Source organism: Geobacillus zalihae NBRC 101842 (genome assembly GCF_001544135.1).
Taxonomy (GTDB): Bacteria; Bacillota; Bacilli; order Bacillales; family Anoxybacillaceae; genus Geobacillus; species Geobacillus zalihae.
In genome coordinates this window covers 1-49,107 of record NZ_BCPV01000028.1, presented here as the reverse complement: position 1 = coordinate 49,107, position 49,107 = coordinate 1, and the positions used below count along the sequence as shown (strand labels likewise).

57 protein-coding genes are annotated in these 49,107 nt (G+C 55.0%); 52 read left to right on the top strand and 5 right to left on the bottom strand.

Features of this window, described 5'->3' with window-relative positions:
- Window positions 1-163: 163 nt before the first annotated feature.
- Window positions 164-412: a ferredoxin gene (locus GZ1_RS09655; RefSeq protein ID WP_008879661.1), complete on the bottom strand. Its 249-nt coding sequence runs from the start codon at window positions 410-412 to the stop codon at window positions 164-166.
- 233 nt (window positions 413-645) lie between these two features.
- Between GZ1_RS09655 and GZ1_RS09650 the strand changes: the two genes are divergently transcribed.
- The 5 genes from GZ1_RS09650 to GZ1_RS09630 all read left to right on the top strand — a co-directional run bounded on the left by GZ1_RS09650 (window position 646) and on the right by GZ1_RS09630 (window position 4,841).
- Window positions 646-1,692, top strand: coding sequence for a YpbB family protein (locus GZ1_RS09650; RefSeq protein ID WP_060788380.1), 1,047 nt, complete (start codon window positions 646-648; stop codon window positions 1,690-1,692).
- Complete coding sequence (locus GZ1_RS09645; RefSeq protein ID WP_060788379.1) at window positions 1,680-3,203, top strand: RecQ family ATP-dependent DNA helicase; 1,524 nt, start codon at window positions 1,680-1,682, stop codon at window positions 3,201-3,203. Before GZ1_RS09650 ends, GZ1_RS09645 begins: the two co-directional genes overlap by 13 nt.
- Window positions 3,187-3,774 carry a CPBP family intramembrane glutamic endopeptidase gene (locus GZ1_RS09640; RefSeq protein WP_060788378.1) on the top strand — a complete coding sequence of 196 codons (588 nt, stop codon included), beginning with the start codon at window positions 3,187-3,189 and terminating at the stop codon, window positions 3,772-3,774. Before GZ1_RS09645 ends, GZ1_RS09640 begins: the two co-directional genes overlap by 17 nt.
- A 4-nt stretch (window positions 3,775-3,778) precedes the next feature.
- On the top strand, window positions 3,779-4,285 hold the full coding sequence (locus GZ1_RS09635) for a LysM peptidoglycan-binding domain-containing protein (protein ID WP_033004833.1): 507 nt from the start codon (window positions 3,779-3,781) through the stop codon (window positions 4,283-4,285).
- A 109-nt stretch (window positions 4,286-4,394) separates the two neighbouring features.
- Window positions 4,395-4,841, top strand: a complete 447-nt coding sequence (locus tag GZ1_RS09630; protein WP_020754064.1) for a YpbF family protein — start codon at window positions 4,395-4,397, stop codon at window positions 4,839-4,841.
- 28 nt (window positions 4,842-4,869) lie between these two features.
- Here the strand turns inward: GZ1_RS09630 and GZ1_RS09625 are convergent, their stop codons facing one another.
- The 3 genes from GZ1_RS09625 to GZ1_RS09615 are packed head-to-tail and all read right to left on the bottom strand — an operon-like array spanning window position 4,870 to window position 5,960.
- Complete coding sequence (locus GZ1_RS09625; protein ID WP_020754065.1) at window positions 4,870-5,439, bottom strand: manganese catalase family protein; 570 nt, start codon at window positions 5,437-5,439, stop codon at window positions 4,870-4,872.
- 33 nt (window positions 5,440-5,472) lie between these two features.
- Window positions 5,473-5,733, bottom strand: coding sequence for a spore coat protein CotJB (locus GZ1_RS09620; RefSeq protein WP_012820739.1), 261 nt, complete (start codon window positions 5,731-5,733; stop codon window positions 5,473-5,475).
- Window positions 5,730-5,960, bottom strand: coding sequence for a spore coat associated protein CotJA (locus GZ1_RS09615; RefSeq protein ID WP_012820740.1), 231 nt, complete (start codon window positions 5,958-5,960; stop codon window positions 5,730-5,732). Before GZ1_RS09615 ends, GZ1_RS09620 begins: the two co-directional genes overlap by 4 nt.
- A 107-nt stretch (window positions 5,961-6,067) precedes the next feature.
- Between GZ1_RS09615 and GZ1_RS09610 the strand changes: the two genes are divergently transcribed.
- The 14 genes from GZ1_RS09610 (at window position 6,068) to rpsA (ending at window position 18,593) form a co-directional block, all read left to right on the top strand.
- The gene (locus GZ1_RS09610; RefSeq protein ID WP_033004836.1) at window positions 6,068-6,460 is read left to right on the top strand and encodes a hypothetical protein; all 393 of its coding nucleotides are present in this window, start codon (window positions 6,068-6,070) and stop codon (window positions 6,458-6,460) included.
- Window positions 6,461-6,471: 11 nt separating this feature from the next.
- Window positions 6,472-7,275 carry a metallophosphoesterase gene (locus GZ1_RS09605; RefSeq protein ID WP_060788377.1) on the top strand — a complete coding sequence of 268 codons (804 nt, stop codon included), beginning with the start codon at window positions 6,472-6,474 and terminating at the stop codon, window positions 7,273-7,275.
- Between the two features lie 87 nt (window positions 7,276-7,362).
- A complete protein-coding gene (locus tag GZ1_RS09600; protein ID WP_033004838.1) occupies window positions 7,363-7,953 on the top strand; it encodes a genetic competence negative regulator in 591 nt (196 codons plus the stop codon).
- Between the two features lie 172 nt (window positions 7,954-8,125).
- Window positions 8,126-9,397 carry a Glu/Leu/Phe/Val family dehydrogenase gene (locus tag GZ1_RS09595; RefSeq protein ID WP_015375281.1) on the top strand — a complete coding sequence of 424 codons (1,272 nt, stop codon included), beginning with the start codon at window positions 8,126-8,128 and terminating at the stop codon, window positions 9,395-9,397.
- An 89-nt stretch (window positions 9,398-9,486) separates the two neighbouring features.
- Window positions 9,487-10,479: a YpdA family putative bacillithiol disulfide reductase gene (locus GZ1_RS09590; protein WP_015375280.1), complete on the top strand. Its 993-nt coding sequence runs from the start codon at window positions 9,487-9,489 to the stop codon at window positions 10,477-10,479.
- Between the two features lie 370 nt (window positions 10,480-10,849).
- On the top strand, window positions 10,850-11,821 hold the full coding sequence (locus GZ1_RS09585; protein ID WP_012820743.1) for an asparaginase: 972 nt from the start codon (window positions 10,850-10,852) through the stop codon (window positions 11,819-11,821).
- An 88-nt stretch (window positions 11,822-11,909) separates the two neighbouring features.
- Window positions 11,910-12,587, top strand: a complete 678-nt coding sequence (gene prsW, locus GZ1_RS09580) for a glutamic-type intramembrane protease PrsW (RefSeq protein ID WP_015375279.1) — start codon at window positions 11,910-11,912, stop codon at window positions 12,585-12,587.
- 91 nt (window positions 12,588-12,678) lie between these two features.
- On the top strand, window positions 12,679-13,473 hold the full coding sequence (gene sleB, locus GZ1_RS09575) for a spore cortex-lytic enzyme (RefSeq protein WP_060788376.1): 795 nt from the start codon (window positions 12,679-12,681) through the stop codon (window positions 13,471-13,473).
- 15 nt (window positions 13,474-13,488) lie between these two features.
- Window positions 13,489-14,832 (top strand): germination protein YpeB, encoded by a 1,344-nt coding sequence (gene ypeB / locus GZ1_RS09570; RefSeq protein ID WP_060788375.1) that lies wholly within the window; start codon window positions 13,489-13,491, stop codon window positions 14,830-14,832.
- A 154-nt stretch (window positions 14,833-14,986) separates the two neighbouring features.
- Complete coding sequence (locus tag GZ1_RS09565; protein WP_013144878.1) at window positions 14,987-15,655, top strand: flagellar brake protein; 669 nt, start codon at window positions 14,987-14,989, stop codon at window positions 15,653-15,655.
- Between the two features lie 52 nt (window positions 15,656-15,707).
- Window positions 15,708-15,887: a YpfB family protein gene (locus GZ1_RS09560; protein ID WP_020754079.1), complete on the top strand. Its 180-nt coding sequence runs from the start codon at window positions 15,708-15,710 to the stop codon at window positions 15,885-15,887.
- Window positions 15,888-15,985: 98 nt separating this feature from the next.
- On the top strand, window positions 15,986-16,660 hold the full coding sequence (cmk, locus tag GZ1_RS09555) for a (d)CMP kinase (protein ID WP_033004840.1): 675 nt from the start codon (window positions 15,986-15,988) through the stop codon (window positions 16,658-16,660).
- Window positions 16,657-17,250: a lysophospholipid acyltransferase family protein gene (locus GZ1_RS09550; protein ID WP_053414682.1), complete on the top strand. Its 594-nt coding sequence runs from the start codon at window positions 16,657-16,659 to the stop codon at window positions 17,248-17,250. Before cmk ends, GZ1_RS09550 begins: the two co-directional genes overlap by 4 nt.
- 179 nt (window positions 17,251-17,429) lie before the next feature.
- Window positions 17,430-18,593, top strand: coding sequence for a 30S ribosomal protein S1 (gene rpsA / locus GZ1_RS09545; RefSeq protein ID WP_060788374.1), 1,164 nt, complete (start codon window positions 17,430-17,432; stop codon window positions 18,591-18,593).
- Window positions 18,594-18,770: 177 nt separating this feature from the next.
- Here rpsA and GZ1_RS18245 read toward each other — a convergent pair whose 3' ends face one another.
- The gene (locus tag GZ1_RS18245; RefSeq protein WP_013144883.1) at window positions 18,771-18,905 is read right to left on the bottom strand and encodes a YpzI family protein; all 135 of its coding nucleotides are present in this window, start codon (window positions 18,903-18,905) and stop codon (window positions 18,771-18,773) included.
- A 125-nt stretch (window positions 18,906-19,030) separates the two neighbouring features.
- Between GZ1_RS18245 and GZ1_RS09540 the strand changes: the two genes are divergently transcribed.
- The 33 genes from GZ1_RS09540 to qcrB all read left to right on the top strand — a co-directional run bounded on the left by GZ1_RS09540 (window position 19,031) and on the right by qcrB (window position 49,073).
- A complete protein-coding gene (locus GZ1_RS09540) occupies window positions 19,031-19,627 on the top strand; it encodes a YphA family membrane protein (RefSeq protein WP_033004841.1) in 597 nt (198 codons plus the stop codon).
- Window positions 19,624-20,526: a YIEGIA family protein gene (locus GZ1_RS09535; RefSeq protein WP_020754085.1), complete on the top strand. Its 903-nt coding sequence runs from the start codon at window positions 19,624-19,626 to the stop codon at window positions 20,524-20,526. The genes GZ1_RS09540 and GZ1_RS09535 overlap by 4 nt, the downstream gene beginning before the upstream one ends.
- Window positions 20,516-20,701 (top strand): capping complex subunit for YIEGIA, encoded by a 186-nt coding sequence (locus GZ1_RS09530; RefSeq protein WP_020754086.1) that lies wholly within the window; start codon window positions 20,516-20,518, stop codon window positions 20,699-20,701. The genes GZ1_RS09535 and GZ1_RS09530 overlap by 11 nt, the downstream gene beginning before the upstream one ends.
- A gap of 208 nt (window positions 20,702-20,909) precedes the next feature.
- Window positions 20,910-22,220: a ribosome biogenesis GTPase Der gene (der, locus tag GZ1_RS09525; RefSeq protein ID WP_013144887.1), complete on the top strand. Its 1,311-nt coding sequence runs from the start codon at window positions 20,910-20,912 to the stop codon at window positions 22,218-22,220.
- A 209-nt stretch (window positions 22,221-22,429) separates the two neighbouring features.
- Window positions 22,430-23,464, top strand: coding sequence for an NAD(P)H-dependent glycerol-3-phosphate dehydrogenase (locus GZ1_RS09520; protein WP_020756800.1), 1,035 nt, complete (start codon window positions 22,430-22,432; stop codon window positions 23,462-23,464).
- 180 nt (window positions 23,465-23,644) lie between these two features.
- The gene (locus GZ1_RS09515; protein WP_011231703.1) at window positions 23,645-23,848 is read left to right on the top strand and encodes a DUF2768 domain-containing protein; all 204 of its coding nucleotides are present in this window, start codon (window positions 23,645-23,647) and stop codon (window positions 23,846-23,848) included.
- Window positions 23,849-23,865: 17 nt separating this feature from the next.
- Window positions 23,866-24,588: a YphF family lipoprotein gene (locus GZ1_RS09510; protein WP_011231702.1), complete on the top strand. Its 723-nt coding sequence runs from the start codon at window positions 23,866-23,868 to the stop codon at window positions 24,586-24,588.
- Window positions 24,589-24,744: 156 nt separating this feature from the next.
- Entirely contained in the window at window positions 24,745-26,223 is a 1,479-nt protein-coding gene (spoIVA, locus tag GZ1_RS09505; protein WP_011231701.1) for a stage IV sporulation protein A, read from the top strand.
- Window positions 26,224-26,997: 774 nt separating this feature from the next.
- The gene (gene hbs / locus GZ1_RS09495) at window positions 26,998-27,270 is read left to right on the top strand and encodes a non-specific DNA-binding protein Hbs (protein WP_008879623.1); all 273 of its coding nucleotides are present in this window, start codon (window positions 26,998-27,000) and stop codon (window positions 27,268-27,270) included.
- A gap of 128 nt (window positions 27,271-27,398) precedes the next feature.
- Window positions 27,399-27,965: a GTP cyclohydrolase I FolE gene (gene folE, locus GZ1_RS09490; protein ID WP_013144889.1), complete on the top strand. Its 567-nt coding sequence runs from the start codon at window positions 27,399-27,401 to the stop codon at window positions 27,963-27,965.
- A gap of 12 nt (window positions 27,966-27,977) precedes the next feature.
- Window positions 27,978-28,202 (top strand): trp RNA-binding attenuation protein MtrB, encoded by a 225-nt coding sequence (gene mtrB / locus GZ1_RS09485; protein WP_011231698.1) that lies wholly within the window; start codon window positions 27,978-27,980, stop codon window positions 28,200-28,202.
- 115 nt (window positions 28,203-28,317) lie between these two features.
- Window positions 28,318-29,097, top strand: a complete 780-nt coding sequence (locus tag GZ1_RS09480) for a heptaprenyl diphosphate synthase component 1 (RefSeq protein WP_060788373.1) — start codon at window positions 28,318-28,320, stop codon at window positions 29,095-29,097.
- Window positions 29,098-29,101: 4 nt separating this feature from the next.
- Window positions 29,102-29,806 (top strand): demethylmenaquinone methyltransferase, encoded by a 705-nt coding sequence (menG, locus tag GZ1_RS09475; protein ID WP_011231696.1) that lies wholly within the window; start codon window positions 29,102-29,104, stop codon window positions 29,804-29,806.
- 15 nt (window positions 29,807-29,821) lie between these two features.
- A complete protein-coding gene (hepT, locus tag GZ1_RS09470; RefSeq protein WP_015375272.1) occupies window positions 29,822-30,784 on the top strand; it encodes a heptaprenyl diphosphate synthase component II in 963 nt (320 codons plus the stop codon).
- A 98-nt stretch (window positions 30,785-30,882) separates the two neighbouring features.
- Window positions 30,883-31,332, top strand: coding sequence for a nucleoside-diphosphate kinase (gene ndk, locus GZ1_RS09465; RefSeq protein WP_013524132.1), 450 nt, complete (start codon window positions 30,883-30,885; stop codon window positions 31,330-31,332).
- Between the two features lie 72 nt (window positions 31,333-31,404).
- Window positions 31,405-32,175 carry a CheR family methyltransferase gene (locus GZ1_RS09460; RefSeq protein WP_015375271.1) on the top strand — a complete coding sequence of 257 codons (771 nt, stop codon included), beginning with the start codon at window positions 31,405-31,407 and terminating at the stop codon, window positions 32,173-32,175.
- A 100-nt stretch (window positions 32,176-32,275) separates the two neighbouring features.
- Window positions 32,276-33,442 carry a chorismate synthase gene (aroC, locus tag GZ1_RS09455; RefSeq protein ID WP_060788372.1) on the top strand — a complete coding sequence of 389 codons (1,167 nt, stop codon included), beginning with the start codon at window positions 32,276-32,278 and terminating at the stop codon, window positions 33,440-33,442.
- Between the two features lie 2 nt (window positions 33,443-33,444).
- Window positions 33,445-34,545: a 3-dehydroquinate synthase gene (gene aroB, locus GZ1_RS09450; protein WP_060788371.1), complete on the top strand. Its 1,101-nt coding sequence runs from the start codon at window positions 33,445-33,447 to the stop codon at window positions 34,543-34,545.
- Window positions 34,542-34,922, top strand: coding sequence for a chorismate mutase (aroH, locus tag GZ1_RS09445; protein WP_013144896.1), 381 nt, complete (start codon window positions 34,542-34,544; stop codon window positions 34,920-34,922). Before aroB ends, aroH begins: the two co-directional genes overlap by 4 nt.
- Window positions 34,923-35,155: 233 nt before the next feature.
- Window positions 35,156-36,682 carry an anthranilate synthase component I gene (trpE, locus tag GZ1_RS09440; RefSeq protein WP_011231689.1) on the top strand — a complete coding sequence of 509 codons (1,527 nt, stop codon included), beginning with the start codon at window positions 35,156-35,158 and terminating at the stop codon, window positions 36,680-36,682.
- A complete protein-coding gene (gene trpD / locus GZ1_RS09435) occupies window positions 36,676-37,695 on the top strand; it encodes an anthranilate phosphoribosyltransferase (RefSeq protein WP_020755331.1) in 1,020 nt (339 codons plus the stop codon). The genes trpE and trpD overlap by 7 nt, the downstream gene beginning before the upstream one ends.
- Window positions 37,688-38,464, top strand: coding sequence for an indole-3-glycerol phosphate synthase TrpC (trpC, locus tag GZ1_RS09430; protein ID WP_033005824.1), 777 nt, complete (start codon window positions 37,688-37,690; stop codon window positions 38,462-38,464). The genes trpD and trpC overlap by 8 nt, the downstream gene beginning before the upstream one ends.
- Window positions 38,451-39,095, top strand: coding sequence for a phosphoribosylanthranilate isomerase (locus tag GZ1_RS09425; protein ID WP_011231686.1), 645 nt, complete (start codon window positions 38,451-38,453; stop codon window positions 39,093-39,095). Before trpC ends, GZ1_RS09425 begins: the two co-directional genes overlap by 14 nt.
- Window positions 39,096-39,444: 349 nt before the next feature.
- Complete coding sequence (trpB, locus tag GZ1_RS09420; protein ID WP_015375266.1) at window positions 39,445-40,659, top strand: tryptophan synthase subunit beta; 1,215 nt, start codon at window positions 39,445-39,447, stop codon at window positions 40,657-40,659.
- On the top strand, window positions 40,643-41,449 hold the full coding sequence (trpA, locus tag GZ1_RS09415; RefSeq protein WP_015375265.1) for a tryptophan synthase subunit alpha: 807 nt from the start codon (window positions 40,643-40,645) through the stop codon (window positions 41,447-41,449). Before trpB ends, trpA begins: the two co-directional genes overlap by 17 nt.
- 31 nt (window positions 41,450-41,480) lie before the next feature.
- Window positions 41,481-42,578: a histidinol-phosphate transaminase gene (gene hisC, locus GZ1_RS09410; protein WP_060788370.1), complete on the top strand. Its 1,098-nt coding sequence runs from the start codon at window positions 41,481-41,483 to the stop codon at window positions 42,576-42,578.
- Window positions 42,579-42,665: 87 nt separating this feature from the next.
- Window positions 42,666-43,769, top strand: a complete 1,104-nt coding sequence (locus tag GZ1_RS09405) for a prephenate dehydrogenase (RefSeq protein WP_013144904.1) — start codon at window positions 42,666-42,668, stop codon at window positions 43,767-43,769.
- 27 nt (window positions 43,770-43,796) lie between these two features.
- Window positions 43,797-45,080 (top strand): 3-phosphoshikimate 1-carboxyvinyltransferase, encoded by a 1,284-nt coding sequence (gene aroA / locus GZ1_RS09400; protein ID WP_013144905.1) that lies wholly within the window; start codon window positions 43,797-43,799, stop codon window positions 45,078-45,080.
- Between the two features lie 270 nt (window positions 45,081-45,350).
- Window positions 45,351-46,607: a tetratricopeptide repeat protein gene (locus GZ1_RS09395; protein ID WP_033012346.1), complete on the top strand. Its 1,257-nt coding sequence runs from the start codon at window positions 45,351-45,353 to the stop codon at window positions 46,605-46,607.
- Window positions 46,608-46,663: 56 nt separating this feature from the next.
- Entirely contained in the window at window positions 46,664-47,197 is a 534-nt protein-coding gene (locus GZ1_RS09390; RefSeq protein ID WP_013144907.1) for a ReoY family proteolytic degradation factor, read from the top strand.
- Window positions 47,198-47,285: 88 nt separating this feature from the next.
- A complete protein-coding gene (locus tag GZ1_RS09385; RefSeq protein WP_020278315.1) occupies window positions 47,286-47,741 on the top strand; it encodes a YpiF family protein in 456 nt (151 codons plus the stop codon).
- Between the two features lie 144 nt (window positions 47,742-47,885).
- Window positions 47,886-48,395, top strand: coding sequence for a Rieske (2Fe-2S) protein (locus GZ1_RS09380; protein WP_011231677.1), 510 nt, complete (start codon window positions 47,886-47,888; stop codon window positions 48,393-48,395).
- Between the two features lie 3 nt (window positions 48,396-48,398).
- The gene (gene qcrB / locus GZ1_RS09375) at window positions 48,399-49,073 is read left to right on the top strand and encodes a menaquinol-cytochrome c reductase cytochrome b subunit (RefSeq protein WP_011231676.1); all 675 of its coding nucleotides are present in this window, start codon (window positions 48,399-48,401) and stop codon (window positions 49,071-49,073) included.
- The last annotated feature ends 34 nt before the right edge of the window (window positions 49,074-49,107 follow it).

Sequence of the window (49,107 nt, the reverse complement as noted above, 5' to 3'; positions counted from 1 at the left end):
TTTTTTGGTTGTTATGTACGCATGAAAACTCGCCCGCCGGCGCGCAGGGCGGGCAAGACAATCTTATTGTAGCATGTTCCCTTGCGGCGCGCCACTTGTCAAATGGCATTTTTTCACGCTTTCGTCAAAAAACCCTCTTGCCGATTCGGCAAGAGGGGAGATTTCAGTCGAATTTATTTGGATCGCCGTCAAACGGCTCGTCAGCGACTTTGATCGACTCGGTCGGGCAGCCTTCAAACGCATCCATCATATCGTCGATTAAAATGTCCGGCACTTCGACAATCCCTTGGTTGTCGTCAAGCGTGACGTAGGCAATGCCGTCCTCGTCATAATCGTAAATGTCCGGAGCTGCCGCGCCGCATGCTCCGCAGGCAATACATGTTTCTTTATCGACAATCGTATACTTTGGCATAAAAATCGAACCTCCCCAATTTTTGGAAACGGACGGGTCATCTCCGTGTTGCCTGCTCGGAAATGAACTTTTCACTTTTATAATAAGACCGTTCGCCCCGCTTTTCAACTAAAAAATTGCTCTCCTGTATTTTTACACATATGCCCCTTGTTTATTTTTGTTCCAAAATCGCTTTTTCATTGCAAACGGCTTGTGCAATTTTTGTTACAATAGAGGCGGGGGAGGAATCAAAGATGCGGCACGGTTACGCCTCGTTTTTGCTTGCCCACTGCTTGCGCCGCCTAAACGGTGAACGGACGCTGGCAGCGGTGTACCATTTGTTGTCTGGAAAAAAATCAGCCCAGACGCTGCAAGACTGCAAATGGTTTCAACTTGCGCCGTTTTTCGGCACATGGAAAGACGTGACGATGGACCGATTGGAGGAGGCGGCTCTCGTGCTCGTTCGGAAGCAGCGGGCCGCGCCCGTCCATGACCGGACATATATATTGACGGAAAAAGGGCGGCATTGGCTCGATGAACAGGCGGCATGGTTCCCCCGCTATGTGAACGGCTGGCGCTACCATGAGATCGAGCCGCTTTTTTGGCAGCGGCTGTCGCTCATTGGGCAGACGCTGTCCAACCTCTCCCATGGACAGCGTTTTATCCCCATTTGCCGCGACGAGCGGACGCTGTTATGGGTGAAGCAGTATTTGCTGGACAAGAGATCGCGCCAAACGTTGGCGCGGGCGCTTTATGACGAGCTCACCCGGCTGCTTGCGGCTGTTTCTGAAGAAGCGGCGACGGTGTTTGTGCTCCGGTTGACAAGCGCCCGCCGCATCGGCTGGACGGCGGAGCAAATTGCCGCTTGGCTGCAAAAAGATGTGCTGTATGTGCAGTTTCAGTTTCGCAACGTGCTTCATTATATGATGGCTGAAGCCGAAGCCGGGCGCGCCCCGGTGATGGCCGAGCTGATGGCCGGGCTGGCGCCGGTGCAGCTGACGCAATCGGCGCAAAAAACGTACGAATGGCTGCAAAAAGGAAAGACGATCGACGAAATCGCCGCCCTTCGGCGCTTGAAAAAAAGTACAATCGAGGATCATGTCGTCGAGTTGGCCGCCAATGTGCCCGATTTTTCGATCGCCCCGTTTGTCGCCGCTGAAAGGGCGGCGGCGATCCAGGCCGCGGCGCGGGCGCTCGGGACGCGCAAGCTGAAGCGTATTCGCGAGGCGCTTGGCGGAATAGCGAGTTATTTTGAAATTCGGCTCGTGTTGGCAAAGGAAGTGGGACGTTGGATGAATTAACGAAAACATTGCATGAGCGGTTCGGGCACGCGTCGTTTCGGCCCGGACAGCGCGATGTGATCGAAGACGTGCTCAGCGGGCGCGATGTGCTGGCGATGCTGCCGACTGGAAGCGGCAAATCGCTTTGCTATCAGCTGCCGGCGTATTTCCTCCCGGGGAGCGTGCTCATTGTCTCGCCGCTCGTCTCCTTAATGGAAGATCAAGTCGAGCAGCTGCGCCGGCGCGGTGAAAAGCGCGTTGTCGCGTTCCATAGTTTGCTTGATGCGGAAGAAAAATGGCACGCCCTCACCTCGCTTCCAGATTTTCGCTTTATTTATGCCTCACCGGAAATGCTGCAATCTGAAACGTTTTTGGCGGCGCTCCGGCGCGTGCGTGTTTCGTTGTTTGTCGTCGATGAGGCGCATTGCATTTCACAGTGGGGTTATGATTTTCGCCCGGACTTTTTGAAGCTCGGAGCGGTCCGCCATGCGCTCGGTTCGCCGCCGTGTCTGGCGCTGACGGCGACGGCTACGCCGGAAGTGCAGGAGGACATCATCCGCACGCTCGGGATGGAGCGGGCGCGTCGCCATATTTATTCCGTCGACCGCCCGAACATCGCCTTGGCGGTGGAACGTTGCTTATCGGTTGAGGACAAAGCTGCGCGCTTGGCCGAATGCGCGAAACGGCTCCGAGGACCGGGGATCGTGTACTTTTCAAGCCGGCAGTGGGCTGAAGAAATGGCGCGCCGGCTGGCGCAAAACGGGGCGGGGCGGGTCGCCTATTACCACGCCGGCATGGATGGGGAACAACGGCTGCTTGTGCAGCAACAGTTTTTATATGACGAGCTCGACATTGTTTGTTGCACAAGCGCGTTCGGCATGGGGGTGGACAAAGGAAACGTCCGTTTTGTGCTTCACTTTCATATGCCGGCCCAGCTTGAGGCGTATGTGCAGGAAATCGGGCGCGCCGGGCGTGACGGGGCGCCAAGCCTTGCTGTATTGTTTTACGCGGACGGCGACCGGGCGATCGCCCAGGCGGTCGCCGAAGCGGAGCTTCCCGACTCGGCTGCGCTCCGCGAGTGGTGCCGGCGGCTGCCGGAAGACGCCGTCCGTGGCGGATGGCGCGCTGCGGTTGATGCCGGCGGATTTACGGACATACAAAAACGGCTGTTGGCGTACTTTTTAGAATGGGGACAAACAGCGGCGCCCGAACAGCTGACGGCCGCGGCGAAGGAGCGGCTGTATGAACGGATGGCCGCTGCCATCGAGGCGCGGCGGCGTTGGAAGCGGAAAAAATTGCGCGAAATGGAGGAATGGGTGCACGCCTTTTCATGCCGGCGCGCGGCGATTGTCCGCGCGTTCGGGGAGGAGCTATCGGACAAACCGGATGCTTGCTGCGACAACTGCGGCCTGGAGACGGACCGTTTCATGACGGACGGCCGCCGTCCCGAGGCGGCGCCCGTCCGGCCTTGGCGCGAGGAGCTATGGCATATGTTTTTCGGCGGGAGGCGGCACGATGAGGCGGCAAAGTGAACAAATCAAACAGATGACAGACCGCGAAGTGCTCATCCATCTTTATATTACGCAAGGGTTGCTGCTGCTTTTGGCCGGCGGCAGCTCGCTGTTTTTATTTGCTCGGGAGGAGTGGCGTCGGCTTTGGCAGTTTGAGTTGCGCGATGTGCTCGTGTACGGAGCCGGCGGGGCGGCGTTCGTGCTCGCTGCCGAGTTTTTGGCGATGCGCTATTTGCCGGACGACTGGCATGATGACGGCGGCGTCAATGAAAAAATATTCCGCGGCCGCTCGATTCCGCATCTCTTTTTTTTATGCGCATTCATCGCGGTGACAGAAGAATGGCTGTTTCGCGGCATTGTGCAGACGCATTGGGGGCTCTGGGCGGCAAGCGCCATTTTTGCCGTGCTGCACGTCCGTTATTTGGAAAAATGGTTTTTGTTTATGGTCGTCGTGCTGCTCAGTCTCTTTCTCGGCGTCCTTTACGAACAGACTGACAGCTTATGGGCCGCCATCACCGCTCACTTTTTGATCGATTTTGTGCTTGCTTTACATGTGCGGCTCAAACGGGGGGCAGAGGAAGAAAGGGAGTGAAGCGATGGAAGAAGCATCGGGGCGCCTGGCGCGGAAAAAACGTCCACCGTCAAGCACGGGGGCGCCGCCATCGCGCCTAAAACGGCGGCGGCAAAAAGAGGAGCAAAAACGAAAATACATTCCCGCCCGTTTGCTCGCGTTTTTGTTTTTCACGCTGCCGGCTGCGGTGACGGCTGTTTACTATGCCCAGTCAAAGCCTGGAACGGTCACAGTCGTCCGCCATGAGGAAAGCGGCAGCCGGGAGACGGTGCGCATTATTCAAGAAGATGGCGCGAAGGCGGAACGAACATCAGAGCCGAAGCGCGCCGCGGGTGACGAGGCAAAAAGCGAATCCGACGCGCAGACCATCACCCATGTGGTGGCGGCGAACGAAACGCTTTATAGCATTGCGATGAAATATTACGGCACGCCTACCGCCATGGAGATCATCAAAAAAGAAAACGGCTTGTCAACGAGCCGGCTCGAGCCGGGGCAAACGCTGCGCATTCCACTCCCCGCTCAGACGGAATAAGCGGTTGCGCCCGCCGGCCGAAAAAATGGCCGCGCGCGTTCCCCTTTGTTCTAATCTGTCTGTTGCCCGCATATGATGGACAATAGAATACGGACAAGGGGAGAGCGCCATGACCCGGTTTCCGGATGAATTTTCCCTCGATGAAGTGACAAAAGAAATGTTGCTTGCCGTCATTGAAAAAAAGAAAAAATGGGAGCGGCTTGAAAAGCGGTCGACGCTTTTGCAGGCGGCCGCGTTGGCCGGCTTGGCCGCGTTCCTTCTTTATATCATTGCCAACGCTGCAGCGATCACGGCGTGGAGCGAACGATTCGCCTGGTTTTTTGCCGCCCCGGCCCACATTTTCATCTTGCTCCTGTTATGCACGGTGTATTGGCTGGCTGTTTATTATAAAGGAAAAAGTGAAAAGGCGGAAGACGACTTTCATGCCCTCCGCTGCGAAATTATCCAGAAAAGCATCGATTTATGGAAAAATGAAGAACAATGGAATGGGCGCCACCGGCTGTTTGAATGGCTGAAGCGGGAGTACGACATCAACCTATATTATGAAAACAGCTGAATGGAGGGTCCATCCAGCTGTGTTTTGTTTAGAATATTTTTTTCTGGCTGCGCTCTTCTTTCAAAATTTCCACTGCTTCGCGGAATCGTTGCGCATGGATGATTTCCCGCTCGCGCAAAAAGCGGAGCCCATCGTTTAAATCCGGATCGTCGCTCATGTTGATGATCCATTGGTAGGTGGCGCGCGCTTTCTCTTCAGCGGCGATGTCTTCGTACAAGTCGGTGATAGGGTCGCCTTTTGCTTGAATATACGTCGCCGTAAACGGGTTGCCGGCGGCGTTATGGTAAAAGAGGGCGCGCTCATGATCGACGTAATGAGGCTCAAGGCCGGCTTCTTTCAGCTGCTCCGGTGTCGCGTCTTTCGTCAGTTTGTACACCATTGTCGCGATCATTTCCAAATGAGCGAGTTCTTCGGTGCCGATGTCGTTAAGCAGCCCGATCACTTTCGGGGGCAGCGTATAACGTTGGTTTAAGTAACGGAGCGCAGCAGCGAGCTCCCCGTCCGCTCCGCCGTACTGTTCGATCAAATATTTTGCCAGCCTCGGGTTGCACGTGCTGACGCGGACCGGGTACTGCAATTTTTTTTCATAAATCCACATGATCCGTTCCTCCTTGCGCTCGTGATGGATCAGCTACACTTGCCAAGGCCACGGCGTGTCGTCCCAATTCCACGGGTAGTTCGAATAGCTATGGCCGAACTGCTCAAGCGGGCCGTAGGCGGCTTCAAACTGTTTTTTCAGCTGCTTCCGCTTTTGCGCGAGTTGGTTAAATTGTTGAATCGCCTGGTAATCGGTTGGATGGGTGTCTAAATAAAGCGTGAGCTCAACGAGGGCAAAGTCGACAGCCTGCAGCTCCTCGAGCTGCTCATAATACTCCTTTGGCATTTGTTTCATGAGCCATCACCTTTTGTCTTCGTTTCGTAAGGGCTGTAATACGGGTCGTAAAACACTTGCCAAAGCGTTCCTTTCATTAATGCTTCGCGAAGCGGAAATTGCGGCAAGTTTGGCGGCTGGAATCCGACGTACAAGTTCGGCGCGGTGACGTACGTTTTGACACGGATCGGCGGGCACGGGTCAAACGGGCTGATGTACGGCTCATATTGTTTGCGGGTCGTAAACATAAAACCCCCCCTTTTTTGGCAAAGTTCAGTCTATATGTATGATGGAGCCATGTCGTTCATGCCTGTTTGCCATGACGAATAATGAGGATCGGGTTAAGGAGGAAACCATGGGCCGTCTATCGATGACCGCCATGGCCGCTATTTTGTGCACGTATTTGTTTTTTCGCTGGCTGCCGCCGCTTGAGCCGTTCTCGCTGGAGCGATTTTTGACCGATTTGCTGTTTGCCCCACTGCGGACATGGCTTGCGCTCGTTTGCTTTTGGTTCGGGGCGGCTGCCAACGGGGCGCTCATCCGCGCGGTAGTCGGCGGGACGGTGCGCCTGTTGTCCGGCCGGCGGCTCCGCTTAGGCCAATGGTTGTTCAGCTTGGCGGCGCTCGGCCATTTTTATTGGGCGTTTCGGTTTCATTGGCGGTTGGCGGCGCTTTTTTTCGTTTTTTCCTTTTTTTATGGTATGATGACGATGAGAGACCGCCGGTTGACGAAAGATGACCGGCTTTAGCAGGAGGAAGTATGGTCATCGGGGGAATGATCACGAGTTTTCTTGTTTTGCTTGGTTATATGTGGAAAGAAGCGCACAGCAACCGGGTCCGTCATGTGACGCTGTCATTTCCTCATTTTCCCGACCATTGCCCGCCGCTTACAATTTTTTTTATTTCTGATATTCATCGGCGGGTCGTTTCGTTTCGCATGCTTGAGGAAGTGAGGAGAAAGGCTCACCTCGTCGTGATTGGCGGGGACTTAGTTGAAAAAGGGGTGCCGGAAGCGCGCGTCCGCGAAAATGTGCGCCGGTTGCAAGCGGTCGCTCCCGTTTATTTTGTCTGGGGAAACAATGATGACGAGGTCGACTACGATCTTCAATCATTGCTCGAGGAAGAGCGCGTCCATATGCTCAAAAACAAAGCGAAAGTATGGGAGCACGGCGGTGTGCCGGTCGCGCTCATCGGCGTCGGCGACGTAAGCCGGAAGGAGGCGGATATCGATCGGGCGCTTGAACACGTTCCGCCTCAATCATTTCGTATATTAGCCTGCCATAACCCAGCGATCGTCGCTCGCCTAAGAGAGGAGCAGCACATTTCACTCGTGCTGAGCGGCCATACGCATGGAGGACAAATTCGCTTCTTTTCCATTGGGTTTTATGAAAAAGGAGGGCTCAAATGGCAGGGCAGCACGGCGGTGTTGACGAGTAACGGCTACGGGACGACCGGGGTGCCGCTTCGCCTCGGAGCGCCGGCAGAGACTCATCTCATCACGATTGTGCCCGGAAAACCGACACTCGAGAAAAAATGCTTGTCTAAAACCGGGAAAACGATGTAAACTCATTAATAACAACAAACGAACCAATTGCCGATTGCGTCATACAATAACGGTAAGAGATGGCTCTGTAGGTAAGGAGGGGTGCCGATGCGTCTTGAGCGCTTGACCCACAACAAAATTAAAATTTTCTTGACGTTTGACGATTTGCTGGACCGCGGGTTGACGAAAGACGATTTGTGGAAGGACACGTTTAAAGTCCATCAGCTGTTCCGCGATATGATCGAGGAAGCGAGCGAAGAGCTCGGCTTTGAAGTGAACGGATCGATCGCGGTCGAAGTCTACTCTTTACCGGCACAGGGCATGGTCGTTATCGTCACGAATGAAGGCGACTACGACGACATCGAAGAAGAATTCGCCGACGACTATATCGAAATGCAAGTAACGCTCGATGAGAGCGATGACATATTTTACGAATTCCAAACGTTCGAAGATGTCATCCAGCTCGCTCATCGCCTGCATGCGGTCGGCTGCCTCGACGGCACGCTTTATTCGTACCAAGGCCGCTTTTACTTGCACGTCGCCGAGGAACCGCCGATTCCGCTCGACAACTTTGTCGCCTTGCTGGCCGAGTTTGGCAACCCGGCCACGATAACGATACACCGTGTGCAAGAATATGGGAAACAGTTGATCGAACGGCGCGCCATTGCGCAGCTCGTTCACTATTTCCGGGCCAACTAGGGCGCAGCCAAGACTCCTTTATATGGACAAGGAGTCTATTTTTTCGCGCGAAAGGCTTCCATAAAGCGGTTCGCGCGTTTCATCATTTTTCCTTTGCAGATGCCGACAGAAGGTGTATACTATGACATGGAAGGCGACAAACTATTACAGCGAGCTTATAGGAGGTTTACGTATGGCAGCCGATAAGCATACGGAAGAGAAGGGGCAACAATACGACGTGCTGGCGTCGACACAAATTGTTATACATAGAGCGTTGGAAAAGCTCGGCTATCCGGAAGAGGTGTATGAGCTCTTGAAAGAGCCGATCCGCGTGCTGACCGTTCGCATTCCGGTGCGCATGGACGACGGATCGGTGAAAATTTTTACCGGCTACCGGGCGCAGCATAACGATGCGGTCGGTCCGACGAAAGGCGGCGTGCGTTTCCATCCTGATGTGACGGAACGAGAAGTGAAAGCGCTGTCGATTTGGATGAGCTTAAAGTGCGGCATCGTTGACTTGCCATACGGCGGCGGCAAAGGCGGCATCGTCTGCGACCCGCGCACGATGTCGTTCCGCGAGCTTGAGCGGCTAAGCCGCGGTTATGTGCGAGCCATCAGCCAAATCGTCGGACCGACAAAAGACATTCCGGCGCCGGATGTGTTTACGAACTCGCAAATTATGGCGTGGATGATGGATGAGTACAGCCGAATTCGCGAGTTTGATTCGCCAGGGTTTATCACCGGGAAGCCGCTTGTCCTCGGCGGTTCGCACGGCCGGGAAACGGCGACGGCCAAAGGAGTGACCATTTGCATCCGCGAGGCGGCGAAAAAACGCGGCTTGTCGCTCAAGGGGGCGCGCGTCGTCGTTCAAGGGTTCGGCAACGCCGGCAGCTATTTGGCCAAATTTATGCACGACGCCGGGGCGAAAGTCGTCGGCATTTCCGATGTGTACGGCGCGCTGTACGACCCGAACGGGCTCGACATCGACTATTTGCTTGAACGGCGCGACAGCTTTGGCACGGTGACGAAGCTGTTTAAAAATACGATTTCGAATCAAGAGCTGCTTGAGCTTGATTGCGATATTTTGGTGCCGGCGGCCATCGAAAACCAAATTACGGCCGAAAACGCTCCGCGCATTAAGGCGAGCATCGTCGTCGAGGCGGCGAACGGGCCGACGACGCTTGAGGCGACGGAAATTTTGACGCAGCGCGGCATTTTGCTCGTTCCGGACGTGCTTGCAAGCGCTGGGGGCGTGACGGTGTCGTACTTCGAATGGGTGCAAAACAACCAAGGTTACTATTGGACGGAAGAAGAAGTGGAACAGCGGCTTGAAAAAGTGATGGTCAAAGCGTTCAACAACGTGTATGAAATGGCGCAGACGCGCCGCGTCGACATGCGCCTTGCCGCCTACATGGTCGGCGTCCGCAAAATGGCGGAAGCGTGCCGGTTCCGCGGCTGGGTGTGAGGCGAGCAAGCAGTGATATTTGCAAGCTTTGGTGAAATCCCCTATCATAAGATAGGGGATTTTTTGCTTCATGCGAGGTGGCAAAAACGATGAAAGAGGAGAAAATCATTATTGTCGGCGGCGGTCCGTGCGGGCTGGCGGCGGCGATTGCTTTGCAAGACGCCGGATTTTCGCCGCTGGTGATCGAGAAAGGAAACATCGTCCATTCGATTTATCGGTTTCCGACGCATCAGACGTTTTTCAGCACGAGCGACCGGCTCGAGATCGGCGGGGTGCCGTTTATTACGGAAAACCGGAAGCCGACGAGAAACCAGGCGCTTGCGTATTATCGTGAAGTCGTTGTCCGCAAACAGCTTCGCATCAATACGTTCGAAGAAGTGAAAGCTATTAAGCGCCAGGAAGACGGGACGTTTCTCGTTGAAACCTCAAAAGCGCTATATCGGGCCCGATACGTGGTCGTGGCCACCGGCTATTACGACCATCCGAACTATATGAACGTGCCGGGGGAAGAGCTGCCGAAAGTGATGCATTACTTTAAAGAAGCGCATCCGTACTTCAACACCGACTGCGTTGTCATCGGCGGCAAAAACTCGAGCGTCGACGCGGCGATGGAGCTCGTCAAAGCTGGGGCGCGCGTGACGGTCCTCTACCGGGGCGGGGAATATTCCAAAAGCATTAAGCCGTGGATTTTGCCGGAATTTGATGCCCTTGTGAAAAAAGGCGTCATTCGCATGGAGTTTCATGCCCATGTGAAAGAGATCACGGAAGATGCGGTCATTTACGAAGTGAACGGGGAGACGAAAACGATCAAAAATGATTTCGTGTTCGCCATGACCGGCTACCATCCGGACCATCGCTTCTTGATGAACATCGGGGTGCAGATCGACCCGGAAAGCGGCCGGCCGCATTATGATCCGGAGACGATGGAAACAAACGTGCCGGGGGTGTTTATCGCCGGGGTGATCGCCGCTGGCAACGATGCGAATGAAATTTTTATCGAAAACGGCCGCTTCCATGGAGACGCTATTGCCGCCTGCATCGCCAAGCGCGAACGGGAGGGGTCAGCCAAGCAGCTGCAGTAGCGCTTCTTGGCCAATACATCGACTGGGCATATGACGGCATGCCCTCCTCGAACAATGAACGCTTTGCGGGCAAATGACATTTGCCCGCCGGCGTTCTTGTTCGAGGGAAGAGACAGAAAAGCTTGTGTTCAGCCATATCATTCTTTGGCTCTTCACCAAAAGTTGTACTTGATTTTTTCTGAACATACCCTATTTACGCTTGTGAGGGAAAATCAACAAATCCGTGATTTTGGCACATCTTTGTGCAGGAAACCGCATTGCTTGTCAAGTACATGTTGTGGTGAAGAGCCCATTCTTTGTTTTTTAGTAAAATAATGGATCATCAACACTCGTGTCATGATGCGAAAGCGAGAAAGCGAGGGTGGCTTGCGTGACGAAACGGAAAGTGGTGCTCCTGACAACCGGCGGCACGATTGCGAGCAAGCGAAACGAACGTTCCGGCCGCCTGCGGGCTGGGGCGCTAAGCGGTGAAGAACTCGCGGCGATGTGCCATTTGCCGAAAGAAATTGAAATCATCGTGGAAAGCGTATTTCAATTGCCAAGCATGCATTTGACGTTTTCGCATTGGCTTGAGCTGAAAAAACGGATTGAGGCGCATTTCACCGATCCATCCGTTGATGGCATCGTCGTCACTCACGGAACCGATGCGCTCGAAGAAACGGCCTATTTCCTTGATTTGACGATCGATGACCCGCGGACGATCGTCGTCACCGGTTCGCAGCGGGCGCCGTCTGATTTGGGCAGCGATGTGTACATCAACATCCGCCATGCCATTTACGCCGCGTGCGCCGAGCCGTTGCGTGGGGCGGGGACGGTCGTTGTGTTCAATGAACGCATTTTTGCCGCGAAATACGTGAAAAAAGAACACGCCTCGAACATTCAAGGATTCAACGCTTTCGGCTTCGGCTATTTAGGCATCATTGACAACGATGAGGTGTACGTGTACCAAAAGCCGATCCGACGCGAATATTACAAGCTTGTGCGCCCGCTTCCGCCGGTGGACATTGTGAAATGCTACTTGGAGGCGGACGGCAAGTTCATTAAAGCGGCTCGAGAAAGCGGCGTCGCTGGCATTGTGCTCGAAGGGGTCGGCCGCGGGCAAGTGGCGCCAAAAATGGTCGATGAAATCGTCAAAGCCATCGAAGCGGGGATCAAAGTCGTGGTGACGACGAGCGCCGAGGAAGGGGCGGTGTATACAACGTACGATTACCCCGGCAGCGCCTACGATTTGCATAAGAAAGGGGTTATTCTTGGCAGCGACTATGACGCGAAAAAAGCGCGCATCAAGCTCGCTGTCGCTCTTGCTGCCGACGCCGCCGTTGATGGCTTGTTCGCTTATTAGGCAACAAGCGGCCCAGCAATTCCTCTTTTTTTCTCCCCTGTTTCGTGGTACGATGAAGGTAAAAATGCCAAAGAAACGGGGATCGAGGATGTTTTCGTTGATTTCCGCCGGCGTCGCCCCCGGGGTGGCGCTGCTTAGTTATTTTTATTTAAAGGACGAGTATGAAGCTGAGCCGCTTTCGTTTGTGTTGCGCATGTTTTTGTTCGGCGTCTTGCTTGTGTTTCCGATCATGTTCATCCAATACGTGCTGTCGGCAGAAGGGATCGTCGCGTCGCCGGCAGCCGAGGCGTTTCTTTCCGCTGCGCTCCTTGAGGAGTTTGTCAAATGGTTTGTCGTTTATTTTTTTGTGTATGACCACGACGAATTTGACGAGCCGTATGACGGCATTGTGTACAGCGCCAGCGTCTCGCTTGGATTCGCGACGCTGGAAAACATTTTGTACTTGTTGGCCAACGGAGTGGAGACGGCCATTGCCCGGGCGCTTTTGCCGGTGTCCAGTCATGCGCTCTTTTCCGTCATCATGGGGTTTTATTTCGGCAAGGCGAAGTTTGCCGTAAAAAAGCGCCGCTATTATTTATGGGCGTCGTTTTTGTTGCCGTTTTTCCTTCATGGCGTCTATGACTGGCTGCTGCTCGCCAAAGAGCGTTGGGGCTATTACATGGGTTTGTTTATGCTCGCCTTATGGTGGGCGGCGTTGCGCAAAGTAAAACAAGCGAAAGGATACGCCCGCCCTCAAGCGGTGCCGCCTGTGAAAAGCCAAGCGTAAAAGCTTTGGCTTTTTTCTTTTTTTCGCATAAAAAAGGGAAACGGAAGGAAAATAGGGGTAAAAACGGTGATTGTTGACGGGAGGTTCACATATGGCAAGAAAATGGGTTCTATTCATCGCATTGGCTGTTTGGACATACATTTACCCATCAGGCCATGCTTTCGCGTTTTCCCCGCAAGTGATTCAGCGTGGAGCAGTTGGCGATGATGTCATTGAACTGCAGGCGCGGCTGCAATACCTTGGGTTTTACAACGGCAAAATTGACGGCGTGTTTGGCTGGCGAACGTATTGGGCGTTGCGCAATTTCCAATACGAATACGGCTTGCCGGTCGATGGACTAGCCGGATCGGAGACGAAACGGAAGCTTGTGAACGCTTCAAAATATTACGAGCAGTTTGTGAAAGAGCAAATCCGCCAAGGAAACGATTTCACCCATTACGGCGGCATTCCGCTCAGCCAGCAGGTGAAAAAACGCGGCGGAGGCGGCGGGCGAACGGTGAAAACGACAGCATCCAATGTGCCGAAAGGGTTTTCGCAAAACGACATTCGGCTCATGGCGAACGCTGTCTACGGCGAGGCGCGCGGCGAGCCGTACATCGGGCAAGTGGCGGTTGCCGCCGTTATTTTAAATCGGCTGGAGCATCCGTCGTTTCCGGATACGGTCGCTGGGGTGATTTTTCAGCCCGGCGCGTTTACCGCGGTCGCCGATGGGCAAATTTGGCTGACGCCGAATGAAACGGCGAAAAAAGCGGTGTTGGATGCGATCAACGGCTGGGACCCGACCGGCGGAGCGATTTACTACTTTAACCCAGCCACGGCGACGAGCGCTTGGATTTGGAGCCGCCCGCAAATCAAGCGGATTGGAAACCATATTTTTTGCAAATAAAAGGAGGGAGACGAGATGGTGCGAAACTTACTGATTGCAGCGCTTGTCGTCGCTGTCGTCGGCACTGGCTACTGGGGCTACCGCGAGCATCAGGAAAAAAACGCGATCTTAATTCATGCGGAAAACAATTACCAGCGCGCGTTTCACGATTTAGCCTATCAGATCGATTTGCTGCATGACAAGCTTGGAGCGACGCTGGCAATGAATTCGCACGCTTCATTGTCGCCGGCGCTCGCCGAAGTGTGGAAAATCGCGTCTGAAGCCCATTCTGATGTCGGCCAACTGCCGCTGTCTCTTTTGCCGTTTAACAAGACGCAAGAGTTTTTATCGAAAATCGGCGAGTTCAGCTACCGGACGGCCGTGCGCGATTTGGAAAAAGAACCATTGACGAAAGAAGAGTATAAGACGCTCGAGGCGCTGTACAAAAGCGCTGGCGCGATCCGCCAAGAGTTGCGCAACGTGCAGCATTTAGTGCTGGAAAACAATTTGCGCTGGATGGACGTCGAACTGGCGCTGGCGACGAACGACGAGAAAGGCGACAACATCATTATTGACGGCTTGAAAGCAGTGGAGAAAAATGTTGATACATTCTCAAGTTCGTCCGAGTTCGGCCCGTCGTTCATCGGCCTCGCCAATGAGGAAAAAGGCTTTGTCCGCGCGAAAGGGCGCCCGATTTCCAAAGACGAGGCGAAACGGATCGCCCGCGAGTTTCTCGGCTTAAAAGGAACAGAGAAAATCAAGGTGACGGACAGCGGCAATGGGGCGGATGAGCGTTTTTACAGTTTAACGATTCACGATCCGAAAACAAAGGGCGACATTTATATGGATGTGACGAAAAACGGCGGATATCCGATTTGGGCGTTAAACAGCCGGCCAATCGGCAAGCCGAAGATCAGCTTGCATGAGGCGGCCAACCGTGGGATGGCGTTTTTGCGACGGCATCAATTCACCGGCTTTGAATTGTACGACAGCACGCAATACGATAATGTCGCCGTGCTGACATTTGTCAAAAGCGAAAACGGCGTCCGCATTTACCCGGAAGCGATCCAAATGAAAGTGGCGCTTGACAACGGCCATGTCGTCGGCTTTACGGCGCGCGACTATTTGTCATCGTCCATTCCGCGTCCGTTGCCCAAACCGACGCTCACCGTCGAGGCGGTGAAGAAAAAGGTAAACCCACATTTGAAAGTGATGGAAGAGCGCCAGGCGGTCATTATGAACGATTTGCAAAAACCGGTGCTTTGCTATGAGTTTTTAGGAACGCTTGGCGATGAAACGTATCAACTGTTCATTAACGCCGCAACCGGCCTTGAAGAAAAAGTCGAGAAGCTTGAAAGCGTGGAGCCGAATTACAGATGAAAACAAAGGGAGGAAAAGCTGGGGCTGTCGGCTTTTCCTCTTTTTTTGGTCAAAGGCAGCCGGACGGTATGGTATAATCGTCATGGGACATCATGCGGGTCAGCGAAACGATCGCCGGTTCGGCAGCTGACTGAAAAGGGGAAAAGGAACCATGATGATCAAAATCGGAGATTCGATCCGGCTTGAGCCGTCGGACGGCTCAGCGCGGCAATACCGAAGCAAAGCGCTCGCCGTTGCTGACGGGGCGGTTCATATCAGCTATCCGATCGATGAACAGAGTGGAAAAACCGTTTATTTGTTGAACGGGATGCAGTTTAAAGCGACTTTTGTCGGTCAAGACGGCGGTTTATACATGTTTGATACCGAAGTGAAGGGAAAAATCCGCGATCCGTTGCCGATGGTCGTCTTGGCTTACCCGGGCGAGGAATACGTCGTGCGCATCCAGCGCCGCCGTTATGTGCGGGTGAAAGCGAATGTCGATGCGGCCGTCCATCCGTCTGACAGCGAGTTCGCTCCGTTTGTGACGATGACGGTGGATATCAGCGCCGGCGGCGCCGCCCTCCTTGTGCCGCCGGCGCACGCTCCGCTTCTTCGCCCCGGCATGGCGGTCGAGCTTTGGCTCGTGTTGGCGATGCGCTCCGGCGAATACCATTACGTGCAAACGAAGGCGTCGATTGTGCGCATGGCTGATGACGAGCGCGGCATGGCGAAAATGTCGGTGGAGTTCACAGACCTCGCCCCCCAAGACCGCGTCCGGCTCATTCGCTACAGCTTTGAACGGCAGCTTGAGGAGAGAAAATGGGAGAACGAACAGAATAAATGAGCTGGGCGCGTGGAATACTGCTAGAAAAAATGGGAAGCAGGAGGCTTGCGCCATGAAACGGATCGAACAGCTGTTGTGGAAGCTTGTCGTCATCCAGGCGATTTGTTTGCTAGTCGCCCAATGGCTTGTGTTGTACACGAAAGCGCCCTTGTATATCGGCAAGGTGTACGAATACGAAGGGGTAGCCAAGCCGGAAAAAACGAAAACAGTTGAAACGGCCGTCGACCGTTGACGGCGGATATGGTACAATGAACATGGAAACATGCAGGGTTTTCCTGCATTTTTCTTTGTGCACTCATCAAGCGATTTTCGGTAAAGCAGGAGGAAATGATGAAACGACGAATCAGCATCGCGATCGACGGACCCGCCGCGGCGGGAAAAAGCACGGTCGCCAAACGGATCGCTAGGCGGCTTTCCTACGTATACATCGATACCGGCGCCATGTATCGCGCGCTGACGTACCGGGCGCTTGCATGCGGCGTCGACATCCATGATGAGCAGGCGCTCCTGTCGCTGCTTCGCGATACATCGATTGAGTTGAAACCGTCGCCGCATGGACAGATCGTCCTAGTCAATGGCGACGATGTGACCGACATCATCCGCGGTGAGGCGGTGACGAATGCGGTGTCGCTTGTCGCGAAGCATCCGCTTGTGCGCGAGGAGATGGTCGCCCGCCAACGCGCCTTGGCGGAAGGGGGCGGCGTCGTCATGGACGGGCGCGATATCGGAACGCATGTGCTGCCGAACGCCGAAGTGAAAATTTTCCTGAAAGCGTCGGTCGAGGAGCGGGCGCGGCGCCGGCATGAGGAAAATCTTGCGCGCGGCTTTCCATCCGATCTTGAAAAGCTGAAAGAAGAGATCGCCCGCCGCGACCGGCTCGATTCGGAACGGGAGACAGCGCCGCTTCGCAAGGCGCCGGATGCGGTGGAAATCGATACGACATCGCTGTCGGTTGAGGAAGTGGTGGAGCGGATTATGGAGATTGTCAACGAAAGGATTGGATGACGGTGGACTTTTATTCATTCGCCAAGGGGATCGTCAAGGGAGTGCTCACCCCTTTTTACCGCATTCAAACGATCGGGATTGAACAATTTCCAAAGGAAGGCGGCGTGCTTCTTTGCGCCAACCATATCAGCAACCTAGATCCGCCGGTCATCGGCATTACGGCGCCGCGGCCGATTCGGTTTATGGCGAAAGAAGAGCTGTTTCGTGCTCCGGTCGTGAAAACGCTCGTCAAAAGCTTGCATGCCTTTCCTGTCAAGCGCGGCATGAACGACCGCCAGGCGCTGCGCACGGGGCTTGAGGTGCTGAAGCAAGGCGAAGTGCTCGGCATTTTTCCGGAAGGGACGCGCAGCAAAGACGGCCGGCTGAAAAAGGCGCTGCCCGGCGTTGGCTTTTTCGCTTTGCGCACCGATGCCGCCGTTGTCCCGTGCGCCATTGTCGGCCCGTACCGTCCGTTTGTGCCGCTTAAGGTTGTGTACGGAGCGCCGGTCGATATGGCGCCGCTGCGCGCGCGGAAAGCGAGCCCAGAAGAAGCGGCCGATTACATTATGGATCATATCCGCCGGCTGCTGGAAGAGCATCAGCGGGCATGAAAGGAACAGGCTGTTTGAGGCATCCCTTCCGCCGCCTCAATGAGCATTATAGTACATGTTGATTGAGAAAATATGGTATACTAACTAGAAAAGCGTCCTTATTTTGCCGACAGCCGGCCGCGGCCTCGGCGCGAGGAGCGCTTTTGACAGTTGTCAGTCGATGAAGGAGGGTTTTTGCGATGACAGAAGAGATGAATGTGCAAGTCAATGTGTATGAAGTGGGCGATATCGTCCGCGGCAAAGTGGTGAAGCTTGAGGACAAGCAAGTGCTGGTCGAGGTGGAAAACAGCAAGCAAAGCGGCATCATTCCGATCAGCGAGCTGTCGAACTTGCATATTGAAAAACCGAGCGATGCCGTCGCTGTCGGCGATGAAGTGACGGCCAAAGTCAAAAAAGTGGAAGAAGGAAAAGACGGGGAAGAAGGGTTGCTCATTTTATCGAAAAGAGCGGTGGACGCCGAGCGGGCGTGGGAAGATCTTGAGCGCAAATTTGTAAGCGGCGAAACATTTGAAACAGTCATTAAAGACATCGTCAAAGGCGGTCTTGTCGCCGATGTCGGAGTGCGCGGCTTCATCCCGGCGTCGCTTGTCGAGCCGCATTACGTCGAAGATTTTTCCGATTATAAAGGAAAAACGCTCGCCGTGAAAGTCGTCGAGCTTGACCGCGAGAAAAACCGCGTCATTTTGTCGCATCGGGCGGTCGTTGAGGAAGAACAAGCGCGGCAGCAAAAAGAACTGCTCTCCCGCCTTGAGCCGGGGCAAGTGTTGGATGGCGTCGTCCGCCGCATTGCCGATTTCGGCGTCTTTGTCGATGTCGGCGGGTTTGATGGGCTCGTACATATTTCCCAGCTTTCCCATACGCGCGTCGCTCATCCGTCGGAAGTGGTGAAAGAAGGCGATGCGGTGAAAGTGAAAGTGTTGGCTGTCGACCCGGAACAAGGCCGCCTGTCGCTGTCGATCAAAGAAGCGTTGCCGGGCCCATGGGAAGGCCTCGGCGAAAAAGTGAAACCGGGTGATGTCGTCACCGGGACGGTGAAACGGCTCGCTTCATTCGGCGCGTTTGTGGAAGTCTTCCCAGGCGTCGAAGGATTGGTGCATGTTTCGCAAATCGCCAACCGCCGCATCGGCTCGCCGCATGAAGTGCTGAAAGAAGGCGACGTGGTGAAGGCGAAAGTGCTCGACGTCAACGAAGCGGATCACCGCCTTTCCCTCAGCATCCGCGCGCTGCTTGAGGAAGAGGCGGCCGCGCCGGCCGAGGATTACAGCCAATACACAAGAACGTCGGAAACGCGCGGCTTTCAGCTCGGCGAAGTGATTGGCGAGCAGCTGAAAAAATTAAAGTAATGCAGAGCCGCAAGATCAACTAGCTGGCAAAACAAAGCGAAAGCTCCCTTCTGTCCGATGGCTTGAGCCATCTGGACGGAGGGAGCTTTTTTGCTTGATTCATTGCAACGGAATTGTGCGGCTGTTGCTCGCATCGGGACAAGGGCGGCCGCAAGGGAAGAGAAGGACCGCTTTTTCTTAATGGCGGTTCCGTTCCCGCGCTTCCTCCGGCGTGTCGAGCCGAGCCGCTCCTTTATAGGAGAGGGACTGATCCCGATCTGACTCGACGCGCCGCGATTGCTTCAGCTTTTTTTCCTGTCGATCTTTTCCCATTTCGCCATGGCTCCTTTCTGCTTCGGTACAGCGATCATTTTTACTATGAACGAATGCTGTTTTTTCTATACAGGAATGAACGTTCATAAAAGATGACATAATGAACATAATAAGGAGTGGAAAAGATGGAAGGAGCTTATTTTTATTTCTTTTTTTGGGCGTTATGGATTGCAGCGACATTTTTGATGAAAAAGACCGTCGAGCGGACGAAGCTGGCTGCATTTTCGCTTTTCATGATCAGTTCGGCCTCGATGACGGTGAAGATCAGTCCCATTCATATGGCGGCGTCCTTTTTTGTGCTTTTTTTCTTCTCTTGTTACGCGGCGGTCACACAGCGGCCATGCGGATGGCTGCGGATGGCGCTGTCAGCGTCCGGCTTGGCGTTTGCCTATGCCGCTTTTCGTCTGCTTGCCTTGTTTGATCCGGTCTGGATTTGGCTTGATGGCCAATGGATGCTTGGCTGGTGGATGGCCTTGATCAGCAGTCTGTTCCACCGCCGCATATCCGCCCGCCTTCTTTGTCTGGCGCTCGGCGGCTGTCAAGGGGAAGTGGTGTACGCCATGTCCATCTTGCGCATGGCGCCGGGTTATGTGCTTGGGTCGTTTTCCTTTTTGGATGCGCTCGCCATTAGCGCATCATCTTTGCTCGTTTGGGAATCGATCCGCTTCTTCTCGCTGCAGCTTGAGGAAAAACGGCCTGTAAGGAGGACGAGGCAGCCGTGAACGAATACACGTTTCCGATTTTATACGGTGTTGCCGCTGGGGTGTTGACGCGGCTTTATTTGTTGCGCACCGATTACCGGCAATACCCGACGTATTTGCACGGTCGGACAATCCATATCGCCTTAGGGGCCATTGCCGCCGGCCTGGGAACGGTCGCCGTGCCGGCGATTATGGAAAAAGAGTTCGCAGCGATCACGTTTTTGGCCTTGGCCGCCTCACAATTTCGCGACGTACGCAATATGGAGCGCAATACGTTGAACGAGTTGGATCAGTATGAGCTGGTGCCGAGAGGAAAAACATACATCGAAGGCATCGCGATTGTGTTTGAAGGGCGGAACTATTTAGTCATTTTCGTCTCCTTTTTATCGACGCTCTTTTATTTAGTATGGGACATTTGGGCCGCGCTTGCCGCCAGTATCATCGGCCTTATGACGGCGCGGCGGTTTATGAGCGGAAGCCGGCTGAAAGACATTGCCGAGGTCCAATATGTCAAGCCGCATTTTGAAGGGGCAGGGCTGTATGTTGACAACATCTATATCATGAACATCGGCTTGCCGGCGCGGCGCGAAGAAATTTTGCGCTATGGAATGGGGTTTATTTTAACGCCGAAAAATTTCAACGCCCGCACGACGATCGCCAATCTTGGGCAGCGGCAGGCGATTTTGCATGATGTATCGACCGCCCTCGGCATTTACCGCGACTCGGGAACGCCGGCGCTCGTGCCGCTCGCCAAGCGCGATTTGAATGACGGACGCGTCGGCATTTTTATTTTGCCGCAAGTCGAGGATGTCGAGAAGGCGAAGGCTGTCATCGAAAACGTGCCGGTGCTTGAGAGCGCCATCCGCATGCCGAAGAAACGGCGTTGGAAGCGGAAGGGGTGGAGCGGCGATGACGCATGAAAAAATAATTTTGGCCGTCATTACGATGAACGGCGGGCGCGTCGCCGGCGGTGCGCCGATCTTTATTTGCCAAACGAAAGAGGAAATGGAACAGATCGCCGCGAATTTAGAGGCGATTTTGGATGGCATCGCCCATGAATTGAGCGAGGGGCTCCTTATTATCGTCAAACATTAGTTGTTGAGCGTTTCGCTTTTTGATAAAATAAAGCAGTTGTAGCCTACCCTGGTTCATCGCTAAAAGATGCACTTGATTGGCAAAAAGTCATTTCCTTCCTAGCCTCGCAGTCAAGTGCCCTTGGCGTTGATGGACCGATGCCCTTCCGAAAAGGGCGTTTTTTTTCAGCGACAAAGGTAAGGAGAAAACGAAGATAAAGGGTGGTAGCATGGCAAATCCAGTCGTGGCCATTGTCGGCCGTCCAAATGTAGGAAAATCGACGATTTTCAACCGCATTGTCGGGGAACGCATTTCCATCGTCGAAGACGTGCCTGGAGTGACGCGCGACCGCATTTACAGCCGAGCCGAATGGCTGAACCATTCGTTTTATTTGATCGATACCGGCGGCATTGACATTGGCGACGAGCCGCTGCTTGTGCAAATTCGCCAGCAGGCGGAAATCGCCATCGATGAGGCGGATGTCATCATCTTTATGACGAACGGCCGGGACGGTGTGACTGCGGCTGATGAAGAGGTGGCCAAGCTGCTCCGCCGGTCGAATAAGCCGGTTGTGCTCGCGGTGAACAAAATCGACAATCCGGAAATGCGTGATTTGATTTACGACTTTTACGCTCTGGGCTTTGGGGAGCCGTATCCGATTTCCGGAGCTCATGGGACAGGGCTTGGCGATTTGCTTGATGCTGTTGTCCGTCATTTTCCAAAGGGCGGTGGACAAGAGTATGAAGAAGACGTCATTAAGTTTTGCCTCATTGGCCGGCCGAATGTCGGCAAATCGTCGCTTGTCAACGCCATTTTAGGTGAGGAGCGGGTCATCGTCAGCGACATCGCCGGTACGACGAGGGACGCCGTCGACACCTCATTTGTGCGCGAAGGGCAGGAATATGTTATCATTGATACGGCAGGGATGCGCAAACGAGGAAAAATTTACGAAAGCACGGAAAAATATAGCGTCTTGCGCGCGTTAAGGGCCATTGAGCGCTCGGACGTCGTGCTTGTTGTGTTAAACGCTGAGGAAGGCATCATCGAGCAGGACAAAAAAATCGCCGGATACGCGCATGAAGCGGGTCGCGGTGTCATTTTGGTCGTCAATAAATGGGATGCGATTGAAAAGGACGACAAAACGATGGTCGAATTTGAGCGGAAGATTCGCGACCATTTTCCGTTTTTGGACTATGCGCCGATTTTGTTCGTATCGGCGAAAACGAAGCAGCGGCTGCATAAGCTCTTGCCGCTCGTCCGGCTTGTGAGCGACAATCATGCGATGCGCGTCCAGACAAATGTGCTCAATGAAGTCATCATGGATGCGGTGGCGATGAATCCGACGCCGACGCATAACGGGCGGCGTCTGAAAGTTTATTACATGACGCAAGTCGCCGTCAAACCGCCCACGTTTGTCGCGTTTGTCAACGACCCGGAACTGATGCATTTTTCATATGAACGGTTTTTGGAAAACCGCATCCGCGATGCATTCGGTTTTGAAGGCACGCCGATTAAAATCATCGCCCGCCCGCGGAAATAAGAAAAGCGGAGGCCGCGCGCCCATCAGCGACACGCGCTGCGGGGCCGGCGAAGAGGCTCGAACCAAGGAAAGCTTGGTTCTGCGTGGGTGGTGTCACAGGAGCGTAAGCCATGTGTCGCCGCCGCGAAAGTCGGACGAACAGGAGCGAAGAGGCGGCGCGATTGCTATTTTTCAAGGTTGCGACAATCGGATAAAGGAAGTGGAAAACGATGGAGAACATCGCCGTATTGGGGGCTGGAAGCTGGGGGACGGCGTTGGCGCTCGTGCTGGCTGACAATGGGCACCACGTCCGGCTCTGGGGTCATCGGACCGAGCAGATCAACGAAATCAACGAAAAGCGGACAAATGAAAAATATTTGCCAGGCGTTCGCCTGCCGGACGCCATTATCGGCTATGACGACCTTTGCGCTGCGCTTGACGACGTTGCGATCGTTGTGCTCGCCGTGCCGACGAAAGCGATCCGTACGGTGCTTGCGGACGTGCGCGCCTGCTTGGCCAAGCCGATCACCATTGTTGCCGTCAGCAAAGGAATCGAACCAGGGACGCATAAGCGGGTGTCGGAAATGGTCGCCGAGGAAATGGGGGAATGGCTTGCAGATGTTGTCGTTCTCTCCGGGCCGAGCCATGCCGAGGAAGTTGTGCTCCGCCACCCGACGACCGTGGCGGTATCGTCGCCCAATATGGAAGCGGCGCGCCGCATTCAAGACATCTTTATGAACCATCACTATTTTCGCGTGTATACGAACCCGGATTTAATCGGCGTCGAAGTCGGCGGGGCGCTGAAAAATATCATCGCCTTGGCCGCCGGCATCAGCGACGGGCTTGGCTACGGGGATAACGCCAAAGCGGCCCTCATTACGCGCGGGCTCGCCGAGATTGCCCGCCTCGGCTGCGCCCTCGGCGCCAATCCGTTGACATTCGCTGGTTTGACGGGAGTCGGCGATTTGATTGTCACGTGCACGAGCGCTCATTCCCGCAACTGGCGAGCCGGCTACATGCTTGGCCAAGGAAAAAAGCTGGACGAGGTGCTTGAGAGCATGGGGATGGTCGTCGAAGGGGTGCGAACGACAAAAGCCGCCTATGAGCTGGCGAAAGAGCTTGGTGTGAAGATGCCGATCACCGAAGCTCTCTATGACGTATTGTTTGCGGGAAAAGACCCGAAAGAGGCGGTCGATTCGCTCATGGCGCGCGGAAAAAAAGAAGAAATGGATGACTTAAACAACATTTTTGCCGAACAAGAATGATGAAAATAGGCCAATGGCGGTACAAGTCGTCTTCGTTCTGCATACAATATGGCGAACCATCATCGGCTTGAGCTTCCGGAAGGGTATGAGGGGATGCTGAAGTAAAGAAAGCCCCGCTTTACTTCAGCTTTTTTTTGCCAATGCTATAATGATAGTTGTCGAAAAAAAGGAGGAGCGTCCATGTCACCGGCGTTAGCGAAAATGTGGATCGCCATCGCCTCGATGGTGTTTATGTTTATTTCCGTCGGCTTCATTTACTTAAGCCGCTACAAAGTCAAGATGAAATGGCTTCGCTTTCTGTTGGCGCTCGTCGCCTACATTCTTTTGATTTTCGCCGGCATCATCATCATTTTCGTCGTATTCAGCGGACCGACACCGCAATAGGCAAAAAGGTGGGAAAGATGAAACGAATCGCTCGCTTGTTGTTGTCATGTATATGTTTGGCGCTGCTTTCCGGCTGCTTGTATCCACAAGAGCGGCTGAAACAAAACCAAATTCCTTACAAAGACCAAGTGGCGGCCGTCCAATCGGCGGTGGATGAGTACCGGAAGGCGACCGGCGGGCTTCTGCCGATTAAAACACGCGACATGAACACGCCGATGTATTTGAAGTATCCAGTCGATTTTCAAAAGCTCGTTCCCCGCTATATGCAGGAGCCGCCGGGAAACGCCTATGAAAGCGGGGGCGTCTTCCAGTATATGATCATCGATGCGGAAACGAACCCGACGGTCAAGCTGCTTGATCTGCGCTTAGCCGAACGCATCCGCGATCTGAAGCTGCGGCTTAGCATGTACACGGACAAGCATAAATATCCGCCGTTTCAAGACGTCGTTGCGCCGGGCGTATTTACGCTCGATTACAAAAAGCTCGGCTATAAAGAGCCGCCTTATGTCGTCAGCCCGTTTTCCGGCAACAACTTGCCGTTTGTCATCGACGGGAATGGAGAAATTTACATTGACTACCGTTCTGATTTGTATGCGGCGTTGAAAAAATATCCGCACCACTACAAGCCGGGTGACGATATTCGCCCGATTTTGACCGACCATTCGCTGTTTGTGCCGGCGTATTCGTTGCCCTATACGATCGACGCCAAGACGAATGAACCGATTTTTTTCACAAAATGAGTCATCTTCCCTTCTCTAGGAAAATACATTCTAGAGAAGGGATTTTTTCTATTTTAGTCATAACCGAATCGGACAACATCATATGCATATAGTGTCCGACTATGCTAGCTCATTCCACTGTTTCTTATAACGACCGAAGGACTGGAGGGGAGTCATTTGGAAAAGGTCGATATTTTTAAAGATATCGCCGAGCGGACCGGCGGCGACATTTATTTAGGGGTTGTCGGCGCCGTCCGCACCGGAAAATCGACGTTTATTAAACGGTTTATGGAGTTGGTCGTGATTCCGAACATTAAAAACGAAGCCGATAAAGCGCGCGCCCAAGATGAACTGCCGCAAAGCGCCGCCGGCAAGACGATCATGACGACAGAACCGAAGTTCGTGCCAAACCAGGCGGTGACGGTGAAAGTTGATGAGGGTCTTGAAGTCAACATCCGTCTTGTCGACTGCGTCGGCTACGCCGTGCCCGGCGCAAAAGGATATGAAGACGAAAACGGGCCGCGGATGATCCACACGCCTTGGTATGAAGAGCCGATCCCGTTCCAAGAGGCGGCGGAAATCGGGACAAGAAAAGTCATCCAAGAACATTCGACGATTGGAGTTGTCATTACGACGGACGGCACGATCGGGGAAATTCCGCGCCAAGACTATGTCGAAGCGGAAGAACGGGTCATTAGCGAGCTCAAAGAAGTCGGCAAGCCGTTCATTATGATCGTCAACACCGTTCGGCCACACCATCCGGAAACCGAGGCGCTTCGCCGCGAGCTCGCCGAAAAGTACGACATTCCGGTGCTCGCCATGAGCGTGGAAAGCATGCGCGAAGCCGACGTGTATAACGTGCTTCGCGAAGCATTATATGAATTCCCGGTGCTTGAAGTGAACGTCAACTTGCCGAGCTGGGTGATGGTGCTGCGCGAAGATCATTGGCTGCGCGAAAGCTACCAAGAAGCGGTGCGCGACACCGTCAAAGACATCAAACGGCTGCGCGACGTCGACCGGGTTGTGCAGCAGTTTGCCGAGTACGATTTCATCGAAAAAGCGGCGCTTGCCGGCATCGAAATGGGGCAAGGGATCGCCGAAATTGACTTGTATGCACCGGATGAGCTGTACGATCAAATTTTAAAAGAAATCGTCGGCGTCGAGATTCGCGGCAAAGACCATCTGCTTCAGCTCATGCAAGACTTCGCCCATGCGAAAGCGGAATATGACCAAATCGCCGACGCGCTGAAAATGGTCAAACAAACCGGCTACGGCATCGCTGCGCCCGCTTTGTCTGACATGAGTCTTGACGAACCGGAAATCATCCGCCAAGGGTCGCGCTTTGGCGTCCGTTTGAAAGCCGTTGCGCCGTCGATTCATATGATCAAAGTTGACGTCGAATCGGAGTTTGCCCCGATCATTGGCACGGAAAAGCAAAGCGAAGAGCTCGTCCGCTATTTAATGCAAGACTTCGAAGACGATCCGCTGTCGATTTGGAACTCTGACATTTTCGGCCGCTCGCTCAGCTCCATCGTCCGTGAAGGCATTCAGGCGAAACTCGCGCTCATGCCGGAAAACGCCCGCTACAAGCTGAAAGAAACGCTTGAGCGCATCATCAACGAAGGCTCTGGCGGCCTCATCGCGATTATTTTATAGAAAAGCGGAGGCCGCGCGCCAAGCTCCCGAGGCAAAATGTTCTCCGCCCGCAGAAGTGCTTGCACTTCGAGGGCGGAGGTTATTTTGCGGAAGGGAGCTAGCGGCCGCAGCTAGACAATAAGAAAAGCGGAGGCGCCGAGATTAGCTCTCGAAGCCAAATGTTCTTCACCCGCAGGGGGTGCTTGCACCCCGAGGGGGAAGGTTATTTGGCAGAAGAGAGCTAGGCGCCGCAGCTAGACAGAAAGAAAAGCGGAGGCCGCGCGCCAAGCTCCCGACAAGGGAGCTTTTTTGATGCCATTTTTTCAGTTGCTAAGTGGCAAAGGGAAAAAATCGCCAAAACCCTTGAGAAATCAGGATTGGCACTTGATTATGGGCATGGCGTTATGGTAATCTTTTATCTGAAATCGTTGTTTTGGTGAAATATGCCTAAAATTGGCCGTTTTTGCGAAAAAAGATGTTGAATTTCCGCGGTCAATTGGTTAAGATTAGGCATGTCACCGCCTGTTGGCGGGAAGAAGGCGGTTTTCCTCGCCCTTGGCTTCGTTTGCGCCCGGCGAAAACAGGAGGAGCCCAAACTGTTGGGAAGGGGCTTCAGCCGGCGGCATAGACGCATCTTAGGCGGACTGTCGCGGGGCAAACATAGAATGATTGGCTGCGCCGGCGCGGCGCGCGGGCCTTCTTGCCGCTGGAATTGGATGTCTATGTATAGAAAAGCAGAAAAGTGTGCACAAATGGTAGTAAACAAGACCAGCCCCTTGGGAGGAGGTGAATGGCATGAACAAAACGGAATTGATCAACGCAGTCGCTGAAACAAGCGGTCTTTCCAAAAAAGATGCGACAAAAGCCGTTGATGCGGTGTTTGATTCGATTACAGAAGCGCTGCGAAAAGGCGATAAAGTGCAATTAATCGGTTTTGGAAACTTTGAAGTGCGCGAGCGCGCCGCCCGGAAAGGACGCAACCCGCAAACGGGCGAAGAAATGGAAATTCCGGCAAGCAAAGTTCCTGCATTCAAACCGGGCAAAGCATTGAAAGATGCCGTCAAGTAAGCCTACATAGCAGGAGCGCAGGAGGGAAGGGCAGGTGATCCACCGGCCCTTCTTTTTTGTTTTTTTTGGCTCCCTATGCTAGAATCGGATTACATGCAGCTTTTATGATGCAGGAGGATGTTGTTTGTATGCCAGAGATCAATTTTGCGCAAATTGAATATGCGGTCCGCCTCATTCTTGAGGCGATCGGGGAAGATCCAAACCGCGAAGGGCTCGTCGATACGCCGAAGAGGGTGGCGAAAATGTATGCCGAGGTGTTCGCTGGGCTGCAGGAAGACCCGAAGCAACACTTTCAAACCGTATTCAGCGAGGAACATGAGGAGCTTGTGCTCGTCAAAGATATTCCGTTTTATTCGATGTGCGAACACCATTTAGTGCCGTTTTTTGGCGCTGCCCACGTCGCCTATATTCCGCGGGAAGGGAAAGTGACCGGGCTGAGCAAGCTCGCTCGAGCCGTTGAGGCGGTGGCGCGCCGCCCGCAGCTGCAAGAGCGCATCACGGCAACGATCGCTGATTCGATCGTCGAGGCGCTTGAGCCGCATGGGGTGATGGTCGTTGTTGAGGCGGAGCATATGTGCATGACGATGCGCGGGGTGAAAAAACCGGGAGCCAAAACAGTGACAACAGCGGTGCGCGGCGTGTTTGAAACAGATGCCAACGCCCGCGCTGAAGTGCTTTCGTTAATCAAAGCGTAAGGAGGGAAGAGGATGTACACAAACAGTGATTTTGTCGTCATTAAAGCGCTCGAAGACGGGGTGAACGTCATCGGGCTGACGCGCGGCGCGGACACAAGATTTCACCATTCGGAAAAGCTTGACAAAGGCGAAGTGTTGATTGCTCAGTTCACGGAACATACGTCGGCGATCAAAGTGAGAGGAAAAGCGTATATTCAAACGCGCCACGGTGTGGTTGAATCGGAAGGGAAAAAGTAAACCGGCAAATTTCTAGCAAACTAGAGCGTTTTCGACAAAATTATGTTATAATGGAGTCCGTCATGGCGGTGCGGATATTTTTTGGGGGACAAGGGTGAGAAGAGTGAATGACATCATGGTGAAATTGGCGTCATTGAAGGAACAAATCGAACGGCTGCTTGACCATTCGTATTTGCGCGCGCATGTGCCGGCGCCGGCTGTTGATGAAGACCGGCTGCTGCTTTCGCTGTCGATGATGATGGATGCTCCGGCGGCGCCAAATGAGCCGGACCGGTGCATCATCGCCATGATGCTCATGCAAATCGCCCTTGACACCCATGATCAGGTGACAGACCGCGGCGGCGATTTGCGGACGCGGCAGCTTGTCGTTTTGGCCGGCGACTTGTACAGCGGGCTTTATTACGACTTGCTGGCGCGCTCGGGCGATGTTGCGCTCATCCGTTTGTTCGCCGAAGCGGTCCGCGAGATGAATGAGCAAAAAGTGCGGCTGTATGAAAAAAAGGTGGAGCGGATCGAGACGCTGTTCGCCGCGGTCGGCACGATCGAGTCGGCGTTGCTTGCGAAGCTTGCCGAGCGCATCGGGGCGCCGCAATGGGGGCGATTTTCCGGCCATTACTTGCTGTTGCGGCGCTTGCTGCTCGAGCAGGAAGCGTTCGTCCGCACGGGGTCATCCATGCTGTTTGAGCAAATGGCGCATATCGCCTTTCCATGGGCCAAAGGGCTGACGAAAGAACAAAGGCGGCATTTGCTTCGCCTTTGCGAGCGTTATATTGACCATTGCAAGGAAGCGCTGCTGGCGGCGAATTTGCCGATGAACGACCTGCTGCGGTTTCGCATGGCGGAACTTGCCGGCGGATTTCAAGCCATCGTCAAAAAGTCGGTGGAAGAAGGGTAGAACGATGCATCAATCGAAAGAAGAGCGAGTCCATCGCGTATTTGAAAAAATTTCTGCACATTATGACCGGATGAATTCTGTCATCAGCTTCCGCCGCCATTTGAAATGGCGCGAAGACGTCATGCGGAGGATGAATGTGCAAAAAGGGAAAAGGGCGCTCGACGTTTGCTGCGGAACGGCCGACTGGGCGATCGCGCTGGCTGAGGCGGTCGGGCCGGAGGGGGAAGTGTACGGCCTTGACTTCAGCGAAAACATGCTGAAAGTCGGCGAACAAAAGGTGAAGGCGCGCGGCCTCGGCAATGTCAAGCTCATTCATGGCAACGCCATGCAGCTGCCGTTTCCCGACAATTCGTTCGATTATGTGACGATCGGCTTTGGCTTGCGCAACGTTCCTGATTATATGACGGTGCTTAAGGAAATGCACCGCGTCACCAAGCCGGGCGGCATGACCGTCTGTCTGGAAACGTCGCAGCCGACGTTGTTTGGTTTCCGCCAGCTTTACTATTTTTATTTTCGGTTTATTATGCCGCTGTTTGGCAAGCTGTTGGCGAAAAGCTATGAGGAATACTCGTGGCTGCAGGAATCGGCGCGCGAATTTCCAGGGCGGGACGAGCTGGCCGAGATGTTCCGCGAAGCCGGTTTCGTCGATGTCGAGGTCAAACCGTACACGTTCGGCGTAGCGGCCATGCATTTAGGCTATAAACGATGAGTCAAGGTGAACACCATGAAGTTAAAGGCGATGTATTCGTTTTTAAGCGATGATTTGGCGGCGGTCGAAGAGGAGCTGGAGCGGACGGTCCGATCCGAATACGGGCCGCTCGGGGAAGCGGCGCTCCATTTATTGCAAGCGGGCGGAAAGCGGATCCGTCCCGTTTTTGTCTTGCTGTCCGCCCGCTTTGGTCATTATGATTTCGAACGGATTAAACATGTAGCCGTAGCGCTCGAACTCATCCATATGGCATCGCTCGTTCACGACGATGTCATCGATGACGCCGACGTGCGGCGCGGCCGGCCGACGATCAAGGCGAGATGGAGCAACCGCTTTGCCATGTATACAGGCGATTACCTCTTCGCCCGTTCGCTTGAGCGGATGGCGGAGCTTGACAGCCCCCGTGCTCATCAAGTGCTGGCGAAAACGATCGTTGAAGTGTGCCACGGGGAAATCGAGCAAATCAAGGATAAATACCGATTTGATCAGCCGCTTCGCACGTACTTGCGGCGCATCCGCCGAAAAACGGCGCTATTGATCGCCGCCAGCTGCCAGCTTGGCGCCCTTGCCGCCGGCGCGCCGGAGGCGGTGGCCAACCGGCTGTATTGGTTCGGCCATTACGTCGGCATGTCGTTTCAAATTACCGATGACATTCTCGATTTCACCGGCACGGAAGAGCAGCTCGGCAAGCCGGCCGGAAGCGACTTGCAGCAAGGAAACGTCACCCTCCCCGTGCTGTATGCCCTTTGTGATGAACAGGTGCGGGCAAAAATTACGGCCGTCAACGCGGACACGGATGCCGAGGAGATGGCGGCGGTGCTAGCGGCCATTAAACAGACAGACGCCATCGAACGATCGTATGCGCTAAGCGACCGCTATTTGGAAAAGGCGCTTCGCCTGCTTGGCGAGCTGCCGGCCAACGAAGCGCGCACGCTGCTTCATGATCTCGCCCTCTACATTGGGAAAAGGGATTATTAGCGCTTTCAAGGACGCTGTTGCCAACGGCGGAAAACAATGATACTATGATGGGTGGGAATCCGTTTCCCAGTACATACGACAGTAGAGGTGGAGAGCGAATGGCAGAACGGACATTCATCATGGTAAAACCGGACGGGGTTCAGCGCAATTTGATCGGCGAGATTGTCGCCCGTTTTGAAAAAAAAGGCTTCCAGCTTGTCGGCGCGAAGCTGATGCAAGTGTCGCGCGAACTCGCCGAGCAACATTACGCTGAACATAAAGAGCGCCCGTTTTTCGGCGAGCTTGTCGACTTTATCACCTCGGGGCCAGTGTTTGCCATGGTGTGGGAGGGCGAGAACGTGATCGCCGCCGCCCGGCAAATGATGGGGAAAACGAATCCGCAGGAGGCTGCCCCTGGCACGATCCGCGGCGATTTCGGCTTGACGGTCGGCAAAAACGTCATCCACGGCTCCGACTCGCCGCAAAGCGCCGAACGCGAAATCAGCTTGTTCTTTAAAGAAGAAGAGCTCGTCAGCTATTCGAAACAGATCAATGCATGGCTGTACTGATGCGAAGACCGGCCGCCATTCGGCCGGTTTTTGCCGTTTTTGTACATTGACAGGGGAGAGGGACAGGCGACGATGGACGATTATGCGCAGTTCATTGCCAAAGTAAAGCGAAAAACAGGCATTGACTTATCGCTATATAAGGAAGCCCAAATGAAGCGGCGTTTGGCGTCGTTGTACATGAAAAAAGGGCTAAAAAGCTTTGCCGAGCTGTTTGCAGCGATGGAGAAAGAGCCGGCGCTATGGCATGAATGCTTGGATCGGATGACGATCAACGTCTCGGAGTTTTACCGGAACGCCAAGCGTTGGGAGGTGCTTGAGCACACCATTTTGCCGCGGCTATTGGCGGAAAACCCGCGCCCGAACGTGTGGAGCGCTGCCTGCTCAACGGGCGAGGAGCCGTATACGCTCGCGATGGTGCTCGCAAAACGATTGCCGCTTCACCGCGTGTCGGTGTTGGCGACCGACATTGACGATAATGCGCTCGCCCGCGCGCGCCTCGGTTTGTACAGCGAACGGTCGCTTGTAGAGCTGCCCGAGGAAATGAGAAAAAAGTTTTTTACGAAAGAAGGCGAATATTATAAAATAGACGAAAAGATTAAACAAACGGTCAAGTTTCAAAAGCACAACTTGCTCGCAGATCCGTTTCCGCGCAACATGGATTTGATCGTCTGCCGCAACGTGCTCATTTATTTTACGGAAGAGGCGAAGCGGATGCTGTATCGCAAATTTCACGACGCGCTCCGGACGGGAGGCGTGCTGTTTGTCGGCAGCACCGAGCAGATTTTCAATCCCGGCCTGTACGGTTTTGAAGTCGAAGAGACGTTTTTTTACCGAAAAAAATAGCTCCGCGCCGGCTTCTTTTTTTCCTGAAACTATTTTCATTTTTCGAATTTATGATATATTTTTACTTAAACGCGTTAAAGACCTGAAGGGAGAGACAAACATGCGGTATTTGACGGCAGGGGAATCGCATGGGCCGCAATTGACGGCGATTTTGGAAGGAGTGCCGGCTGGGCTTGAGCTGCGCGCCGAGCATATCAACAAGGAGCTGGCGCGCCGGCAAAAAGGGTATGGGCGCGGGCGGCGCATGCAAATCGAAAAGGACGTGGTGAATATCACCGCCGGCGTCCGGCACGGGAAAACGCTCGGCTCGCCGATTGCGCTGGTTGTGGAAAACCGTGATTTTAAACATTGGCAAACGATTATGGCCGTTGAACCGATCGATGATGAAACGGAGATCAAACGAAAAGTGACGCGTCCGCGCCCAGGTCATGCCGATTTAAACGGCGCCCTGAAATACGGACATCGCGATATGCGCAATGTGCTTGAACGCTCATCGGCAAGGGAAACGACGGTGCGCGTGGCGGCCGGAGCGGTGGCGAAGCGCATTTTGGAGGAAGTGGGCATCCGCGTCGCCGGGCATGTCATCGAAATCGGCGGTGTGCGCGCAAAGAAGCTCGATTATCGTTCGCTTGAAGAATTGCAGGCAGTGACGGAAGAATCACCGGTGCGCTGTTTTGATCCGGAAGCGGGACAAAAAATGATGGAAGCGATCGATTTGGCAAAGAAAAACGGTGATTCGATCGGCGGCATCGTCGAAGTGATTGTCGAAGGCGTTCCCGCCGGGGTCGGCAGCTACGTTCATTACGACCGGAAGCTCGATGCGAAAATCGCGGCGGCGATCGTCAGCATTAACGCCTTTAAAGGCGTCGAATTCGGGATCGGGTTTGAAGCGGCGCGCCGCCCGGGAAGCGAAGTGCACGACGAAATCATTTGGAGCCCGGAACAAGGCTTTTCGCGCCGGACGAACCGCGCCGGCGGCTTTGAAGGCGGGGTGACGACGGGGATGCCGATCGTCGTGCGCGGTGTAATGAAGCCGATTCCGACGCTGTACAAACCGCTGCAAAGCGTCGACATCGACACGAAAGAACCGTTTGCGGCAAGCATCGAGCGGTCGGACAGCTGCGCTGTGCCGGCGGCGAGCGTCGTCGCCGAAGCGGTCGTCGCCTGGGAAGTGGCGGCGGCGATCGTCAGCCAGTTCGGGCAAGACCGGATCGATTTGATTAAAGAAAACATCGAGCGCGCCCGCCGCTATGCAAAGGAGTTTTAACGATGATCGAACGGACGATTGAAACGGCGACGAAGCAATACCCGCTCCTCTTAGGCGACGGAGCGGTCCGCGCGTTGCCGTGCCTGCTTCGGGCGCTCTCCTGCCCGCCGGGGACGAAGATGTTGATCATCACCGACGATGTGGTGGCGCCTCTTTATTTGGATGAAGTGCGCGCCACGCTTGCCGCTGCCGGTTATGATGTGTATGCCTACATCATTCCAAACGGCGAGGCGGCGAAGTCGTTTGACAACTATTACGCCTGCCAGACGGCGGCTCTTCAGTGCGGCCTTGACCGCCGCTCGCTCATTGTCGCGCTTGGCGGCGGCGTCGTTGGCGATTTGGCCGGATTTGTGGCCGCCACCTATATGCGCGGCATCCGCTACATTCAAATGCCGACGACGCTTTTGGCCCACGACAGCGCCGTCGGCGGCAAAGTCGCCATCAACCATCCGCTTGGCAAAAATATGATCGGCGCTTTCCACCAGCCGGAAGCGGTCGTCTATGACACCGCCTTTTTGCGCACGCTGCCTGAGCGCGAGCTCCGTTCAGGATTTGCCGAGGTGATCAAACATGCGCTCATCCGCGACCGCCGCTTTTACGACTGGCTGCGCGCAGAAATCAAGACGCTCGCCGACTTGCAGGGCGGCAAGCTCGCCTATTGCATTGAAAAGGGCATTGATATTAAGGCGTCCGTCGTGCGTGAAGATGAAAAAGAAACCGGGGTGCGCGCCCATTTGAATTTCGGCCATACGCTCGGCCATGCGCTCGAGAGCGAGCTCGGCTACGGCGTGCTGACCCATGGGGAGGCGGTGGCGGTCGGCATGCTGTTTGCCATCTTGGTCAGCGAGCGGCTTTACGGCCGGTCATTTGCCGAGCACCGCTTTGCCGAATGGTTCGCTGCGTACGGCTTTCCGGTTTCGCTCCCCGACGGGCTGGCGCCTCACCGGCTGCTCGAGAAAATGAAAGGCGACAAAAAGGCGTACGCTGGGACGGTGCGGATGGTGCTTCTCTGTGAGATCGGCGACGTGGAAGTGGTGGAACTCGAAGACGACAACCTGCTCACGTGGCTGGACGAGTTTTCCAGACAGGGGGGGAAAGGATGATTCGCGGCATTCGCGGAGCGATTACAGTGGATCGAAATGACGCCGAGGAAATCGTGGCGGCAACGGAAACGTTGCTTCGTGAAATGATCCGCGCAAACGATGTCGCCGCTTCTGATGTGTCGTTTGTGCTCATTTCCGTCACCGACGACATCACCGCCGCGTTTCCGGCGCAGGCGCTGCGCCGTTTGGACGGCTGGACATATGTGCCGGTCATGTGCACGAGGGAAATTCCGGTGCCCGGTTCATTGCCGCGCTGCATTCGCGTCATGATGACGGTGGCGACTGAGAAACAGCAAGAAGAGATCTGCCACGTGTATTTAAAAGGGGCGGTCGTGTTGCGCCCGGATTTGTCGTTGACAAAAAAAACAGAAATGTAATATAGTGAAAATAACCTCTTTGCCCCCTGAGACATCGGGGGCGTTAGAAGTGGAGCGAGAGTGGAGAGCGAGCGTAGGGTAGATGAGAATGAGCGAGTTTAGCTGAGGTGAGCGTTTTTTCATTCGCCGACATCTGCCCAAAGACGGTCGTCTTTGGGCGTTTCTTTTCCCTCTCTTTTTTCGCCTCATAAACCCTCATTCTCCGCCCGCTGATCATGAAGGGAGGAGAAGTGATGTCTGCTGATGGGCTGGCCGCTTTTTTGACGGAAGCGAACGAATTTCGAACCATCCCGATTGTGCGCAAATTTGTAGCCGATGTCATTGAGCCGCTCGGCGTGTTTGCCAATTTGCGCGAGGAAGCCGTGTTTTTGCTTGAAAGCAAGGATGACGAATCACCGTGGGCGCGCTATTCGTTCATCGGTGTGGCGCCGTTTTTGACGCTGGAGAGCGAAACCGGCGAAACGTTTTCGGTGAAGGACGAAAACGGGAACGAACAAATCACCGCACCGACGCTGAAAGAAGCGTTTCAATGGGTCGAGCGGACGCTTGCCGTCAAGCCGCTTGCCGAGACGGTGCCGTTTACAGGCGGTGCAGTTGGGTTTTTAGGTTACGATTTCATTTCCGCCATCGAAAAAGTGCCGCGCCACAAAAACCGCGATGTGCCGATGAAGACGGCCTATTTCGTATTTTGTGAATCGCTGTTTGCGTTTGACCAAAAAAAGCGTGAGTTGCTCGTCATTCACTATATTCGGTTGAGCGGCAACGAAACGGAGGAAGAGAAAATCGAAGCGTACCGCGCGGCCGAACGGCGCATGGCCGATCTCGCGGCGAAAGCGGCCCGCCCTCAAGCCGAGCAGCCGCTCTTGCCGGCGGAAAGCGAATCGGGGCGGACCGCCTCGTTTGCCAAAGCGGTGTCCAACTATGACAAAAAACAGTTTTTGCGCGATGTGGAGGCCGTGAAACGGTACATCGCGGCCGGCGATGTGTTTCAAGCGGTTCTGTCGCAGCGTTTCTGCGTGCCGGTTCAAGCCGGAGGCTTTGCCATTTATCGGCTGCTCCGATACATCAACCCGTCGCCGTACATGTTTTATTTCCAGCTTGATGGTGTGGAAATTGTCGGCAGTTCGCCGGAAAAACTGATTCAAGTGCACCGTCGGCGCGTTGAAATCGATCCGATTGCCGGCACACGGCGGCGCGGCCGATCGCCGGAGGAAGACGAGAGGCTGGCTGATGAGCTGTACCACGACCCGAAAGAACGGGCTGAGCATTATATGCTTGTCGATTTGGCGCGCAACGACATCGGCCGGGTCGCCAAGTACGGAACGGTCGAGGTGCCGGTGTTGCTTCAGATCGGCAAATTTTCACACGTGATGCACTTAATTTCCAAAGTCGTCGGTGAACTGGACGACAACGTCCACCCGATCGATGCACTCCTTGCCGCCTTTCCGGCTGGAACGGTGAGCGGGGCGCCGAAAGTGCGGGCGATGCAAATTTTGCAGGAACTCGAGCCGACAGCAAGGGGGCTGTATGCCGGAGCGATTGCCTATATCGGGTTTGATGGCAACATCGATTCGTGCATCGCCATCCGGACAGCGGTCGTGAAAGACGGCTATGCCTATGTGCAAGCCGGCGCCGGCATTGTCGCCGACTCCGTTCCGGAACTGGAGTGGAAAGAGACGCGCAATAAGGCGAGCGCCTTGATGAATGCGATTGAACAAGCGGAACGACTATTTGCGAAAGGGGAGAGGGCCGTATGTTGAAGCAGCTGCTTGTAAAATGTGCGGAAGGGAAAGCGTTGACGGAAGACGAAGCGTATGCGGCGATGAATATCATCATGTCCGGCGAGGCGACGGACAGTCAAATCGCAAGTCTGTTGTCCATGCTCCGCCTGCGCGGAGAGACAGTCGATGAGCTCGTCGGATTTGTGCGGGCGATGCGCGACCGGATGACTGCCATTGAGGCTAGTGATGATGTTATCGATACGTGCGGCACGGGCGGCGATGGGGCGGCGACATTCAACGTTTCCACCGCCGCGGCGATCGTCATTTCATCGCTTGGCGTCAAAGTCGCCAAGCACGGCAACCGCGCTGTTTCGTCAAAAAGCGGCAGCGCTGATGTGCTCGAGCGGCTCGGCATCGACATTCAAACGTCGCCGTCGGCCGCCAAACAGGCGTTGGAAACGAAAGGGCTGGCGTTTTTGTTCGCCCCGCTCTATCACGCGGCGATGAAACACGCCGCCGGGCCGCGGAAGGAAATCGGTTTCCGCACCGTTTTCAACTTGATCGGCCCGCTCGCCAATCCGGCGCGCTGCAAGCGGCAAGTCGTCGGCGTCTATTCGACCTGCTACGCTGAGAAATTGGCGGAGGCGATGCGCCGCCTCGGCTCGGAACATGTGTTGTTTGTCACCGGGCGCGATGGGCTTGATGAATGCAGCATCGCTGCAGAAACGGATGTCGTGGAGTTGAAAGACGGTGCGATCCGCCGCTTTGTCATCGCACCAGAAGACGCCGGCTTGCCGCGCGGCGAGCTTGCCGATGTGCAAGTGCGCGATCCGGAAGAGAGCGCCGCGCTTCTTGAGGCGGTGATGGCGGGAATAGCGCCGGAGAGCGCCATCAATATCGTTGCGCTGAACGCCGGCGCCGCCCTGTATGCCGCCGGCAAAGCCGAAACGATTGCCGAAGGAGTGGCGATGGCGAAAGAGGCCATTTTGTCCAAAACCGCATACGAACAACTGCAACGCCTGCGGGCGAAGGAAGTGGTTCATGATGCTTGAGCAAATTTTAGCAGCCAAACGGGAAGAAGTGGAAACGTTGACGCTGCCGGCGCCATTGCCAGAGCGAAAGCGCCGGCCATTTGCGGCGGCGCTCCGTCGGCCGCGGCGGATGCTTGGCTTGATCGCTGAGGTGAAAAAAGCGTCGCCGTCAAAAGGCATCATTCGCCCGGATTTTGACCCGGTGGCCATCGCGAAAGCATATGAGCGCGCCGGTGCCGACGCGATCAGCGTGCTGACGGATGAACGGTATTTCCAAGGGCATCGCCGCTATTTGCGAGCGGTGAAAGAAGCGGTTAACGTTCCCGTGCTGCGCAAAGATTTCATCATCGATCGGCGGCAAGTCGAGGAAAGCGTCCGACTCGGGGCGGATGCGATTTTATTGATCGGCGAGGCGCTCCCGCCGGAAACGCTCGAGGAGCTCTATCATGAAGCGTACAGCTTGGGGCTCGAATGTTTGGTCGAGGTGCATGCGAAAGAGACGCTCGAGCGGATTTTCGATCGGTTTACGCCGGAGATCGTCGGCATCAACAACCGCGACTTGCATACCTTTGTGACAACACTTGAGGCGACCAAAACGCTCGCTCCGCTCATCCCGCCATCGTGCGTCATCGTCAGCGAAAGCGGGATCGGTTCCTTCAATGATGTGAAGACGGTCAAATCGTACGGAGCGCAGGCCATGCTCGTCGGCGAGTCGCTCATGCGCCAAGATGATGTGGAGCGAGCGGTCTACCGGCTGTTTGGGGAGGAAGATGGGGATGATTCGAATTAAATATTGCGGCAACCGTTCGGCTGAAGACGTGCAGGCCGCTATCGCGAGCGGGGCTGATTACCTCGGCTTTATTTTCGCCGAAAGCAGGCGGAACGTCTCTCCGAGTGAAGTGCAACAATGGCTTGAGCCCCATAAGCTTGGCGCAAAGCAACTTGTCGGCGTCTTTGTCAACGCCCCTGTTAGGCGGATCGCCGCTGTCGCCGCCGAGCTGCCGCTTCATGTCATCCAATGCCACGGCCGTGAAACGCCGGCGGAGCTGGCGGCGGTGAAAGAGGCGGTGCCGCTTTCCGTCTGGAAGGCGATCCACCATGGCGACGGTGCGCTTGCGGCGATGAGGCAGTACGCTGGCATTGCCGATGGCTACGTCGTTGACAGCCGCGCCGCCGGCGCCTGGGGGGGGACGGGCGTCGCTTTTGATTGGGAGGCGGTGCCGCACTATTTGGAAGAGGCGGCCCGCCAAGGCGTGCCGTGCTTCATCGCCGGCGGCATCACTCCGGACAATATCGAGCGGCTGCTTGTCTACCGCCCGGATGGCATCGATATCAGCAGCGGCATTGAAACGGACGGACGCAAAGATCCAACGAAGATGAAACAAATCGAAGAAAAAATAAAACATCACGGGTGTCGATGATCCGTTATGTACGAAAAAACACAGAATGATATGGCTGAACACAATTTTCTGCCTCTTCCCTCGAACAAGAACGCCGGCGGGCGAATGACATTTGCCCGCAAAGCGTTCATTGTTCGAGGAGGGCATGCGGCAGCATGAGCGAGCCGCTTGCCGACTACGGCAGAAAAGCTCGGACTAGAGCCTTCTCAACAGACTTTTTATTGGTTCATCAACACACCTGATAAAAAAATAACAAAGCGAAGGGCCAAAAGACGGCGCTGACGCTCGGACGGTTAACAAACACAGGCACTTTGAAGAAATGCGGCTCTTCGTCTTTCAACTTTTATGAAGGAGAAGGTGGGGTTAGATGATGGAACGCGTTCCGAATGAATACGGCCGGTTTGGCGATTTCGGCGGCAAGTTTGTCCCTGAGACGCTCATGCTTCCGCTTGAGGAAATCGAAGCGGAGCTTGACAAAGCGCTTGCCGATGAATCGTTCAAACAAGAATACATCCGCATTTTGCAGCATTACTCCGGTCGCCCGACCCCGCTCACGTTCGCGCCGAATTTGACACGGCAAGTCGGCGGCGCGAAAATGTATTTAAAGCGCGAAGATTTAAACCATACGGGCGCCCATAAAATCAACAACGCGATCGGCCAGGCGCTTTTGGCAAAACGGATGGGCAAGAAAAAGCTGATCGCTGAAACCGGAGCCGGCCAGCACGGCGTCGCCGCGGCGACGGTGGCCGCCCATTTCGGCATGGATTGCATCGTTTTTATGGGCGAAGAAGACATCAAGCGGCAGGAGCTGAACGTGTTTCGCATGAAGCTGTTGGGCGCCGAAGTCGTGCCGGTGTCAAGCGGCAACCGAACGTTGAAAGATGCGACGAACGAAGCAATTCGCTATTGGGTCGCCCACTGCGACGACCATTTTTACATGATCGGCTCGGTCGTCGGTCCGCATCCGTACCCGAAAATGGTGCGCGAGTTTCAGCGCGTGATTGGCGATGAAGCGAAAGAACAGTTTCTCGCCCGTGAAGGGAAGCTGCCGGATGTCATCGTTGCCTGCGTCGGCGGCGGCAGCAACGCCATCGGCATGTTTTACCCGTTTTTGCAAGATGACGTCCGCCTCGTCGGCGTCGAGGCGGCCGGCAAAGGGATCGACACTCCGCACCATGCGGCGACCATCACAAAAGGGACGAAAGGGGTCATACACGGGGCGATGACCTACCTGTTGCAAGACGAGTACGGACAAATTCTCGAACCGTATTCGATCTCAGCCGGCCTTGATTACCCCGGCGTCGGCCCGGAACATGCGTATTTGGCGAGCATTGGCCGCGTCCGCTACGAAAGCGCGACCGATGCCGAGGCCGTCGCTGCGTTTCAATTGTTGGCGCAAACGGAAGGCATCATTCCGGCCATCGAGTCGGCCCATGCGGTGGCGAAAGCCGTCGAGCTTGCCCGCGAGATGCCGCCGGATGAAACGGTGCTCATTTGCCTGTCCGGCCGCGGAGATAAAGATGTGCAAACGATGATGCGCCATCTTGGTGCGAGGGAAGGTGAAGACATTGCCACTGTCCGTTAATCCGCCGCTATTTATCCCGTTTATCGTTGCCGGTGATCCGGCTCCCGATGTGACGATCGATCTCGCCTTGGCGCTTGAGGAGGCCGGCGCTGACATATTGGAGCTTGGCGTGCCGTACTCCGACCCGCTCGCTGACGGACCGACGATTCAACGCGCCGCCGCAAGGGCGCTTGACGGGGGCATGACGCTGCCGAAAGCCATTCAGCTTATTGGCGAGATGCGAAAAAAAGGGGTAAACATTCCGATTATTCTCTTTACGTATTACAATCCTGTGTTACAATTAGGAGAAGAATCCTTTTTTGCTTTAGCGCGGGAAAATGGCGCCGACGGCGTGCTCATTCCCGATTTGCCGTTTGAGGAAAGCGGTCCGCTCCGCGAACTTGGCGAACGGTTTGGTCTCCCGCTCATTTCGCTTGTTGCGCCGACGTCGAAGCAGCGGATCGAGCGGATCGCTTCGGCGGCGCAAGGGTTTTTGTATTGCGTCTCCTCGCTAGGCGTTACAGGCGTGCGTGAGACGCTGCCGGAGACGCTCGGCGATTTCCTCCGCGAAGTGAAGCGGCATAGCCGCGTCCCGGTCGCCGTCGGCTTTGGCATTTCGGCGCCGGAGCAAGTCGCGATGTTGAAAGAGGTGTGCGACGGCGTTGTCGTCGGCAGCGCGCTCGTGCAAAAAGTCGAGCAGCTGGCTCCGAGGTTGCAGGCGCCGGACGAAAGGGAAGCGGCCGTCGCCGAGTTTGCTGCCTACGCCCGTTCGCTTGCCGCGCCGCTTCGAGAAGCCTATTCTTCGCGCTAAAAGTTCCGAATTGAAGGAGTTGGCGACAATCATGCAAGTAAAGGAATCGCTCCGGGGTCTTTCTCCGTACCAGCCGGGAAAATCGATCGAAGAAGTCAAACGGCAATATGGCTTGCCTGAGATTATTAAACTTGCTTCTAACGAGAATCCGTACGGTTCGTCGCCATCGGCAAAAGCGGCCATCGCCGCTGAGCTTGACCGCCTCGCCGTCTATCCGGACGGCTGCGCCCGCACGTTGCGCGAAAAGGTGGCGAAGCATCTTGGCGTCAAGGAAACACAGCTTCTGTTTGGCAACGGTTCGGATGAGGTGGTGCAAATTCTTTGCCGCGCCTTTTTAGAGCCGGGGGCGAATACAGTGATGGCGGCGCCGACATTCCCGCAATACCGGCACAATGCCATCATCGAGCGGGCCGAGGTGCGCGAAGTGCCGCTTGTTGATGGGCGTCATGATTTGGAGGCGATGCTTGCGGCGATCGATGAAAACACGCGCATCGTCTGGATTTGCAATCCGAACAACCCGACGGGCACGTATGTGAATGACACCGAGCTGCGCGCCTTTTTGGATCGCGTGCCGCGTCATGTGCTTGTCGTCGTGGACGAAGCGTACTACGAATATGCGACGGCGCCCGACTACCCGCAAACGGTGCCGCTTTTAAACGAGTACGAGCAGCTTGTCGTCATGCGCACGTTCTCGAAAGCATACGGGCTCGCTGCGCTCCGCGTCGGCTACGGCGTGGCGAGTGAGACGCTCATCCGCGCCGTCGAGCCGGCGCGCGAGCCGTTTAACACGTCGACCATCGCCCAAGCGGCCGCGGCGGCCGCACTTGACGATCAAGCGTTCATCCGCGCCTGCGTCGAACGAAATCGCGCCGAGCTTGAGCGGTATTATCGCTTTTGCGAGGAGAACGGCCTGAAGTATTACCCGTCGCAGACAAACTTTTTGTTCATTGATTTCGGGTTGGATGGCGACGAAGTGTTCCGCTATTTGCTGGAGCGCGGCGTCATTGTCCGCTCGGGCCAAGCGCTTGGGCTGCCGACCGGCGTGCGTGTGACGGTTGGCACGAAAGAGCAAAACGACCGGGTGTTGGAACTCGTTTCGCAACTGCTTCGGGAAAAACAGCTCGCCTGACCGTTCAGCGGCGGGATGGATAGAAAAGATCGGCCCGTTGCTTTTCAAAAGCAGCGGGCGCACGTTTACATAAAGTAGGTGGGACGATTGGAAGGAAAAGTGTTCATTGTCGGCCTCGGCTTGATCGGCGGATCGATTGCATTGGCGATTAAAAAAGCGCATCCGGAGGCGATGATCATCGGCTACGACGTCAATGAGCGGCAGCTCGGCTTGGCGCGTTCGCTCAAGGTGATCGACGAAGCCGCCCGTTCGCCCGAAGACGGATACGGACAGGCGGATTTGATCGTTCTGGCCGTTCCGGTCATGCAGACGGAGGCGCTGCTTTCATCGATGCCGCTCGAGCGGTTGAAGCGCGGCGTTATCGTTACCGATGTCGGCAGCACGAAGCAGCGCATCGTCCAAGGCGCCCGCCGCCTGTTGGATCATGGCGTAGCGTTCATCGGCGGCCATCCGATGGCCGGGTCGCATAAAAGCGGTGTGGCGGCGGCAAGGGCTCATCTGTTTGAAAACGCCTTTTACATTTTGACGCCGACGGACGATGTGCCGCCGCAGCAAGTCGAGGCGTTGAAACAGTGGCTTGCGGGAACGAAAGCGCAGTTTGTCATCTTAACGCCCAAAGAGCATGACCGCATCACTGGCGTAATCAGCCATTTTCCGCATTTGATTGCGGCGAGCCTCGTTCATCAGGCGCGCGAATACGAGTGCGAAAACGCCCTCGTCAGCCGGCTGGCGGCCGGCGGCTTCCGCGACATCACCCGCATCGCGTCGAGCAATCCGGAAATGTGGCGCGATATTTTTATCCATAACAAGCATGAACTGCTTGCGCTCTTTGACCGCTGGATCGCCGAAATGGAGCGGCTGCGTTCGTTTGTCGAAGAAGAAAACAGCATCGCGATTTACCATTACTTTTTGGAGGCGAAACAGTTTCGCGACGGGCTGCCGTCGAGAACGAAAGGAGCGATTCCGTCGTTTTACGATTTGTATGTCGACGTGCCGGATTATCCGGGCGTCATCTCCGAAGTGACCGGCTATTTGGCCGAAGAAAACATCAGCATCACGAACATCCGCATCATTGAGACGCGCGAAGAAATTTACGGCGTGCTCCGCCTCAGCTTCCAAAGCGAAGACGATCGGGCGCGGGCGAAAGCGTGCCTCGCCAAACATACGAACTATGCCACCTATGAAGGGTAGCAAGGAAAAACAATGGAGGGATTTTGCATGCAGTTGCCAACCAACGTGTCGTCGCTCCGAGGAATGATCGAAGTCCCTGGCGACAAATCGATTTCCCATCGCGCCGTCATGCTCGGGGCGCTTGCTTCTGGACGGACGGTGATTGACCATTTTTTGCCTGGGGCGGACTGTTTAAGCACGATCGACTGTTTCCGGAAACTCGGCGTTGACATTCGCCAGGACGGGACGACAGTCGTTGTCGAAGGAGCCGGCCCCGGCGGGCTGCGCGAGCCGGCCGCGGTGCTTGATGTCGGCAACTCGGGAACGACGGCGCGCCTGCTTTTGGGCATTTTGGCCGGCCAGCCGTTTCACGCCTGCCTTGTCGGCGATGAATCGATCGCCAAGCGACCGATGGGGCGGGTGACGAAGCCGCTTCGCGAAATGGGAGCGCGTATTGACGGGCGTGAGGGCGGCAATTATACGCCGCTTTCCATCCGCGGCGGTGCGCTTCGCCCGCTTCGCTACACTTCGCCGGTGGCGAGCGCGCAAGTGAAATCAGCCGTTTTGCTTGCGGGCTTGTTCACCGACGGCGTAACGTCGGTCACCGAGCCGCACCGCTCGCGCGACCATACCGAGCGGATGGTTCGGTTGTTTGGCGGTGAAGTGAATGTGGATGGCTTGACCGTCTCGGTGGCCGGTCCGCAACGCTTGCGCGGGACGCACATTTACGTTCCCGGCGATATTTCGTCAGCCGCCTTTTTCCTTGTCGCCGGCGCCATTGTGCCAAACAGCGAAATTACGCTGAAAAACGTCGGCTTAAATCCAACGCGGACCGGCATCATCGATGTGCTTACACAAATGGGGGCGGATATTGCGATTGACAACGTCCGCAACGAGGAAACCGAGCCGGTCGGTGATATTACGGTCCGCACGTCGACGCTTCGGGCGGTCGAAATCGGCGGGGATCTGATTCCAAGATTGATCGACGAAATTCCGATCATTGCCTTGCTCGCGACGCAGGCGGAAGGAACGACCGTCATCAAAGACGCGAGCGAACTGAAGGTGAAAGAGACGAATCGGATCCATACGGTCGTCACCGAGTTGAAAAAACTCGGCGCTGACATCGAAGCAACCGACGACGGCATGATGATCCGCGGCAAAACGCCGCTTTATGCCGACGGGATTGTTGTCGACAGCCATGGCGACCACCGCATCGGCATGATGCTCGCCGTTGCTGCCTGCATCGCCAAAGGGACGGTCCGCCTCGAGCGTTCGGAAGCGGTCGCCGTTTCCTATCCGGCGTTTTTTGCCGACCTCCGTTCGCTGCTGTAAAAGGCCTCCCGCCCCAAGCGGGCGGGCGGTCATATTTTGCGTTGTTCGTTCATATATTGTCAGTGAGAGGAAGGGCTCCGTATTTTTTGAAAGCGGATACATTTCCTGTTTCTGGATGAAAAAACGACGCACCTTCCAGACGGCGAGCGGTTTGGTTGCGGAAACGGCCATGATCGATTATCATCATTCATGTTCCCATTGTAACAGTACATAACGATTTGAATGGCAAAGGCGGATGGCCGCCTGCCGCAAGAGAGGGCTGACGAAACGATGACACGCGTCGAACAAATCATTCGCTTAGTGGAAAACGGAAACGTCGACCAAGCGTTGGCGCTCGTGCCGAAAGTGAAAAAATATGGAAGTGATGAAGAAAAATACGCGCTTGCCGACTGCTTGTACGGATGGGGAATGCCGGAAGAGGCGAAGGAGCTGCTTGAGGAGCTGACTGCCCGCTATCCGGATGACGGCGACATTCGCCTGTTTTTGGCGGAAGTGTATACGGAGCTTGAAGCCGAAGAGGAAGCGCTCGCCATTTTGTCGGAGATCGACGAAGACGATCCGCAGTTTGTCCGCGCGTGCCTTCTTGCCGCCGATTTGTACGAAATGCAAGGGTTGGCGGAAGTGAGCGAGCGGAAGCTGCGTCAAGCGTACGAGAAAGCTCCAGATGAGCCGATCGTGCAGTTTGCGTTGGCTGAGTTGTATTTTTCGCACGGGGAATACTCAAAAAGCGTGCCGCTTTATGAACAGGTGCGGAAGACGAATAAGGAGATGGCCGGCGTCTTGATCACTGAGCGGATCGCTGAGGCGCTCAGCCGTTCCGGGGAATTCGAGGCGGCGCTTCCGTATTATGAGGAGGCGCTCAATGAAAAAATGGACAGTCGGACGCTGTTCGCCTACGGATTCACCGCGTTGCAGGCCGGCTATACACAAACGGCCATCGATAAGCTCAGCGCTTTAAAAGAGCTCGATCCGGACTACACTCCGCTTTACCTTTATTTGGCGAAAGCGTATGAACAAGAAGGACGGCTCGTGCAAAGCTATGAGACGGCGCTTGAGGGCATCGGCGTCGACGAATGGAACAAAGAGCTCCGCCTTTACGCAGGCAAGCTGGCGCTCAAGCTGAACAAGCCGGAGGAGGCAGAGGAACATTTGAAAAAAGCGCTTGAGATCGATGGCGGGTACATCGAGGCGCTCACGGTTTTATCGGCGCTTTGGCTAAATGAACAGCGCTATGAGGATGTCGTAGCGCTTCTTGAGCAGGCGATGGCCGATGGCGAGTACGATCCGCAGTTTGAATGGGACCTTGGGCGCGCCAAACATCGGCTTGAGATGTACGACGATGCATTAAATCATTACGGCGAGGCATATAATTTCTTTAAGCACAATGTCGAGTTCCTCGAAGAGTACGGATATTTTCTCATCGAGGAAGGAAATCGGGCGGCGGCGAAAGAAATATTTCAACAGATCGTCCGTCTCGACCCAACCCATACGGAGGCGGCGGAGATGCTGCTTGAGCTCGAAGAGTAGGGGAGAAGCGGTGGCCCAACCTCTTTCTTGGAAACCGATCGAGGGGGAAGCGCACAATGACGCACGTATCCGTCAATGAGAAAAAAGAGTTTATCCGTTGGTTTTTAAGCCACTATCAGTTGAAGCGGCGCGAGTGTGTCTGGATTTTAAACTATTTGATGAGCCATGACCAGCTCATGCAAAAGGTGCATTTTGTCGAGAATGCCCAATATTGCCCGCGCGGCATCATTATGTCGACTCACTGCGTCGACGATGTGCCGTTCCGTTTTTACAAAGGCAATGTGATGACAACCGATGCAGAGAAATCGTTCCATGACATCCGTTTAAACCGCGACGAAGATATTTACATTCAACTGAATTTCCGCGCTTCTTTTCACTCGCCGCAATATGTCGCTGTGCTTGAGGAAAACCCGTATGCGCCGAAGCAGGCGCAAGTGAGCGAAAACGACCAGCGCCTCGCCGAGCAGTTTTTGGAACGCTCCATTTACGAATTCCGGCGCGGGCGGCTCATGAAGCTGATCGATGAGGCGCTTGACCGCCATGATGAAGAGGCGTTCCGCCGCCTGACCGATGAATTAAACAAATTGTAAAAACCTTGCCGCCGGCAAGGTTTTTCTTTTGCCGAAAAATATGGTATGGTGATGAAGGGAAGAAACTTTAAGGAAAAGGAGAGTACGAATGAAGTGGACAGGCGAGGACGTCGCCCTCTATGAACGAGAGCGCGACTACATCGACACGGCGCTCCTTCCGCTTTTGCCGGTGGCTTTCGGCCAAGGAGCGAAGCGGCTCGCTTCCGGCGGGGAGCTTGTCGGGCTCATCGCGGCCGAGGTCGAGCGGCAGCTGAAGGGCCGGTTGTTTTTGATGCCGTCGTTTGTGTATTTTGCCGATGAGCCGCGGGCGCTGCTTACCGAAAGGCTGGCGGATTGGACCAACCGGCTTAGGCGGGAAGGAATGAAGCATCTGTTTTATGTGACGTGCGACCGTGCGTGGCAAGAGGGCGAAGAAGCTGACCGCGTTTGGTTCATTCCGGTTGTTCCGCTCGAGAGCATGGGTGAATCGTACAAGCACGAGCTTGTCAGAGAGCAGACCGCCGAGCTGCTCCGCTTTCTCATTGGTCGATGGGCGCAAGAGTAGATGCGGCAAAGTCCGACGTTTTGCCGCCTGCGATATTGACCTTGTCCAGCAATTGAGCTATCATTAGAATGTCCTAGTTTTCCGTATGTGTTATACATACAATCGTCCGGTGCGGACTTGACTTTGCATAGAGGGGGGAAGACGATGAGCGACAACAAACATCGTGTAACGAGACGTCAATTTTTAAACTACACGCTGACCGGGGTCGGCGGCTTTATGGCAGCAGGGATGCTCATGCCGATGCTCCGTTTTGCTTTCGATCCGATCTTGAAGGATGAAGCAGGGACGGAGATGGTCGCGGTAGCAGACGTCAAAGAGATTACGACCGAACCGAAGCGCTTCGACTTTAAAGTGAAGGTGAAAGACGCTTGGTACGAGTCGGAAGAGCCAAAATCAGCATGGGTGTATAAAACGGACAAAGGGGAGATCATCGCCCTTTCGCCGATCTGCAAACACCTTGGCTGTACGGTCGACTGGAACACGGACAAAGAGCATCCGAACCAGTTTTTCTGCCCATGCCACTATGGGCGCTATGAGAAGGACGGCACGAACGTTCCGGGGACGCCGCCGCAAGCTCCGCTTGACCGTTACGAGTACAAAGTGAAAGACGGCAAGCTGTATTTAGGCAAGGCGAAACCAAGAAAGGAGGCGTAATGCGTGTTAAACAAGCTGTATGACTGGGTCGATGAACGCTTAGATATTACGCCTTTATGGCGGGATATCGCCGATCACGAAGTTCCGGAGCACGTCAACCCCGCCCATCACTTTTCCGCCTTTGTCTATTGTTTCGGCGGGCTGACGTTTTTTGTCACGGTCATTCAAATTTTGTCGGGCATGTTTTTGACGATGTACTACGTCCCGGATATTAAAAACGCGTGGGAATCGGTGTATTACTTGCAAAACGAAGTGGCGTTCGGCCAAATTGTGCGCGGCATGCACCACTGGGGGGCGAGCCTTGTCATCGTCATGATGTTTTTACATACGCTGCGCGTCTTTTTCCAAGGGGCTTATAAAAAGCCGCGCGAAATGAACTGGATCGTCGGCGTATTGATCTTTATGGTGATGATGGGTCTTGGCTTCACCGGCTACTTGTTGCCGTGGGATATGAAAGCGCTGTTTGCGACGAAAGTTGGTTTGCAAATCGCGGAAGCGACGCCACTCATTGGCCCGGCCATTAAGACGCTGTTAGCTGGGGACCCAGAAATTGTCGGCGCGCAAACGTTGACGCGCTTCTTTGCCATTCACGTCTTCTTCTTGCCGGCCGCTTTACTCGGCTTAATGGCAGCGCACTTTTTAATGATTCGCAGACAAGGCATTTCCGGTCCGCTATGATCGGTCGGCCCGCGTTTAGAGGTGATAGAAAAAA

Coding starts and splice junctions, on each gene's coding strand:
- GZ1_RS09655 (WP_008879661.1), bottom strand. CDS start 412: ATGCCAAAGTATACGATTGTCGATAAAGAAACATGTATTGCCTGCGGA.
- GZ1_RS09650 (WP_060788380.1), top strand. CDS start 646: ATGCGGCACGGTTACGCCTCGTTTTTGCTTGCCCACTGCTTGCGCCGC.
- GZ1_RS09640 (WP_060788378.1), top strand. CDS start 3,187: ATGAGGCGGCAAAGTGAACAAATCAAACAGATGACAGACCGCGAAGTG.
- GZ1_RS09635 (WP_033004833.1), top strand. CDS start 3,779: ATGGAAGAAGCATCGGGGCGCCTGGCGCGGAAAAAACGTCCACCGTCA.
- GZ1_RS09630 (WP_020754064.1), top strand. CDS start 4,395: ATGACCCGGTTTCCGGATGAATTTTCCCTCGATGAAGTGACAAAAGAA.
- GZ1_RS09625 (WP_020754065.1), bottom strand. CDS start 5,439: ATGTGGATTTATGAAAAAAAATTGCAGTACCCGGTCCGCGTCAGCACG.
- GZ1_RS09620 (WP_012820739.1), bottom strand. CDS start 5,733: ATGAAACAAATGCCAAAGGAGTATTATGAGCAGCTCGAGGAGCTGCAG.
- GZ1_RS09615 (WP_012820740.1), bottom strand. CDS start 5,960: ATGTTTACGACCCGCAAACAATATGAGCCGTACATCAGCCCGTTTGAC.
- GZ1_RS09610 (WP_033004836.1), top strand. CDS start 6,068: ATGGGCCGTCTATCGATGACCGCCATGGCCGCTATTTTGTGCACGTAT.
- GZ1_RS09605 (WP_060788377.1), top strand. CDS start 6,472: ATGGTCATCGGGGGAATGATCACGAGTTTTCTTGTTTTGCTTGGTTAT.
- GZ1_RS09600 (WP_033004838.1), top strand. CDS start 7,363: ATGCGTCTTGAGCGCTTGACCCACAACAAAATTAAAATTTTCTTGACG.
- GZ1_RS09595 (WP_015375281.1), top strand. CDS start 8,126: ATGGCAGCCGATAAGCATACGGAAGAGAAGGGGCAACAATACGACGTG.
- GZ1_RS09590 (WP_015375280.1), top strand. CDS start 9,487: ATGAAAGAGGAGAAAATCATTATTGTCGGCGGCGGTCCGTGCGGGCTG.
- prsW (WP_015375279.1), top strand. CDS start 11,910: ATGTTTTCGTTGATTTCCGCCGGCGTCGCCCCCGGGGTGGCGCTGCTT.
- sleB (WP_060788376.1), top strand. CDS start 12,679: ATGGCAAGAAAATGGGTTCTATTCATCGCATTGGCTGTTTGGACATAC.
- ypeB (WP_060788375.1), top strand. CDS start 13,489: ATGGTGCGAAACTTACTGATTGCAGCGCTTGTCGTCGCTGTCGTCGGC.
- GZ1_RS09565 (WP_013144878.1), top strand. CDS start 14,987: ATGATCAAAATCGGAGATTCGATCCGGCTTGAGCCGTCGGACGGCTCA.
- GZ1_RS09560 (WP_020754079.1), top strand. CDS start 15,708: ATGAAACGGATCGAACAGCTGTTGTGGAAGCTTGTCGTCATCCAGGCG.
- cmk (WP_033004840.1), top strand. CDS start 15,986: ATGAAACGACGAATCAGCATCGCGATCGACGGACCCGCCGCGGCGGGA.
- GZ1_RS09550 (WP_053414682.1), top strand. CDS start 16,657: ATGACGGTGGACTTTTATTCATTCGCCAAGGGGATCGTCAAGGGAGTG.
- rpsA (WP_060788374.1), top strand. CDS start 17,430: ATGACAGAAGAGATGAATGTGCAAGTCAATGTGTATGAAGTGGGCGAT.
- GZ1_RS18245 (WP_013144883.1), bottom strand. CDS start 18,905: ATGGGAAAAGATCGACAGGAAAAAAAGCTGAAGCAATCGCGGCGCGTC.
- GZ1_RS09540 (WP_033004841.1), top strand. CDS start 19,031: ATGGAAGGAGCTTATTTTTATTTCTTTTTTTGGGCGTTATGGATTGCA.
- GZ1_RS09530 (WP_020754086.1), top strand. CDS start 20,516: ATGACGCATGAAAAAATAATTTTGGCCGTCATTACGATGAACGGCGGG.
- der (WP_013144887.1), top strand. CDS start 20,910: ATGGCAAATCCAGTCGTGGCCATTGTCGGCCGTCCAAATGTAGGAAAA.
- GZ1_RS09520 (WP_020756800.1), top strand. CDS start 22,430: ATGGAGAACATCGCCGTATTGGGGGCTGGAAGCTGGGGGACGGCGTTG.
- GZ1_RS09515 (WP_011231703.1), top strand. CDS start 23,645: ATGTCACCGGCGTTAGCGAAAATGTGGATCGCCATCGCCTCGATGGTG.
- GZ1_RS09510 (WP_011231702.1), top strand. CDS start 23,866: ATGAAACGAATCGCTCGCTTGTTGTTGTCATGTATATGTTTGGCGCTG.
- hbs (WP_008879623.1), top strand. CDS start 26,998: ATGAACAAAACGGAATTGATCAACGCAGTCGCTGAAACAAGCGGTCTT.
- folE (WP_013144889.1), top strand. CDS start 27,399: ATGCCAGAGATCAATTTTGCGCAAATTGAATATGCGGTCCGCCTCATT.
- mtrB (WP_011231698.1), top strand. CDS start 27,978: ATGTACACAAACAGTGATTTTGTCGTCATTAAAGCGCTCGAAGACGGG.
- GZ1_RS09480 (WP_060788373.1), top strand. CDS start 28,318: ATGGTGAAATTGGCGTCATTGAAGGAACAAATCGAACGGCTGCTTGAC.
- menG (WP_011231696.1), top strand. CDS start 29,102: ATGCATCAATCGAAAGAAGAGCGAGTCCATCGCGTATTTGAAAAAATT.
- hepT (WP_015375272.1), top strand. CDS start 29,822: ATGAAGTTAAAGGCGATGTATTCGTTTTTAAGCGATGATTTGGCGGCG.
- ndk (WP_013524132.1), top strand. CDS start 30,883: ATGGCAGAACGGACATTCATCATGGTAAAACCGGACGGGGTTCAGCGC.
- GZ1_RS09460 (WP_015375271.1), top strand. CDS start 31,405: ATGGACGATTATGCGCAGTTCATTGCCAAAGTAAAGCGAAAAACAGGC.
- aroC (WP_060788372.1), top strand. CDS start 32,276: ATGCGGTATTTGACGGCAGGGGAATCGCATGGGCCGCAATTGACGGCG.
- aroB (WP_060788371.1), top strand. CDS start 33,445: ATGATCGAACGGACGATTGAAACGGCGACGAAGCAATACCCGCTCCTC.
- aroH (WP_013144896.1), top strand. CDS start 34,542: ATGATTCGCGGCATTCGCGGAGCGATTACAGTGGATCGAAATGACGCC.
- trpE (WP_011231689.1), top strand. CDS start 35,156: ATGTCTGCTGATGGGCTGGCCGCTTTTTTGACGGAAGCGAACGAATTT.
- trpD (WP_020755331.1), top strand. CDS start 36,676: ATGTTGAAGCAGCTGCTTGTAAAATGTGCGGAAGGGAAAGCGTTGACG.
- trpC (WP_033005824.1), top strand. CDS start 37,688: ATGCTTGAGCAAATTTTAGCAGCCAAACGGGAAGAAGTGGAAACGTTG.
- GZ1_RS09425 (WP_011231686.1), top strand. CDS start 38,451: ATGATTCGAATTAAATATTGCGGCAACCGTTCGGCTGAAGACGTGCAG.
- trpB (WP_015375266.1), top strand. CDS start 39,445: ATGGAACGCGTTCCGAATGAATACGGCCGGTTTGGCGATTTCGGCGGC.
- hisC (WP_060788370.1), top strand. CDS start 41,481: ATGCAAGTAAAGGAATCGCTCCGGGGTCTTTCTCCGTACCAGCCGGGA.
- aroA (WP_013144905.1), top strand. CDS start 43,797: ATGCAGTTGCCAACCAACGTGTCGTCGCTCCGAGGAATGATCGAAGTC.
- GZ1_RS09395 (WP_033012346.1), top strand. CDS start 45,351: ATGACACGCGTCGAACAAATCATTCGCTTAGTGGAAAACGGAAACGTC.
- GZ1_RS09390 (WP_013144907.1), top strand. CDS start 46,664: ATGACGCACGTATCCGTCAATGAGAAAAAAGAGTTTATCCGTTGGTTT.
- GZ1_RS09385 (WP_020278315.1), top strand. CDS start 47,286: ATGAAGTGGACAGGCGAGGACGTCGCCCTCTATGAACGAGAGCGCGAC.
- GZ1_RS09380 (WP_011231677.1), top strand. CDS start 47,886: ATGAGCGACAACAAACATCGTGTAACGAGACGTCAATTTTTAAACTAC.